Here is a 40,743-nt window from a genome sequence, read left to right as displayed (position 1 = left end):
TCGGCGCGCGGCGCCGCGCCGGGCGCGCGCCGGCCGCCGGGCTGCAGCTGGAACACCTGCGCGCCGGGGCGGGCCTGGTCGCTGTAGGTGACCACGCCGTTGGCGTCGACATGCTTGTAGATGGTCAGCGCGCCGGCCGGGGCGGCCAGGCCGACGAGCAGGAAACCGAGCAGGAGGGAGCGGACGGACATGATGGCACGCTGTCAGCAGGGCGGAAGACCGGGCAAGCCTACCAGCCCGGCCGGCGTCCGGGTGAGACGCGTTCGGCGCTGCCGCGAACGGATTCGCGCCGGCCTGATCTGGATCAGGCCGGCGGCGTTCAGGCCTGGTCGGCCGGTCCCTGCTTGGCCAGCCCGGTGTGGCGCACGTCGGTGCCGCGCACCAGGTAGATCACCAGCTCGGCGATGTTGCGCGCGTGGTCGCCGATGCGCTCCAGCGAGCGCAGCGCCCAGATCACGCTGAGCACGCGGGAGATCGAGCGCGGGTCTTCCATCATGTAGGTGGCCAGCTCGCGCAGCGCGCTCTTGTACTCGCGGTCGACGATCTTGTCGTACTGCGCCACCGACAGGGCGAGGTCGGCGTCGAAGCGGGCGAAGGCGTCCAGCGCCTCCTGGACCATCTTGCGCACCTGCTCGCCGATGTGGCGGATCTCCACGTAGCCCTTGGGCGCCATGCCGTCCTCGCACAGCTCGATGGCGCGCTTGGCGATCTTGGTGGCCTCGTCGCCGATGCGCTCGAGGTCGATCACCGACTTGGAGATGCTGATGATCAGGCGCAGGTCGGAGGCCGCCGGCTGGCGGCGGGCGAGGATGCGCACGCACTCCTCGTCGATGTCGCGCTCCATCTGGTTGATCTGGTTGTCGACGTCGCGTACCTGCTGGGCGAGGCCGGAGTCGGCGTCGACCAGCGCGCTGACCGCGTCGCTGACCTGCTTCTCCACCAGGCCGCCCATGGCCAGCAGGTGGCTGCGGATGTCCTCCAGCTCGGCGTTGAACTGGGCGGAGATGTGATGGGTGAGACCGTCTTTGTTGATCATGTGCGAACCCTCGCTGAAACCGGATACCTGAACAGGATGGAGTGGCCCTTGGAAAATCGTGTCGGACAAGGAGGCGACGCGCAGACAGTACACGACCCGTACGGCAAGCGTCGCCGACGCAGTCCGGCGCGATTTGCCATGGCCACTAGCCGTAGCGGCCGGTGATGTAGTCCTCGGTCTGCTTCTTCGCCGGGTTGGTGAACAGGGTATCGGTATCGCCGAACTCGATCAGCTTGCCCATGTACATGAACGCGGTGTAGTCGGAGACGCGCGCCGCCTGCTGCATGTTGTGGGTGACGATGACGATGGTGTACTGGCCCTTCAGCTCGTTGATCAGCTCCTCGACCTTGAGGGTGGAGATCGGGTCGAGCGCCGAGCAGGGTTCGTCGAGCAGCAGCACTTCCGGCTGCACCGCCACGGTGCGGGCGATCACCAGGCGCTGCTGCTGGCCGCCGGAGAGGCCCAGCGCCGAGTCGTGCAGGCGGTCCTTGACCTCGTCCCACAGCGCCGCGCTCTTCAGCGCCCACTCCACGGTCTCGTCGAGCACGCGCTTCTGGTTGATGCCCTGCAGGCGCAGGCCGTAGACCACGTTCTCGTAGATGCTCTTGGGGAACGGGTTGGGCTTCTGGAACACCATGCCGACGCGGCGGCGCAGCTCGGCGACGTCGACGCCCTTGGCGTAGATGTCCTTGCCGTCGAGGCGGATCTCGCCTTCCACACGGCAGCCGTCGACCAGGTCGTTCATGCGGTTGAAGGTGCGCAGCAGGGTCGACTTGCCGCAGCCCGACGGGCCGATGAAGGCGGTGACGCGGTTGCGCGGGATGTTCATCTGCACGTCGTACAGCGCCTGCTTGTCGCCGTAGAACAGGTTGAGACCGGGCACCTCGAGGGCCACCGGCTCGCTGGCCAGGTCGAGGGTCTGCTTCTTGCGGCCCAGGCTGTCGAGGTTGATGCCGTGGGTGTGTTGTTGCGACATGGGGATCTCCCTACGCTCACAGTTCGGTTGCGCAGCGCGGGCCGCCGTGCGGCCCGCCGGCTGCGGCGGAAATCGGTCAGTGGTCCAGCGCCTTGTACTTCTCGCGCAGGTGGTTGCGGATGTACACCGCGCTCAGGTTGAGCAGGGCGATCACCAGCACCAGCAGCAGCGCGGTGGCGTACACCAGCGGGCGGGCGGCCTCGACGTTGGGGCTCTGGAAGCCGACGTCGTAGATGTGGAAGCCCAGGTGCATGATCTTCTGGTCGAGGTGCAGGTACGGGTAGTTGCCGTCCAGCGGCAGGCTCGGCGCCAGCTTGACCACGCCGACCAGCATCAGCGGCGCCACCTCGCCGGCGGCGCGCGCCACGGCGAGGATCATGCCGGTCATCATCGCCGGGCTGGCCATCGGCAGCACCACCTTCCACAGCGTCTCGGCCTTGGTCGCGCCGAGCGCCAGCGAGCCCTCGCGCAGGGCGCGCGGGATGCGCGCCAGGCCTTCCTCGGTGGCGACGATCACCACCGGCACGGCGAGGATCGCCAGGGTCAGCGACGCCCACAGCAGGCCCGGGGTGCCGAAGGTCGGCGCCGGCAGCGCCTCGGCGAAGAACAGCTGGTCGATCGAGCCGCCCAGCACGTAGACGAAGAAGCCCAGGCCGAACACGCCGTAGACGATCGCCGGCACGCCGGCCAGGTTGTTCACCGCGATGCGGATGATGCGGGTCAGCAGGCCCTGCTTGGCGTACTCGCGCAGGTAGATGGCCGCCAGCACGCCGAACGGGGTGACGATCACCGCCATGATCAGGGTCATCATCACGGTGCCGAAGATCGCCGGGAAGATGCCGCCCTCGGTGTTGGCCTCGCGCGGCTCGTCGCTGACGAACTCCCACAGCTTGGCGAAGTAGAAGCCCAGCTTGTCGAAGGTGCCCATGGCGTTGGGCTGGAAGGCGCGCACCACCTTGCCCAGGCTCAGCTCCACCTCGCGGCCCTCGACGGTCTTCAGCACCACGCTGTCGCGGTTGAACTGCTGCTGCAGGGCGACCAGCTGCTCCTCGAGCACCTTGTACTCGGCGTCCCACTGGGCGCGCTCGGCGTCCAGGTCGGCCTGCGCGGCGGCGTCCAGGCGGCCCTCCAGCTCCAGCTCGCGGGTCTGCAGGCGCAGGCGCTCGAGGCCGGCGTTGATGCGACCGATGTCCTTCTTCTCCAGGCGGGCGATCTGCGCGTGCAGCTCGTCGACGCGCTCGATGCGCGCCTGCAGCTCGGCCCAGGCGGCGTCGCCCTGGGCGACCTGCTGGCCGCCTTCCTTGACCGCCTGCAGATAGCCGTAGAAGTTGCCCCACTCGCGACGCTCCAGCACCACCAGCTGCTCCGGGGTGCTCGGCGCGTGCAGCCACTCGCCGACCACCCAGCTGAAGTCGGCACCGTACACCTCGCGGTTGCCGACCTTGAGCAGTTCGCGGGTCATGAACTCGCCGCCGGCGGCGTCCACCGGCAGGCCGCTGGCGGCCAGGCGTGCGCGCGGCACTTCCTCGGCCTGCACCACCTCGCCGGCGACCAGCTTGGCCGGCTGGCCGGGGATGCGGTATTCGGCCTGCACCACGTCGGCCGGCCAGAAGTGGCCGAGGCCGCGGGTGGCGATCACCGCCAAGAGGCCGAGGGTCATGATCACGGCGATCGACACCGCGCCGCCGGTCATCCACACCCAGGGCGTGCCGCTCTTGAACCAGGTTTTCAGGTTTTGCTGTTTCACGTTCACGGACGTCTACCTTTCCAGAGCCTCAGAGCGACGCGTACTTCTTGCGCAGGCGGGTGCGGATCAGCTCCGCCAGGGTGTTCATCACGAAGGTGAAGGCCAGCAGTACCAGCGCGGCGAGGAACAGCACGCGGTAGTGGGTGCTGCCCACCTCGGACTCCGGCATCTCCACCGCCACGTTGGCGGCCAGGGTGCGCAGGCCCTCGAAGATGTTCATCTCCATGATCGGCGTGTTGCCGGTGGCCATCAGCACGATCATGGTCTCGCCCACCGCGCGGCCCATGCCGATCATCAGCGCCGAGAAGATGCCCGGGCTGGCGGTGAGGATCACCACGCGGGTCAGGGTCTGCCACGGGGTGGCGCCGAGGGCCAGGGAGCCGAAGGTCAGGCTCTTCGGCACGCTGAACACGGCGTCCTCGGCGATCGAGAAGATGTTGGGGATCACCGCGAAGCCCATCGCCAGGCCGACCACCAGGGCGTTGCGCTGGTCGAAGGGGATGCCCAGGTCGTTGGACAGCCACAGGCGCATGTCGCCGCCGAAGAACCAGTTCTCCAGGTGGCCGCTCATGCTCAGGGCGAAGGCGCCGACGCCGAGCACCACCGGGATCAGCAGCGCGGCTTCCCAGCCGTCCGGCACGCGCAGGCGGATGCTCTCCGGCAGGCGGCTCCAGATCCAGGCGGCGAGGACGATGCCGAGCGGGGTCAGCAGCAGCAGGCTGAAGATGCCCGGCAGGTGGCCCTCGACGTAGGGGGCGAGGAACAGGCCGGCGAAGAAGCCGAGGATCACCGTCGGCAGCGCCTCCATCAGCTCGATCACCGGCTTGACCTTGCGGCGCATCGCCGGAGCCATGAAGTAGGCGGTGTAGATGGCCGCGCAGATGGCCAGCGGGGCGGCCAGCAGCATGGCGTAGAAGGCCGCCTTGAGGGTGCCGAAGGCCAGCGGGGCGAGGCTCAGCTTGGGCTCGAAGTCGGTGTTGGCCGAGGTCGACTGCCAGACGTGCCTGGGCTCGTCATAGCTCTCGTACCAGACCTTGCCCCACAGCGCGCTCCACGACACTTCCGGGTGCGGGTTGTCGACCACGAAGCGCTTGAGCTGGCCGTTGCTCTCCACCAGCACGCGGGTGGCGCGCGGCGACAGGGCGGCGACCGCGGCGCCGTCGGCGACCGGTTCGGTGAGCAGGGTGCGGTGTGCAGTGCTGTGGAAGATGCCCAGGGTGCCCTTGGCGTCCAGGGCCATGAAGCCCTTGCGGCGCTCCTCGGCGAGGATCTGGGTCACCGGGCTGTCGCCCAGCTGGAAGTCGCGGATGCGGGTCAGGCTGGCCTTGCCGTCCTGGCCGCGGACCATGAACCACTGGGCGATGCCGCCTTTCGAGTCGCCGACCATCAGCGACAGGCCGCCGAGCAGCGGGCTGGCGGTGGTGATCTCGGTGCCGGCGTCGCGGGCCAGGTCGTAGCGGCCGTTCAGGCTGTTGTTGCGCAGGTCGAACACGTCGGCGGTGGCGCGGCCGTTGAACACGTACAGCCACAGGTGGCGCGGATCGATGTCCAGGGCGCGGATCGGGTCGGCGATCTGCGGCAGGTCGATGCGCCGCTCGCTGAGGCTGGTCTCGCCGGTGAACAGGTTCTCCTCGCGCTCGAGGCTCAGCACGTGCAGCTCGGCGCCGGTGGAGGCGGCCAGCAGCAGGGTCGAGTCGTTGAGGCTGACGCCGACGGTGTCCAGCGCGCGGCCCTGCGGGTCGAGGGCGATCGGCGCCTCGCCGAACGGGTACTCGACCACCGGGACGATGGTCTTGACGTTGTTCGGGTAGGACACCTTGTAGTTGTGCTGCAGCACCAGCACCTGGCCGTTGGACAGGCCCAGCGCCACGCGGCGGCTGCCCGGCTGGTCCTGGCCGACCGAGCGGATGGTCGTCCCGGCCGGCAACGGCAGGCCGACCCTGTCCAGCGCCGCGCCGTTCTGCAGGTCGAAGAACTGCACGCTGCCGGCGCGATCCAGACGCATGGCCACCTGGTTCTGCTCCTCGATGGCCAGCAGCAGCGGCTGCTCCTGCTGGGCCAGCCAGGCCGGCTGCTGGGCGTCGCGCGCCTCCAGCGAGGCGCCGCCGAAGATCGGCAGCACCACATAGGCCAGGTAGAAGAAGATCAGGGTGATGGCGGCCAGCACGGCCAGGCCGCCGATGGACACGTACCAGCGCGCCAGGCGGTCCTTGAGTGCACGCATGCGACGCTTGCGCTGCAGCGCCGGGGTATCGAAATCCAGCCGCTGCGATTTTGTGAGAGAGGTCATGGTTTCACGGGCCAAGTCATTCATGCGCACACCCTAGCGGGGCTTTATGACACAAAGATTACAGAGCGGTGACGCGGCGACGCCCGCCACTCTCGCGAGGGTGGCGGGCGTCGCTGGGGTCGGGCTGGCGCCCGGGGCGTCCGTGCCGCCTGCAAGTCGACGACTTACAGGCCCAGCTCCTTGAGGGTCTTCTCGGCGATCTTGCTCGGCAGCGGGATGTAGCCGTCCTTGACCACCACTTCCTGGCCCTGCTTGGACAGCACCAGCTTGATGAACTCGGCGTCCAGCGGGCTCAGCGGCTTGTTCGGCGCCTTGTTCACGTAGACGTAGAAGTAGCGCGCCAGCGGGAACTTGCCGGCCAGGGCGTTGGCTTCGTTGGCCTCGAAGGCTTCGCCGCCCTTCTTGGACAGCGGCACGGCCTTGACGCTGGAGGTCTTGTAGCCGATGCCCGAGTAGCCGATGGCGTTCAGGGTGCTGGAGATCGACTGCACCACCGAGGCGGAACCCGGCTGCTCGTTGACGTTGGCCTTGAAGTCACCCTTGCACAGGGCTTCTTCCTTGAAGTAGCCGTAGGTGCCGGACACCGAGTTGCGGCCGAACAGCTGGATCGGCTTGGCGGCCCACTCGCCGGTCAGGCCCAGGTCGCCCCAGGTCTTGATGTCCTTGTCGCCACCGCACAGGCGGGTGCTGGAGAAGATCGCGTCGACCTGGGCGATGTCCAGCGACTTGATCGGGTTGTCCTTGTGCACGAACACAGCCAGGGCGTCGATGGCGACCGGCACGGCGGTCGGCTTGTAGCCGTACTTCTCTTCGAAGGCCTGGATCTCGTTGTCCTTCATCGGACGGCTCATCGGACCCATGTTGGCGGTGCCTTCGGTCAGCGCCGGCGGCGCGGTGGAGGAACCGGCGGCCTGGATCTGGATGTTCACGTTCGGGTAGTTCTTCTTGTATTCCTCGGCCCACAGGGTCATCAGGTTGGCCAGGGAATCGGAACCGACGCTGGACAGGTTGCCCGACACGCCGGTGGTCTTCTCGTAGGTCGGCAGAGCCGGGTCGATGGCGGCAACCGCACTGGCGGTGGCGACGCCGGCGGCGACGAAGGTCATGGCCGCCATCAAACGCTTCAATTTCATGCCTTGCTCCTAACGGGGGAGGGGATGGTTCGGATCGGGGGCCAGTATCGGCAGGCCGCATGAACACTCTATGAAGCGTTTGTGACAATTGCATGACGACACCGGGCGTGCGGCGGGTTGCCGCGGCCGGGCCCGCCGGCGCTGTCGCTTTGCCCCGGGGCTTGGCACAATTGCCGCTGTGCACAACAACAATTCCCCGAGCCCCGCTGAAAACATGAACGAATTCGAACAGGAAGATCCCATCCCGCAGGGCGACCTGGCCCTGCAGATCACCGCGCTGCCGCGCGAAACCAACGGCTTCGGCGACATCTACGGCGGCTGGCTGGTGGCGCAGATGGACCTGGCCGGCACCGCCATGGCCAGCCGCATCGCCGGCGGCCGGGTGGCCACGGTGGCGATCGACCGCATGGCCTTCCTGGTGCCGGTGGCGGTGGGCGCGCAGCTGTCCTTCTATACCCAGACGGTGGCCGTCGGCCGCAGCTCGGTACGCCTCTTGGTCGAGGTGTGGAGCGACGACCCGCTGACCAGCGAATGGCGCAAGGTCACCGAGGCGGTGTTCGTGTTCGTCGCCATCGACGCCAGCGGCCGCACCCGCCCGCTGGCGACGCGCGCCTGACGGCGGCCCCGGACGGCACAACGCCAGCCCGAGGGCTGGCGTTGTCGTTTCAGCAGCGCGCGCCGCGATTCAGCTGCGGATGTTGTAGATCAGCTTCTCGTTGTCCTCGGCATAGTCGCGCAGGCGCTTGAGATAGGCCTTCTGCTGCGCCCACACCTTGCCGGCGGCCGGGTCGGCGGCGGCCGCCGCCTCGACCACCTCGGCGGCCACCTCGCGCAGGCGGGCGATCACCGCATCGGGCAGGCGGCGCACCTCGACACCCTCGGCCCTGAGCTTCTCCATCGCCTCCATGTTGCGCGCGTTGTAGTCGTCGAGCATGTCGCCGTTGACGTCGCGGGCGGCGGCGCTGACGATGGCCTTGAGGTCGGCCGGCAGCTTGTCCCAGGCGGCCTGGTTGACGGTCAGCTCGAAGGTCACGTTGGGCTCCTGCCAGCCCGGGGTGTAGTAGTACTTGGCCGCCTTGTGCAGGCCGAGGGCCAGGTCGTTGTACGGGCCGATCCACTCGGTGGCGTCGATGGCGCCGGTCTGCAGGGCGGTGAAGATCTCGCCGGCCGGCAGGTTGACCACGGTGCCGCCCATGCGGGTCAGCACCTCGCCGCCCAGGCCCGGGGTGCGCATCTTCAGGCCCTTGAAGTCGTCGACCGAGTTGATCTCCTTGTTGAACCAGCCGGCGGTCTGCACGCCGGTGGCGCCGCAGGCGAAGGGCACCACGTTGAACGGCTTGTACACCTCCTCCCACAGCTGCATGCCGCCGCCGTAGTGCAGCCAGGTGTTCATCTCCTGGGCGTTGGGGCCGAACGGCAGGGCGCAGAAGAACTGCGCCGCCGGCACCTTGCCCTTCCAGTAGTAGGGCGCGCCGTGGCCCATCTCGGCGGTGCCGCGCGACACCGCGTCGAACACCTCCAGCGCCGGCACCAGCTCGCCGGCCGCGTAGACCTTGACCTGCAGGCGGCCGCTGCTCATCTCGTTGACCAGCCGGGCGAAGCGCTCGGCGCCGACGCCGACGCCGGGGAAGTTCTTCGGCCAGGAGGTGACCATCTTCCAGGTGAAGGTCTGCGCCGGAGCGGCGGCGCCACCCGGGGCACTCTCGTTCTGCTTCTGGCAGCCGGCCAGCGCGGTGGCGGCCAGGCCGACACCGGCGGCGGCGAGTATGTCGCGACGTTTCATGCAGGACTCCTTGTTGTTGTGCGGCGCTGCCATCTGCGGCGGCAGGCGTGCCTCTTGATAACACGGGCGCGGGTTGTCTCTCCAGCATAGTCGCAGCGGCTAGACTGACAGACGGTTATTCCAAATCATCCAGCAATTGCCGTCCGATCATCGCTATTGCGAGAATCGCCGGACTGACCAATTGACAACTACAAGGACCCTCCCATGTCCGACTCACCTCCTGCCCTGCTCAGGCTGGCACGCGGCATCGAGGCGCTCAACGCGCGCTTCGGCAAAGCCTGCGCCTGGCTGACCCTGTTCCTCGTCCTCGGCACCGCCGTGGTGGTGGTGCTGCGCTACGGCTTCGGCATCGGCGCCATCGCCCTGCAGGAAGCGGTGATGTACGCCCACGCCCTGGTGTTCATGGGCGCCGCCGCCTGGACCCTGCAGCGCGGCGGCCACGTGCGCGTCGACATCTTCTACCAGAAGTTCCCGCAGCCCCGGCAGGCGCTGGTCGACCTGCTCGGCCACCTGTTCCTGCTGCTGCCGGTATGCCTGTTCCTGGCCTGGAACAGCTGGGACTACGTGGCCTCGTCCTGGGCCACCCGCGAGGCCTCCGGCGAGAGCGGCGGCCTGGCCTTCGTCTACCTGCAGAAGAGCATCATCCTGGTCCTGCTGGTCAGCCTGATGCTGCAGGCGCTGGCCGACATCATCGTCTACGGCTACCGCCTGGCCGGCCGCGAGCCCTACCCGGAGGTGCACCATGGCTGAGCTGATGGCGATCCTGCTGTTCGTCAGCATCTGCGTGTTCCTCATGTCCGGCTACCCGGTGGCCTTCACCCTGGGCGGCGTGTCGCTGCTGTTCGCCGGCATCGGCATCGTCACCGGCACCTTCGACGGCAGCTACCTGCACGCCCTGCCCAACCGCCTGTTCGGCATCATGAACAACCAGACCATGCTGGCGGTGCCGCTGTTCGTGTTCATGGGCGTGATGCTGGAGAAGTCGCGGGTCGCCGAGGACCTGCTGGAATCCATGTCGCGGCTGTTCGGCACCCTGCGCGGCGGCCTGGCGATCTCGGTGTGCGTGGTCGGCGCGCTGCTCGCCGCCTCCACCGGTATCGTCGGCGCCACCGTGGTGACCATGGGCCTGCTCGCCCTGCCGACCATGCTGCGCCGCGGCTACGACCCGGCCATCGCCACCGGCACCCTGGCCGCCACCGGCACCCTCGGCCAGATCATCCCGCCGTCGATCATCCTGGTGCTGCTCGGCGACGTGATGTCCAGCGCCTACCAGCAGGCGCAGCTGAAGATGGGCATCTTCTCGCCGAAGACCGTTTCGGTGGGCGACCTGTTCGTCGGCGCGCTGATCCCCGGCCTGGTGCTGGTCGGCCTGTACATCCTCTACCTGATCGCCGTCGCCATCCTGCAGCCGAAGAGGCTGCCGGCGCTGCCGCAGGAGGAGCTCGGCCCGATCGAGTGGGGCAAGCTGTTCAACGCGCTGATCCCGCCGCTGGTGCTGATCGCCGCGGTGCTCGGCTCGATCCTCGCCGGCTACGCCACCCCCACCGAGGCGGCGGCCCTCGGCGCGGTGGGCGCCATGCTGCTGGCGCTGGTCAAGGGCAAGCTGAACTTCTCCCAGATGCGCGAGGTGGCCTACGGCACCACCGAGATCAGCGCCATGGTGTTCCTGATCCTGATCGGCGCCTCGCTGTTCTCCCTGGTGTTCCGCGGCTTCGGCGGCGAGGTGCTGATTGAGGACGTGTTCAAGCAGCTGCCCGGCGGCGTACTCGGCGCCTTCTTCCTGGTCATGCTGGTGATCTTCCTGCTCGGCTTCATCCTCGACTTCATCGAGATCATCTTCGTGGTGGTGCCGATCGTCGGCCCGGTGCTGCTGGCCATGGGCCTCGACCCGGTGTGGCTGGGGGTGATGATCGCCCTCAACCTGCAGACCTCGTTCCTCACCCCGCCGTTCGGCTTCTCGCTGTTCTACCTGCGCGGCGTCACCCCGCGCTCGATCCCGACCAGCGTGATGTACAAGGGCATCGTGCCGTTCATCATCATCCAGATCCTGATGCTGGTGATCGCCTACCTGTGGCCGGACCTGATCACCTGGCTGCCGGAGGCGGTGTACGGCAAGTAAGCCTGCGCTGTAACGAGAAGGGCCGGTCAAAGACCGGCCCTTCTCGTTTGGCCTGCAGAATGCTCGCCTTTTCAGGCCGCCGCTCCGGCGAGTCAGCCATGGCGGGCCGCTTTCGGGGTCGTGACGGGTTGCTGTCGTCTTGCCGTCGTGGCGGAATGTGGCGCGCTGCGTCAGATTGGACACTCCGCAACAAAGGGATCTTGAAAATGTCGGTTCAGAAATTGCGCCTCAAACTGGGCTGGTCCCAGCAACAACTTGCCGAGGCCAGCGGCCTGAGCGTCCGCACGATTCAGCGCATAGAAGCCGGCTATCCGGCCAGTACGGAATCCCTCAAGTCTCTTGCTGCTGTATTCGAGGTCGACTTCTCAGCCCTTAATCCGGAGCAGGCCATGGAATCCAGAACCCCTGATCCATCCGAACAGCAAGAGACGGAAGCGTTCAACTACGTTCGCAAACTACGAGGTTTTTATCGGCACATGGCACGTTACGCCGTGATCACGCTTACCCTGTTGGCGATCAATCTGACCGTCACGCCCAACAGGATGTGGGCACTTTGGGTAATGGGCGGCTGGGGGCTTGGTGTCCTCATGCATGCCAGCCGTGTCTTCCGTCCTGACGGATTCCTCGGCCCTCAGTGGGAGAGGCGACAAGTCGAAAAACGCCTGGGGCGTCCGCTTTGACGCGGAAGGCATCGCTTCAGACCGCGCATGCTCCAAAGGCTGGGCCGGCAGGCGGTGCTTTCTTGGCCCACCAGAGCGCCGTAGGGTGGAAAACGACCGCAGGTCTTTTCCACCGTCAGCCCTGCTGCGTGACTCGGCGCAGGGTCGCGGTAGAAAACCGCTGCGCGGGTTTTCTAGCCTGCATTTGCCCCGTTACCCCCTGCGCTGCGGCGCCGGCTGCTGCTGGGTGATGCAGTGGATGTTGCCGCCGCCGAGGAGGATCTCGCGGCCCGGCAGCATCACCACCTCGCGCTCGGGGAACAGGCGCTGCAGGGTGGCGGCCGCCTCGGCGTCACGGGGGTCGTCGAAGCAGGGCGCGATGATGCCGCCGTTGACGATCAGGAAGTTGATGTAGGAAGCGGCCAGGCGGATCGCCGGGTCGCGCGGCTGGCTGCCGGCGACCAGGTCGACCCCCGCGCACTCCTCGGCGGTGGCGTGCAGCGGGCCGGGGATCGGCATGCGGTGCACGACCAGCACGCGGCCGCGGGCATCGCGCACCTGCTCGAGCACCGCCAGCGCGGCGCGGCAGCGCGACCAGTTGGGATCGCGCTCGTCGTCGGTCCAGGCCAGCAGCACCTCGCCGGGGCGCACGAAGCAGCAGAAGTTGTCGACGTGGCCGTCGGTCTCGTCGTTGTACAGGCCGTGCGGCAGCCAGATCACCCGCTCCACCGCCAGGTGGGCATGCAGCACCGCCTCGATCTCGCCGCGGGTCAGCTGCGGATTGCGGTTGGGGTTGAGCAGGCACTCCTCGGTGGTCAGCAGGGTACCCTCGCCGTCGACATGGATGGCGCCACCCTCCAGCACGAAGCCTTCGGCGCGGTAGCGCGCGCAGCGCTCGATCTCGAGGATCTTGCCGGCCACCTGGTCGTCGCGGTTCCACGGCGCGTACAGGCCGCCGGCGAAGCCGCCCCAGGCGTTGAAGGTCCAGTCCACGCCGCGCACCTCGCCGCGGCCGTCGACCACGAAGGTCGGCCCGGTATCGCGCACCCAGGCGTCGTCGCAGCTCAGCTCGACCACGCGGATGTCGCCGTGGGCCAGGCGCGCGCGGGCGTTCTCGTACTGCGCCGCACTGACCCCGACGGTCACCGGCTCGAAGCGAGCGATGGCCTTCGCCACCGCGGCGAAGGCCGCCTGCGCCGGCTTGGCGCCGAGGCGCCAGTTGTCCGGCCGCTCCGGCCAGAGCAGCCAGGTCTGCGCATGCGGCTCCCATTCCGCCGGCATGCGGAAACCGTCGGCGCGCGGGGTGGTGTTCAGGGTGGTCATCGCGGCTACCTGTCGAGCTTGATCGTTCCCGCGCTCCCGCGTGGGAGCGCAACCGGGGACGCTCCGCGTCCCCTCTGATTCCCTGCCTATTGCTTGATCGTTCCCACGCTCCTGCGTGGGAACGTCGCTGGAGACGCTCCGCGTCTCTGCGGATGGCCGCGCTACTCGGAGCGCTGCACGCCATCGAGGGTGGCCAGCGCGCCGTACAGGTTCGGCCGGCGGTCGCGGAACACGCCCCAGGCGCTGCGGGTGTGCTCCAGCTGGTCGAGGTCGAAGCTGTGCACCAGGACGCCCTCCTCGTGCTCGCCCAGCTCGGCGACCTTGGCGCCGAACGGGTCGGCGATGAACGAGGAACCGTAGAAGGTGATGTGGTAGTCGTCCTGGTCCTCGCGGCCGATGCGGTTGCTGGCGATCAGCGGCATCAGGTTGGCGCCGGCGTGGCCCTGCTGCACGCGCTGCCAGTGGTCGCGGGAGACGATGGTCGGGTCGTGCGGCTCGCTGCCGATGGCGGTCGGGTAGAACAGCAGCTCGGCGCCCTGCAGGGCCATGGCCCGCGCGCACTCGGGGAACCACTGGTCCCAGCAGATGCCCACGCCGATCTTCGCATAGCAGGTGTTCCACACCCGGAAGCCGCTGTCGCCGGGGTTGAAGTAGTACTTCTCGTGGTAGCCGGGGCCGTCGGGGATGTGGCTCTTGCGGTAGCTGCCGAGCAGGCTGCCGTCGGCGTCGATGACGGCGACGCTGTTGAAGCGCGCCCGCCCGGCGCGCTCGAAGAAGCTGATCGGCAGCACCACCTTGAGTTCGCGGGCGACCTTGCGGAAGTGGGCGATGGCCTCGTTGCCTTCCAGCGGAGTGGCCAGCTGCAGGTAGTCCGGGTTGGGCTTCTGGCAGAAGTACGGGGTCTCGAACAGCTCCTGCAGGAGGATGATCTGCGCCCCCTGCGCCGCCGCCTGGCGCACCAGCTTCTCGGCGTTGGCGATGTTGGCGGCGCGTTCCCAGGAGCAGGCCATCTGGGTGGCGGCGACGGTGACGATGCGGGACATGGCGACCTCGTGGCGACGCGGAAGGAAGTGCCTTCAAGCTGGCAGAGGATGGCGACGGGGTCAAATGGCCAAGGCCCTGGGTCGAGAGCCGATGACGGCAGGGTGGCCGGCCACCCCGCCGCTGGCCGATGATTCAGACCGTATGCAGGTACCAGTTGTACTCGAGGTCGGAGATCGAGTGCTCGAACTCCTCCAGCTCGTGCTCCTTGCAGGCGACGAAGATGTCGATGTAGTCGGGGTTGATGTAGCGACCGAGGATCTCGCTGTCGTCCAGCGCGCGCAGGGCGTCGCGCAGGTTGTTGGGCAGGCTCTGCTCGAGCTGCTCGTAGGAGTTGCCCTCGATCGGCTCACCCGGCTCGATGCGATGGCTCAGGCCGTGGTGCACGCCGGCCAGCAGGGAGGCCATCAGCAGGTAGGGGTTGGCGTCGGCGCCCGCCACGCGCTGCTCGATGCGCAGCGCGTCGGGGTTGCCGGTGGGCACGCGCAGGGCCACGGTGCGGTTGTCCATGCCCCAGGACGGCGCATTGGGCACGTAGAACTGCGAGCCGAAACGGCGGTAGGAGTTGACGTTGGGGCAGAGGAAGGCCATCGACGCCGGCAGCGTCTCCAGCACGCCGCCGATGGCGTGGCGCAGGGCGTCGTTGTCCTGCGCGTTGTCGGCGGCGAAGATGTTGCGTCCGTCGCGATCCAGCAGCGAGATGTGCACGTGCAGACCGTTGCCGGCCTGGCCCGGATAGGGCTTGGCCATGAAGGTGGTGTCCATCTCGTGGTCGTAGGCGGTGTTCTTGATCAGCCGCTTGAGCAGCACCGCGTAGTCGCAGGCCGCGAGCGGGTCGGCGACGTGGTTGAGGTTGACCTCGAACTGCGCCGGCGCGCTCTCCTTGACGATGGCGTCGGCCGGGATGCCCTGGATGTGGGCGCCGTCGAGGATGTCGCGCAGGCAGTCGGCGTATTCGTCGAGGTCGTCGATCGAGTAGACCTGCACCGCCTGCGGGCGCTTGCCGGAGATCGGCGAGCGCGGCGGCTGCGGGCGGCCGTTCACGTTCTCCTGGTCGATCAGGTAGAACTCCAGCTCGAAGGCCGCGCACACGGTCAGGCCCATGTCGGTGAAGCGCTGCACCACCTGGCGCAGCACCTCGCGCGGATCGGCGAAGAACGGCCGGCCTTCCATTTCGTGCATGGTCATCAGCAGCTGGGCGGTAGGCCGGCGCTGCCAGGGCTCCATGCGCAGGGTGCCGGGAATCGGGAAGCACACCCGGTCGGCATCACCGATGTCGAGCCCGAGGCCCGAGCTTTCCACGGTCGAGCCGGTGATATCCAGGGCGAACAGCGAAGCGGGAAGGTTGATGCCCTTTTCGTAGACCTTGAGCAGATTGCTGCGGTCGATGCGCTTGCCGCGCACCACGCCGTTCATATCCGCGATCAGAAGGTCAACGAACTGCACCTCGGGATGTTCCGCAAGGAACTCGTTCGCTTCCTTGAGCAGAACAGCACTCGTAGCGGCCGACATGATGGAACACCTTATATCTTGTTAAAAATATCAATCACGTATGTGCTCAGTTTTGAGTCAATCCCAAAGCCAATGGCTTGTCAATAGGCCCAAATGTTGCACGATGTCAGGGCGGCACGACCTCTTTCAGGGCGACGCCCGTGCCGCGAACGGCGGGCAACTGGCGCCGTTCGTCGCACCTGTTCAGGCAATCCTGCAGGTGTTGTCGAATAAATCGAACAAGTCTAAGCTCGGGCCAGATCACCCACTGCGACCTACCGGTGCCCCATGTCCCGCCAGCCCCTGATCGGCGTCACCGCCTGCAGCAAGCAGATCGGCCTGCACCCCTTCCACATCGTCGGCGACAAGTACCTGCGCGCCGTGGCCGTCGGTGCCGGCGGCCTGCCGCTGGTGATCCCGGCCCTGCCCGGGCTGATCGACATCGAGGCACTGCTCGGGCATCTCGACGGCCTGCTGTTCACCGGCTCGCCGTCCAACGTCGAGCCGCAGCACTACCAGGGGCCGGCCAGCGAGCCGGGCACCCACCACGATCCGGCGCGCGACGGCATCACCCTGCCGCTGATCCGCGCCGCGGTGGACGCCGGCGTGCCGCTGCTCGGCATCTGCCGCGGCTTCCAGGAAATGAACGTGGCCCTCGGCGGCAGCCTGCACCAGCGCGTGCACGAGGCCGGCCCGTTCATGGACCACCGCTCCGACGACGAGGCCCCCGTGGAGGTGCAGTACGGCCTCAGCCACCCGCTGCACGTGCAGCCGGGCGGCCTGCTCGAGCGCCTGGGCCTCGGCCCGCAGTTCGAGGTCAACTCGGTGCACGGCCAGGGCGTCGAGCGCCTGGCTCCCGGCCTGCGCGTCGAGGGCCTGGCGCCGGACGGGCTGGTCGAGGCATTCTCGGTGGAGCGGGCGCAGACCTTCGCCCTCGGCGTGCAGTGGCACCCGGAGTGGAAGGTGGCCGAGCACCCGGCCTACCTGGCGATCTTCCGCGCCTTCGGCGACGCCTGCCGCGAGCGCGCGGCACACCGCTGAGCCATGCTGTAAGGGACTACCGACTCGCAAGCAAACGAGGTCGTTATGGCTACCAAGCTGGACCGGCTGAGCAGCTGGCTGAAGGAGCACAGGATCATCGAGGTGGAGTGCCTGGTCACCGACCTCAACGGCATCGCCCGCGGCAAGATCGCGCCGACCAGCAAGTTCCTCGCCGAGCGCGGCATGCGCCTGCCGGAGAGCGTGCTGCTGCAGAGCGTGACCGGCGACTACGTCGAGGACGAGCTCTACTACGAGCTGCTCGATCCCGCCGACATCGACATGTTCTGCCGTCCGGACGAGCACGCGGTATTCCTCGTCCCCTGGGCCGCCGAGCCGACCGCCATGGTGATCCACGACAGCTACGACAAGGTCGGCAACCCCACCGACCTGTCGCCGCGCAACGTGCTCAAGCACGTGCTCAAGCTCTACGCCGAACGGGACTGGCAGCCGATAGTCGCGCCGGAGATGGAGTTCTACCTGACCCAGCGCTGCGACGATCCCGACTACCCGCTGCAGCCGCCGGTGGGCCGCTCCGGGCGCCAGGAGACCGGCCGCCAGTCGTTCTCCATCGACGCCGCCAACGAGTTCGACCCGCTGTTCGAGGACATGTACGCCTGGTGCGAGGCCCAGGGCCTGGATCTGGACACCCTGATCCACGAGGAAGGCACCGCGCAGATGGAGATCAACTTCCGCCACGGCGACGCCCTGCAGCTGGCCGACCAGATCTTCGTGTTCAAGCGCACCCTGCGCGAGGCGGCGTTCAAGCACGGCGTCACCGCCACCTTCATGGCCAAGCCGATGACCGGCGAGCCGGGCAGCGCCATGCACCTGCACCAGAGCGTGGTCGACCGCAAGAGCGGGCGCAACGTGTTCTCCAGCGAGGACGGCAGCATGAGCGAGCTGTTCCTCAACCACATCGCCGGCCTGCAGAAGCTGATCCCCGAGGCGCTGCCGCTGTTCGCCCCCAACGTCAACTCGTTCCGCCGCTTCCTGCCCGACACCTCGGCGCCGGTCAACGTCGAGTGGGGCGAGGAGAACCGCACCGTCGGCCTGCGCGTGCCGGACGCCAACCCACAGAACCGCCGGGTGGAGAACCGCCTGCCGGGCGCCGACGCCAACCCCTACCTGGCCATCGCCGCCAGCCTGCTGTGCGGCTACGTCGGCATGGTCGAGGGCCTGCACCCGTCGCCGCAGGTCAAGGGCCGCGCCTACCAGCGGCGCAACCTGCGCCTGCCGCTCAACATCGAAGCGGCGCTGGAGGCCATGGAGCAGTCGAAGACCCTCGAGCGCTACCTGGGGCGGCGCTTCTGCCGCGGCTACGTGGCGGTCAAGCGGGTCGAGAACGAGAACTTCAAACGGGTGATCAGCTCCTGGGAACGAGAGTTCCTGCTGCTCTCGGTGTGAGCGCAGACACCCGGTCACCACTTGCATCAGGGGGAATCGCAATGACCCAGCACCGCAGTACCGCCGAGTGGCAGGCCCTCGGCCGCGAGCACCTGCTCGCCCCGTTCACCGACTACAAGCAGCTCGGCGCCAAGGGCGCGCGCATCGTCACCCGGGCCGATGGCGTCTACCTGTGGGACAGCGAGGGGCACAGGATCCTCGACGGCATGGCCGGCCTGTGGTGCGTCAACGTCGGCTACGGCCGCCGGGAACTGGCCGACGCCGCGCACCGGCAGATGCTCGAACTGCCCTACTACAACCTGTTCTTCCAGACCGCCCACCCGCCGGCCATCGAGCTGGCCGCGGCGATCGCCGAGATCGCCCCGCCGGGCATGCAGCATGTGTTCTTCACCGGCTCGGGCTCGGAGGCCAACGACACCGTGCTGCGCCTGGTGCGCCACTACTGGGCGATCAAGGGACAACCGTCGAAGAAGGTGATCATCGGCCGCATCAACGGCTACCACGGCTCCACCGTGGCCGGCGCCAGCCTCGGCGGCATGAAGGCGATGCACGAGCAGGGCGACCTGCCGATCCCCGGCATCACCCATATCGCCCAGCCCTACTGGTACGGCGAAAGCGGTGCGATGGGGCCGGAGGAGTTCGGCGAATGGGCCGCCAACGAGCTGGAGAAGAAGATCCTCGAGGTCGGCGAGGACAAGGTCGCTGCCTTCATCGCCGAGCCGATCCAGGGCGCCGGCGGGGTGATCATCCCGCCGGAGAGCTACTGGCCGCGGGTGCGCGCGATCCTCGCCAGGCACGACATCCTGTTCGTCGCCGACGAGGTGATCTGCGGCTTCGGCCGCATCGGCGAGTGGTTCGGCAGCCAGTACTACGGCCTCGAACCGGACCTGATGCCGATCGCCAAGGGCCTGACCAGCGGCTACCTGCCGATGGGCGGGGTGATCGTCCGCGATCACGTGGCGCAGACCCTGGCCGAGGGCGGCGAGTTCTACCACGGCTACACCTACTCCGGGCACCCGGTGGCGGCCGCCGTGGCGCTGGAGAACATCCGCATCCTGCGCGAGGAGAGGATCGTCGAACGGGTCAAGGCCGAGACGGCACCCTATTTGCAGAAACGCTGGCAGGAGCTGGCCGACCACCCGCTGGTGGGCGAGGCCCGCGGCCTGGGCATGCTCGGCGCACTGGAGCTGGTCAGGGACAAGAAGAGCCGTGCCCGTTTCGAGGGCGGCATCGGCATGCGCTGCCGCGAGCACTGCTTCCGCAACGGCCTGATCATGCGCGCGGTGGGCGACACCATGATCGTCTCGCCGCCGCTGGTGATCACGCCCGAGCAGATCGACGAGCTGGTCGCCCTGGCGCGCAAGTGCCTGGATGCCACCGCTGCCGAGGTGCGCGGCTGAACGCCGGGCGGGGCCGGCGTTGCCGCTACAGTTTCGCTGGCGGCGGTTGAGTGGCACGGCACTCCTTGCCAGACTCTGCAGCCGTGCGCTGGCCAGATGCAGCGGGGCGCGGACAGCAACGGCGCACCAGCGGACGGACCGGCCCAGCCGCCGATACAGACGGCAGCCGGCCCCGACCGGGGAAACCATTAGGAACCTTAAGGAAGCACAACCCGATGAAAGCATTCGCCAAGACCCTCCTCGCGGCCGCCCTGGCCGCCACCGTGGCCGGCGCGGCCCAGGCCGACGACAAGGTGCTGCACGTCTACAACTGGTCCGACTACATCGCGCCGGACACCCTGGCCAAGTTCGAGAAGGAATCCGGCATCAAGGTGGTCTACGACGTCTACGACAGCAACGAGACCCTGGAAGCCAAGCTGCTGGCCGGCCAGTCGGGCTACGACATCGTGGTGCCGTCGAACAACTTCCTCGCCAAGCAGATCAAGGCCAAGGTCTACCAGCCGCTGGACAAGTCCAAGCTGCCGAACTGGCAGAACCTCAACAAGGATCTGCTCAAGACCCTGGAGGTCAGCGACCCGGGCAACCAATACGCCTTCCCCTACATGTGGGGCTCGATCGGCATCGGCTACAACCCGGAGAAAGTCAAGGCCGCCCTCGGCGACAACGCCCCGGTCAACTCCTGGGACCTGCTGTTCAAGCCGGAGAACATCGAGAAGCTCAAGGGCTGCGGTGTCAGCTTCCTCGACTCGCCGACCGAGATCCTGCCGATCGCCCTGCACTACCTGGGCTATCCGACCGACAGCCAGGATCCCAAGCAGCTCAAGGAAGCCGAGGCGCTGTTCCTGAAGATCCGCCCGTCGGTGACCTACTTCCACTCCTCCAAGTACATCTCCGACCTGGCCAACGGCAACATCTGCGTGGCGGTGGGCTACTCGGGCGACGTCTACCAGGCCAAGTCGCGCGCCGAAGAGGCCGGCGGCAAGGTCAAGGTGTCCTACAACATTCCCAAGGAAGGCGCCGGCACCTTCTTCGACATGGTGGCCATCCCCGCCGATGCCAAGAACCCCGAGGCCGCCCACGCCTTCATGAACTTCCTGATGAAGCCGGAGATCATGGCCGAGATCACCGACGTCGTGCAGTTCCCCAACGGCAACGCCGCGGCGACCCCGCTGGTGGCCGAGGCGATCCGCACCGACCCGGGCATCTACCCGAGCGACGATGTCATGAAGAAGCTGTACACCACCGTCGACCTGCCGGCCAAGGTGCAACGCGACATGACCCGCAGCTGGACCAAGATCAAGTCGGGACAGTAAGGCCACGCGCCGTTCCGGGGCGCCGGCGCTGCCGGCGCCCCGGACGTGCAGCACCGACCAGCGAGGTCTGCCGGTCACCCTTCCTGTCTGCCGCGCGTCACGCTTTCCGGCGCTGACCGAACAACACGAGGAGCCGACCATGCAGCCCACCCTCCCCCTCCTGCCGACCCTGTTCGCCGGTCTGCTGCTCGGTGCACCGGCCCTGGCCGCGCCCAGCGTGCACATCTACAACTGGTCGGACTACATCGGCGAGAACACCCTCGAGCAGTTCCAGGCCGAGACCGGCATAGTCCCGCAATACGACGTGTTCGACTCCAACGAAACCCTCGAAGGCAAGCTGCTCGCCGGCAACAGCGGCTACGACGTGGTGGTGCCCTCCAACCACTTCCTCGGCAAGCAGATCCGCGCCGGCGCCTTCCAGAAGCTCGACCGCAGCCTGCTGTCCAACTGGAACAATCTCGATCCCAGGCTGATGCAGCAGCTGGAGCGCAACGATCCCGGCAACCAGTACGCCGTACCCTACCTGTGGGGTACCAACGGCATCGGCTACAACGTCGAGAAGGTCAGGGAAGTGCTCGGCGTCGAGCGCATCGACTCCTGGGCGGTGCTGTTCGAGCCGGAGAACATCGCCAAGCTGTCCGCCTGCGGCGTGGCCTTCCTCGATTCGGCCGACGAGATGATCCCGGCCATGCTCAACTACCTGGGTCTCGATCCCAACAGCCACGACCCCGCGGACTACGCCAGGGCCGAGGCCCGGCTGCTGGCCATCCGTCCCTACGTGACCTACTTCCACTCCTCGAAGTACATCGCCGACCTGGCCAACGGCGACATCTGCGTGGCCGCCGGCTACTCCGGCGACGTGCTGCAGGCGGCCGAGCGCGCCGAGGAGGCCGGCAAGGACATCGAGATCGCCTACAGCATCCCCCGCGAGGGCGCCAACCTGTGGTTCGACATGCTGGCCATCCCCGCCGATGCCAGGAACGTGCGCGAGGCGCACCGCTTCATCGACTACCTGCTGGAGCCGGCGGTGATTGCCACGATCAGCGAGCATGTCGGCTACGCCAATCCCAACCGCAAGGCCGGCGCCCTGATGGATCCGCAGGTGCGTGGCGACAGTTCCGTCTATCCGCCGCAAGAAGTGCTGGATCGGCTCTTTGTTTCTGCCGAATTGCCCGCTAATGTGCAGCGCCTCATGACCCGTAGCTGGACGCGCATCAAGTCCGGCCGATGACACCATTCAACCGCCCCGGCCAGATGGCCGGGATACCCAGCCTGGGGAGTATTAGATGGCGATAGCCTCCGGTGCCTACAAGAAAGCCCTGACCGGCGTCCAGCAAGCCAAGGAAGTTCTGGTCAGGATCGACCGGGTGACCAAGAAGTTCGACGAGACGGTCGCGGTGGACGATGTGTCGCTGACCATCAACAAGGGCGAGATCTTCGCCCTGCTCGGCGGCTCGGGCTCCGGCAAGTCGACCCTGCTGCGCATGCTCGCCGGCTTCGAACGACCCACCGAAGGGCGCATCTTCCTGGACGGCCAGGACATCACCGATCTGCCGCCCTACGAGCGGCCGATCAACATGATGTTCCAGTCCTACGCGCTGTTCCCGCACATGAGCGTGGAGCAGAACATCGCCTTCGGCCTCAAGCAGGACGGCCTGCCCAAGGCCGAGATCGACGCGCGCGTGGCCGAGATGCTCAAGCTGGTGCACATGACCCAGTACGCCCGGCGCAAGCCGCACCAGCTGTCCGGCGGCCAGCGCCAGCGCGTGGCGCTGGCCCGTTCGCTGGCGAAAAGGCCCAAGCTGCTGCTGCTCGACGAACCGATGGGCGCGCTGGACAAGAAGCTGCGCTCGCAGATGCAGCTGGAGCTGGTGGAGATCATCGAGCGGGTCGGGGTGACCTGCGTGATGGTCACCCACGACCAGGAAGAGGCCATGACCATGGCCCAGCGCATCGCCATCATGAATCTCGGCTGGATCGCCCAGGTCGGCACGCCGATGGACATCTACGAGACCCCGGCCAGCCGCCTGGTCTGCGAGTTCATCGGCAACGTCAACCTGTTCGACGGCGAGCTGGTCGAGGACGACGCCGACCATGCCAAGATCGCCTGCCCGCAGCTGGAGCGGCCGATCTACGTCGGCCACGGCATCTCCACCCGCGCCGAGGACAAGCGCGTCACCTATGCCCTGCGCCCGGAGAAGCTGCTGCTCAGCACGCAGAAGCCGGAGCTGGAGCATACCGACTGCAACTGGTCGACCGGCAAGGTGCACGACATCGCCTACCTCGGCGGTCATTCGGTGTACTACGTCGAGCTGCCCTCGGGGCTGGTCGTCCAGGCGTTCATGGCCAACTCCGAGCGCCACGGCAAGCGTCCGACCTGGGACGACCAGGTCTACCTGTACTGGCTCGACGACAGCGGCGTGGTGCTGCAGTCATGAATGTGCTCAAGCGCCTGCTCTCCGGCCGTCACCTGGTCATCGGCGTCCCGTTCTTCTGGCTGCTGCTGTTCTTCATGCTGCCGTTCGCCATCGTGGTGAAGATCAGCTTCGCCGAAGTCGACGTGGCCATCCCGCCGTACACCGAGATCGTCACCTGGGCCGACAACCAGCTGAGCGTGCTGCTCAACCTCGGCAACTACGTGTTCCTCACCGAGGACGAGCTGTACCTGGCCGCCTACCTCGGCTCGCTGAAGATCGCCACCATCAGCACCCTGCTGTGCCTGCTGATCGGCTACCCGATGGCCTACGCCATCAGCCGCGCCAGCAAGGAGATGCAGACGGTGTGGCTGCTGCTGATCATGATGCCGACCTGGACCGCGATCCTGATCCGCGTCTACGCCTGGATGGGCATCCTCAGCAACAACGGCCTGCTCAACACCCTGCTGCAGAACCTCGGCCTGATCGACGCCCCGCTGCAGATCCTCAACACCGACCTGGCCGTGTACATCGGCATCGTCTACGCCTACCTGCCGTTCATGGTGCTGCCGCTGTACGCCAACCTGGTCAAGCACGACCCCACCCTGCTCGAGGCCGCCGCCGACCTCGGCTGCCGCCACCTGACCAGCTTCTGGAGGATCACCGTGCCGTTGTCGAAGAACGGCATCGTCGCCGGCTGCATGCTGGTGTTCATCCCGGTGGTCGGCGAGTTCGTCATTCCCGAGCTGCTCGGCGGCCCGGAAACCCTGATGATCGGCAAGGTGCTGTGGCAGGAGTTCTTCAACAACCGCGACTGGCCGGTGGCCGCCGCGCTGGCGGTGGTGATGCTGGCGATCCTGCTGGTGCCGATCATCCTGTTCAACCGGAATCAGGCCAAGGAACTGGAGGGCAAGGTATGAGCATGAGCGTTTGGCTGGTGCCGGCCTCTTCCCTGTTCAACAGCAACCAGGCCAAGGAACTGGAGGGCAAGGTATGAAGCGCTTCAGCTTCTCCGGCTGCATGCTGATCGCCGGCATGCTGTTCATCTACCTGCCGATGCTGATCCTGGTGATCTACTCGTTCAACGCCTCGCGCCTGGTGACGGTATGGGGCGGCTGGTCGCTGCACTGGTACGCCGGGCTGCTCGACAACCGCCAGCTGATGAGCGCGGTGGGCCGTTCGCTGGAGATCGCCTGCTACACGGCGATCGCCGCCACCGCGCTGGGCACCCTGGCCGCCTTCGTGCTCACCCGCATCCCGCGCTTCCGCGGCCGCACCCTGTTCGGCGGCATGGTCACCGCGCCGCTGGTGATGCCCGAGGTGATCACCGGCCTGTCGCTGCTGCTGCTGTTCGTGGCCATGGGCCAGCTGATCGGCTGGCCCGCCGAGCGCGGCCTGCTGACCATCTGGATCGCCCACACCACCTTCTGCACCGCCTACGTGGCCATCGTGGTGTCCTCGCGCCTGCGCGAGCTGGACCTGTCGATCGAGGAGGCGGCCATGGATCTCGGTGCGCGGCCGTGGAAGGTGTTCTTCCTGATCACCATCCCGATGATCGCGCCGTCGCTGGCGGCCGGGGCGATGATGTCCTTCGCCCTGTCGCTGGACGACCTGGTGCTGGCCAGCTTCGTCTCCGGTCCCGGCGCCACCACCCTGCCGATGGAGATCTTCTCCGCCGTGCGCCTGGGAGTGAAGCCGGAGATCAACGCGGTGGCCAGCCTGATCCTGCTGGTGGTGTCGCTGTTCACCTTCCTCGCCTGGTACTTCACCCGCCGCGCCGAGGAGCGCCGCAAGCGCGCCATCCTGCAGGCCATGGAGGAGACGGTGAAGGGCAGCTGACCGGCTTTCTCCCGGCCGTAACGCACAAGGGCCACCCTGCGGGGTGGCCCTTGTGCGTTTACCGGATCGAATGGCGCACCATCGCACACACCCTGGTGCGCATGGCGCACCCTACCGGGATTGCCGCCGTCTCACTCCTGCGAGAGCAGCTGCGGCAGCTGCAGCGCCAGCTTGGCCGGATTCAGCGGCGCGCGGATGAAACCGCGCTGGCGGCCGTCGGGGCCGATCAGCGCCAGGTTGCCGCTGTGGTCGACGGTGTAGTGCTGCCTGGTGGTGTCGCCGGGAATGAAGGGGATGCTCACCGCGTTGGCCAGCTGCTGGATCTGCGCCAGCTCGCCGGTCAGGCCGGTGTAGCCGGCGTTGTAGTAGCCGAGGTACTGCTTGAGCTGGGCCGGGGTGTCGCGGTGCGGATCGATGCTGACCATGGTCACCTGCAGGCGCGCCAGCGCCTCCGGCGCCAGCTGGCTCTTGAGCTGGCGCAGCTCGGCCAGGGTGGTCGGGCAGATGTCCGGGCAGAAGGTGTAGCCGAAGAACAGCAGGGTCCAGCGCCCCTTGAGCTGGTCGAGCGCCTGCGGCTGGCCGTTCTCGTCGGTGAGGCTCAGCGCCGGCAGGGCGCGGCTCTGCGGCAGCAGGATGATGCCGGCGTCGGCCAGCGCCGCCGCATCGAGCTGCGACGGCGCGTTGAGCACCTTGCTGACGGTGAGGCCGAGCACCAGGGCGATGGCGGCGACGAGGAACAGGACGGTCTTGTGGATGCGGGTCATGGGCTCGGCTTCGTTGGCTAGAGCGGAAGTGCCGGCAGATAGTGATCCACCAGCAGCACGATGAACAGGGCGAACAGGTAGGTAATAGAGTACTTGAAGGTCCTGATCGCGGCCTGCGGTCGGCTGTCACGGTACAGCGCCCAGGCCCAGTCGAGGAAGCGCGCGCCGAGCAGCACCGCCCCGGTCAGGTACAGCGGCCCGCTCATGTGGATGACGAAGGGCAGCAGGCTGACGGCGAACAGGATCAGGGTGTAGAGCAGGATGTGCAGCTTGGTGTAGCGCTCGCCGTGGGTCACCGGCAGCATGGGGATCTCCGCCCTGGCGTAGTCGTCCTTGCGGTGGATGGCCAGCGCCCAGAAATGCGGCGGGGTCCAGGCGAAGATGATCAGCACCAGCAGCAGCGCCTCGGCGTCCAGCCGGCCGGTCACCGCGGTCCAGCCGAGCATCGGCGGCGCCGCGCCGGCCAAGCCGCCGATGACGATGTTCTGCGGCGTGGCGCGCTTGAGGAAGCCGGTGTAGATCGCCGCATAACCGAGCAGCGAGGCCAGCGTCAGCCAGGCGGTCAGCGCGTTGGTGAAAAGCAGCAGCAGGGCCTGCCCGGCCAGCGCCAGGGCCAGGGCGAAGGCCAGCGCCGCCGCCGGCGAGACCCGCCCGGCCACCAGCGGGCGCAGGCGGGTGCGCGCCATCACCGCGTCGATGCGCCGGTCGACCACGTGGTTGACTGCCGCCGCCGCACCGGCGCACAGGCCGATGCCGAGGTTGCCGAACAGCAGCACGCTCCAGGGCACGCCGCCGTCGGTGGCGAGGAACATGCCGACCAGCGCGGTGATCAGCATCAGCACCACCACCTTGGGTTTGGTCAGCTCCAGATAGTCGCGCCAGCCGGCGCGGGCCTGACGTTGCTGCACCAGTGCGCTCATGGCGTTCCCTCCCCCTCGTTGTTGTTCTTGTGCGGTTGTCCTACAGGCGCGAATAGCGCCGCAGCTCGTCGCCGCCACGGCCGATCAGGCGCAGGCCGGCCCCCTGCCTGGCCGGCGCCGCCGCGCGCAGCCGGTAGTTGACCAGCACCAGCACCAGCAGCAGGCCGGCCCCGCCGAGGTTGTGCGCCACTGCCACCGCCAGCGGCAGGTGCAGCAGCACGTTGGCCAGGCCCAGGCTGACCTGGGCGGCCAGCGCCAGCAGCAGCAGGCCGGCCAGCCCGGACAGACCGCCACGGCGCAGCTGCCAGGCCAGGGTCAGCAGCAGCAGGCTGACCAGCAGGGCGCCGAGGCGATGGCTCATGTGGATGGCGGTGCGCGCGTCGCTGTCGAGCTGGCCGCCGAGGTAGTTGGGGCCGATGTGCTGGGTCAGGTGGAAACCGTTGGCGAAGTCCATCGCCGGCCACCACTGGCCATGGCAGGTCGGCAGGTCGACGCAGGCCACCGCCGCGTAGTTGCTGCTCACCCAGCCGCCGAGGGCGATCTGGCCGATTACCGCGAGCAGCGCCAGTCCCGCCAGCGTGCGCAGGCGCGGCAGCACGCCCTGCAGCGGCGGCAGCGCGCCGGACAGGCGCAAGCTGAGCAGGAACAGCAGGCCGAGGGTGGCGAAGCCGCCGAGCAGGTGCGCGGTGACCACCTGCGGCCACAGCTTGAGGGTCACCGTCCACATGCCGAAGGCGGCCTGCAGCAGCACCAGCGCCAGCAGGGCCAGCGGCAGCCTGAGCGGCTGGCCGGCGCGGTCGCGCCGGCGCACGGCCTGGATCGCGAGGACGAGGATCAGCAGGCCGAGGCTGCCGGCGAAGTAGCGGTGGACCATCTCGCTCCAGCCCTTCTCCGCCTCCACCGGGGCGTCCGGGAAATGCCGCTCGGCATGGGCGAGCTGTTCGGCGCTCTGCGGCACGCCGAGGAAGCCGTAGCAGCCCGGCCAGTCGGGGCAGCCGAGGCCGGCGTGGGTCAGGCGGGTATAGGCGCCGAGCATCACCACCAGCAGGGCCAGCAGCGTGGCGCAGAGGGCGAGCCGGTAGCCCGGTCTTCTTGTGCTTGTCGCCATGGCAGATCCTCCCCCCGGATTCCTGCACAGCTGGTCGAAGTCACTCCTGTCTTTGACTCTAGCAGTCCTCCGGCAGGCTGCCCGGCGCTCAGCCGATCTGCGAGATCTTCAGCAGGTGGCGCAGGTCGTCGAGGATATGTTTGCCGTCGCTGCCGACCCGATAGCGCAGCACCAGGTTGCCGTGCGGGTCGACGATCCACAGCTGCGCACCGTCCTGCGGGTAGCGCTCGACATCCAGGCCCAGGCGCTGCAGCTGCGGGTAGGCGGCGCGCAGCTCGGCGTCGTAGTCGACCGGCAGCGCCGCGCCATGGGCGAGGACATGGCCGGCGCGCGGCGCCTCGCGATTGAGGCCGATATGGATCTGCCGCGCCAGGTAGACCAGCGCCCGGCAATCCGCCGCGCAGTCGTCGGCGCTGGTCACCAGCAGCACCCACCGGCGCGGCTCGTCGCCCGCCTGGATGTCCCAGCTGCCGGCCACGCCGAGGTCGGCCGGCGTCTGCCCGGTAGCGATCAGCTCGCCGTGATAGCTGCGGGCCTGCGGCACCCAGAACTGCCAGCGATACATGGCGCTGGCCAGCAGCATCGGCCCGATCACCACGGCCAGCAGGCCGAGCAGTTGCCAGCGCCCGCGACCGCGCCGCGGCAGCGGCTCAAGCGTCAGAGTGGAGCCCATCGTGCACCTCCCGTGCCTGTTTCACGCCGAACCACAGGTACATGCCGAGCAGGGTCGCCGCCAGGGCGAACCACTGCACCGCATAGCCCAGATGCTTCTCCGGCCCCGAAGCCACCACCGGCCAGTCGCCGACGTAGCTGGCCGGGCCGGGCTCGAGGCGCAGTTCGTCGGCCAGCCCGTCGCGCTCCAGCTCGCCCCACAGCGCCGGAGCCTCGACCACGTTGACCAGCCGCGGCCAGCCCTCGCCCGGGGCGCCGTCGCCGAGCAGGAAGGCGCTGCCGGGCGGCCGATAGACGCTGGCCTCCAGGCTCAGCTCGCCGACCGGGGTGTCGAACGCCGGCAGCGCCGCCCGCTGCGGCCAGGGCAGCCAGCCGCGGTTGACCAGCACCCAGCGCCCGCTCGGGCGGTCGAGAAACGGCTGCAGCAGCTCGACGCCGACCCGTCCGCCACGCTGGCGGTTGTCCAGCAGCAGGCTGTGCCCGGCGTCGAAGGTGCCGACCAGGCGCACGCGGCGGAAGGACGGATCGTCCAGCGCCGCCAGCTCGACCAGATCCACGATTGGTGCCTGGCTGCGCGCGGCCTGCTCGGCGAGCAGCTCGCGCTTCTCTCCGGCGCGCTGCAGCTGCCAGCAGCCGAGGCCGAGCAGCAGCGGCAGCAGGGCCGCGACCACCAGGGTCGGCAGCAGGCCCGGGCGGAAACGCCGGTCCCGCGGCGGGACGGCGGCAACCGACACGGCCGCACCCTCACAGCACGTAGACGAAGACGAACAGGCCGACCCAGACCACATCGACGAAGTGCCAGTACCAGCTGGCCGCCTCGAAGCCGAAGTGCTGATCCGGGGCGAAATGCCCGCGCAGGATGCGGATCAGCATCACCAGCAGCATCAGCGCGCCTATGGTGACGTGGGCGCCGTGGAAGCCGGTGAGCATGAAGAAGGTGGCGCCGTAGACGCCGGAGGCCAGGGTCAGGTCCAGCTCGGTGTAGGCGTGCACGTATTCCTCGGCCTGCAGCACCAGGAAGGCGGCGCCGAGCAGCACGGTCAGCGCCAGCCAGGCCTTGAGCGCGGTGCGCCTGTCGTGGCGCAGGGCGTGGTGGGCGAAGGTCAGGGTGAAGCTGGATGTCACCAGCAGCACGGTGTTGATCAGCGGCAGGTGCCAGGGGTCGATGATCCCCTGCGGCGGCGGATAGGCCTTGGGGTCGGGGTTGTCGAGCAGCGGCCAGCTGAACTGGAAGTCCGGCCAGAGCATGGCGCTGACGCCCTTGTCGCCCGCGCCGTCCAGCCAGGGGCCGACGAACACCCGCAGGTAGAACAGCGCGCCGAAGAAGGCGGCGAAGAACATCACCTCGGAGAAGATGAACCAGCGCATGCCCCAGCGGAACGAGCGGTCCATCTGTCCGCTGTACAGCCCGCTGCGGCTCTCGTGGATGACGTTGCCGAACCAGCCGAACAGCATGTACGCCAGCAGCAGCGCGCCGACGAAGAAGATCAGCGGGCCGGCCGAGTCGGCGCGCGCCGCCTTGAGGTCGTTGAACCAGGTGCCCAGGCCGACCACCGTCACCAGCAGGCCGATGCTGGCGATGATCGGCCACTTGCTCTGCTCGGGGACGTAGTACTGCTCGTGGCTGGCCATTGTCGCTCTCCTCGGCCGCGCCGGCAGCGCGGCCTGCTGTGCATGGGGTGCGTCCCCGTCAGTTGCCTGTGCGCTGCGCCAGCGGCGGCTTCTGCGCGGTGATGTCGAACAGCGTGTAGCCCAGGGTCAGGTGCTGCACGTCGGCCGGCAGGTCGCGGTCGACGATGAAGCGCACCGGCATCTCGATGCGCTCGCCCGGCTGCAGCACCTGCTGGGTGAAGCAGAAACACTCGGTCTTGTGGAAGAACGCCGCCGCCTTGGCCGGCGCCACGCTGGGGATGGCCTGGGCGGTCATCGCATGCTCCGTCGGGTTGTGGGCGACGAACAGCATCTGGTTGACCGCGCCGGGGTGCACCACCAGCTCGTCCTGCTGCGGGTCGAAACGCCAGGTCATCCCGGCGGCGTTGGTGGCGAGGAACTGCACGCGCACGGTGCGCGCCTCGTCCACCTGCTGGCTGCCCGTGTAGGCGCCGGCGGTCTTGCCGTTGATGCCGAAGGCCTGGCACATCACGTCGTACAGCGGCACCAGGGCGAAGCCGAAGCCGAACATGGCCACCACCACCAGCAGCAGGCGGCGGACCAGGCGGCGCGTGTCGGTGCTGTCGCTCATCGCAGGCTCCTCGCGCCTCGGCCACTCAGTGCAGCCGGCTGCGCTCGTCGACTTCCGGCGGAGTCTGGAAGGTGTGGTAGGGCGCCGGCGAGGGCACCGTCCACTCCAGGCCGTGGGCGCCGTCCCAGGGCTTGTCGGCGGCCTTCGGCCCGCCGCGCACGCACTTGACGACGATGAACAGGAACAGCAGCTGGGTGGCGCCGAACAGGAAGGCGCCGACGCTGGAGACCATGTTGAAGTTGGCGAACATCAGGTTGTAGTCGGGGATGCGCCGCGGCATGCCGGCCAGGCCGACGAAGTGCATGGGGAAGAACGCCAGGTTCATGCCGACGAAGGACAGCCAGAAGTGCAGCCTGGCCAGGGTCTCGTCGTACATGTGCCCGGTCCACTTCGGCAACCAGTAGTAGGTGGAGGCGAAGATGCCGAAGATCGCTCCCGGCACCAGCACGTAGTGGAAGTGCGCCACCACGAAGTAGGTGTCGTGGTACTGGAAGTCGGCCGGGGCGATGGCCAGCATCAGCCCGGAGAAGCCGCCGATGGTGAACAGGATGACGAAGGCCACGGCGAACAGCATCGGCGCCTCGAAGGTCAGCGAGCCGCGCCACATGGTGCTCACCCAGTTGAACACCTTCACCCCGGTGGGCACGGCGATCAGCATGGTGGCGTACATGAAGAACAGCTCGCCGGTCAGCGGGATGCCCACGGTGAACATGTGGTGCGCCCAGACGATGAACGACAGGAAGGCGATGGCGCCGGTGGCGTAGACCATCGAGGTGTAGCCGAACAGCGGCTTGCGGCTGAAGGTGGGGATGATCGCGCTGACCGCGCCGAACGCGGGCAGGATCATGATGTACACCTCGGGGTGGCCGAAGAACCAGAACACGTGCTGGAACAGCACCGGGTCGCCGCCGCCGGCGGCGCTGAAGAAGCTGGTGCCGAAGTGGATGTCCATCAGCATCATGGTCACCACGCCGGCCAGCACCGGCATCACCGCGATCAGCAGGAAGGCGGTGATCAGCCAGGTCCACACGAACAGCGGCATCTGCATCAGGGTCAGCCCCGGCGCGCGCAGGTTGAGCACGGTGGCGATGACGTTGATCGCGCCCATGATCGAGCTGATGCCCATCAGGTGCACGGCGAAGATGAAGAAGGTGACGCTCTCCGGCGCGTAGGTGGTCGACAGCGGCGCGTAGAAGGTCCAGCCGAAGTTGGGGCCGCCCCCTTCCATGAACAGGGTGCTGGCGAGCAGGCCGAAGGCCGCCGGCAGCAACCAGAAGCTGAAGTTGTTCATCCGCGGCAGGGCCATGTCCGGCGCGCCGATCATCAGCGGGATCATCCAGTTGGCCAGGCCGACGAAGGCCGGCATCACCGCGCCGAACACCATGATCAGGCCGTGCATGGTGGTCATCTGGTTGAAGAACTCCGGCTGGACGATCTGCAGGCCGGGCTGGAACAGCTCGGCGCGGATCACCATGGCCATGCTGCCGCCGAACAGGAACATGGCGAAGCTGAACACCAGGTACATCGTGCCGATGTCCTTGTGGTTGGTGGTCAGCACCCAGCGCATCAGGCCCCGGGCCGGGCCGTGGGCATGACCGTGGGCGTGCGTGTCGATCACTGCGCTCATGTCCGTCACTCCTTCGCCTGCTTGAACGCCGCGATCTCCTGCGGCGTGACCATGTCACCGGTGCTGTTGCCCCAGGCATTGCGCTCGTAGGTGATGATCGCCGCCAGATCGACGTCGGAGAGCTGCTTGCCGAAGGCCGCCATGGCGGTGCCCGGCTTGCCGCCGACCACGATGGCGATGTGGCCTTCCTTCGGCCCGGTGGCGATGGCCGAGCCCTTGAGGGCCGGGAACACCGGCGGCATGCCGGCGCCGGTGGGCTGGTGACAGGCGGCGCAGGCGGTCTGGTAGGCCTGCTCGCCGCGCGCCATCAGCTCTTCCAGGGTCCATTCCTTGCCGGTCAGTTCCTTCTCCGCCAGCGCCGCGGCCTTGCGTTCGGCCAGCCAGCGGTCGAAGTCCTCGCGACTCTTCGCCTCCACCACCACCGGCATGAAACCGTGGTCCTTGCCGCACAGCTCGGTGCACTGGCCGCGGTACAGGCCGGGCTGCTCGATGCGCGTCCACGCCTCGTTGACGAAGCCGGGGATGGCGTCCTTCTTCACCGCCAGCGCCGGCACCCACCAGGAGTGGATCACGTCGGCGGCAGTGACCAGGAAGCGCACCTTGGCGCCGACCGGCACCACCAGCGGCTGGTCGACCTCCAGCAGGTAGTGCGCGTCCTTGGCCGCCCGGTTGTCGATCTGCGCCCGCGGGGTGGCGAGGTTGCTGAAGAACTCGACGTCCTGGCCCAGGTACTTGTAGTGCCACTTCCACTGGTAGCCGGTGATCTGGATGTCCAGATCGGGTTCGGAATGGTCGTAGATGGCGATCAGCGTGCGGGTGGCCGGAACCGCCATCAGCACCAGGATGACGAAGGGCACCACGGTCCAGAGGATTTCCACCCAGGTATGCTCGTGGAACTGCGCCGGCTGCTGGCCGCGGCTGCGCCGGTGCATGAGCATCGACCAGAACATCGCGCCGAACACCACCACGCCGATGACCACGCAGATCCAGAAGATGGTCATGTGCAGGTCGAATACCGAGCGGCTGACCTCGGTGGCGCCCCGGCCCATGTTCACCGCCCACTCGGCCTGCGCCGGCAGCGATGCCAGCCCGAGCATGGCCCCCAGCCAGAAATGCGAATGTCGCAACATTCGGGGTCCCCTTATCGTTCTTCTTGTACCCGCCGGCTTCTTGCCTGCGACCAGGGGGCGCGGCCGTCTCGCGGCCAGCGCCGGTTCTCGCACCCTGCCCTGCTTGAGCAGCTGCCGGATCCCTTCAGCGCACACACAATCCGAGTATAGACAGGGTCCCCGGGCTGGCAATCGAACCGGAAATCGCGGGCGAGGCTGCAGCCGATCGGAAATTCGTTAGCTTGTTACAGGTCAATTGGCGCAACCGGCGATCTGCAACTATGTTGCGTTGCTGTCATCAACTGCCTCTGGAGTACTGCCTTCCATGAACATCGCCGCCCTGCGCGAACGCATCGACCAGGCCCTGCAGCACGAAACCGAACACGGCAGCCTGGCCACCGACCTGGCCGGCCGCATCGACGGCCTGCACCGCGCCATTCGCCTGCCCGAAGCGGATGCACCGGGGACCCTGCTGCGCTTCGTGCGCGCCTATGTCGACGAGGTGCCGGAGCTGGTGGAAGCGGCGGCCAGCGTGGCGAGCGAGGCCGGCATCGATGCGCAGATCAAGCCGGTGCTGCGCCTGGCCGAGGAGTTCTTCCTCAGCCCGCCGCCGGAGCTGGAGGGACATGAGGGCCTGGAAGCCCTGCTGGACGAGGCCTATCTGGCCCATCGCCTGGTGGAGGAGGTCAACGACCGCTACATCGCCCACTTCGGTCAGCCGCTGATTCCGCTGGACACCACGGTGGCCAACCTGGTGGCCCATGCGCTGATCGGCGAGCCGTTCGCCAACCAGCTCGATGCCGCGGTGCATCAGGCCAGCGAAGCCCTGCAGGACGAGCGGATCTTCGTCACCGAAACCGCCCAGGAGTACCGCGCGCAGCTGGCCGACCCGCAGCGCCTGGCCGCCTGGCAGACCTGGCCGTGCCTGTCGCGCCAGCTGGGCGTCGAGCTGCAGCTGACGGCCTGAACGACGCAGCGCCGCCGCAGGACGCGGCGGCGCTGCCCGGACGGTCTCAGCCGTTGAAGCGCGAGCGCGGGGTGGCCATCGGCACCAGGTCGCCGTCGAGCGGCAGGAAACGGCCGCTCTCCGCGTCGTAGGCGATGATCTCGCTGGTCTCGATGTTGTACACCCAGCCGTGGATGAACAGCTGGCCGCTGGCCACCCGTGCCGCCACCGACGGGTGGGTCAGCAGGTGGTTGAGCTGGGCCACCACGTTCTCCTCGGTGAGCAGCTCCAGGTGCTCCTGGCCGCAGTCGCAGCGGGCGAAGTTCTGCTCGACCACGGTGCGCGCCACCTCGGCATGGCGCAGCCAGCCCTTCACCGTCGGCATGCCTTCCAGCGACTGCGGGTTGAGCACCGCCTTCATCGCGCCGCAATCGGAGTGGCCGCAGATGATGATGTGGCGCACGCCCAGCGCCACCACCGCGTACTCGATGGCGGTGGACACGCCGCCGTTCATCTGGCCGTAGGGCGGCACCACGTTGCCGACGTTGCGGGTGACGAACAGGTCGCCCGGCGAGCTCTGGGTGATCAGCTCGGGAACGATGCGCGAATCGGCGCAGGTGATGAACATGGCCCGCGGGTTCTGCGCGGTGGCCAGCTTCTTGAACAACTCCTCCTGCTCGGGGAACACGTCGCGGCGGAAACGCTTGAAGCCGTCGACAATGCTGCTCAGGGCCTCGTCGGCGCTATCCATCATCTTCTTCTGCACGGGAACCTCTTTCACGGTCTGTACTCCGGGGCTTCGCACGCGCTGCCGGCTTGTGGCCGCAGGCGTTCGGTTGGCGATTGACTGTCTTAAACGACAGTCCGCGTCGGCGAAAAGTCACACTGTTTTACCCGGATATTTATCACAGGCCTTGTCACTCGCTGCGCAGGGCGTCCACCGGATGCAGGCGCGCGGCCTGGCGCGCCGGCGCCAGGCCGGCAGCAGTGCCGATCAGCGCCGCCAGCAGCAGGGCCGCAAGGAGCAGCAGCGGCTGCGGGCGCAGCGGCAGTCCGGGCATGCCCAGTTGCAAGGCACCGAGCAGCAGAGTCATCAGCAGCAGACCGAGCAGGCCGCCGGCCAGCGCCAGCAGGGTGGCCTCGGCGAGGAACAGGCCGAGCACCTGGCGCGGACTGGCGCCAAGCGCGCGCAGCAGGCCGATCTCGGCGGTGCGCTCGCCCACCGCGGTGGTCATGATGGTGAGGATGCCGACCGCGCCGACCAGCAGCGAGATGCCGCCCAGCGCCGCCACCGCCGCGCTGAGGATGGCGAGGATGCGGTCGAGGCTGGCGAGCATGTCGTCCTGGGTGGTCAGGCTGAAGTCCTCGACGCCGTGGCGCTCGACCAGCAGCCGGCGGATGCCGGCGGCCAGGTGCGCGGCACTGGTGCCGGGGCCGTACACCACGCTGATCTCCATCAGCCCCTCGCGGTTGAACAGCGCCTCGGCCCAGTCCACCGGGATGTAGGCGACATCGTCGAGGTCGAAGCCGAGCAGCTGGCCCTTCTCCGCCATCACCCCGACCACCCGGAAGCGCGTGCCGCCGATGCGCAGCGCCTCGCCCAGCGGATTGGCGCTGCCGAACAGCTCGACGCGCAGCTTGTGGCCGAGCACGGTGACCGGCGGCGAGCGCCCGTCGCGCGGTGGCGGCAGGAACTGGCCGAGGGCGACGCGGAAGCGCCAGGCCTCGGCCAGCTGGTGGCCGCCGCCGATGACGTCGCTGCTGCGCTTGCGCGCGCCGGCCTGGATGTCGCCGCTGCCCTGGATCACCGGCACCACCGCCTCGACCTGCGGCAGACGGCGCAGCGCCTCGGCGTCGGCCACCGACAGCGGACGGATGCTGGCCAGCAGGCCGCCGAAACCGCCGGTCTGGGTACGGCCTGGATGGATGGCGATGATCCGCGTGCCGAACTGCGAGAAGTTGTCCAGCACGTAGTGGCGCAGGCCCTCGCCGATGGCGGTGAGCAGCGCCACCGCGGCGATGCCGATGGCCACGCCGAGCATCGTCAGCAGGCTCCGCAGCGGCCGGCTGGTCAGCGCCGAGCCGGTCAGCTGCAGGCCGTCCTGCCAGCGCATCAGCGCGCTCCCGGCGGGCGCAGCGCCTGCACCGGCGGCAGGCGCGCCGCCTGCGCCGCCGGCAGCCAGGCGAACAGCACGGCGGTGGCCAGGGCCAGCAGCAGCGCACCGAGCCGCGCCCACAGTGGCGCGCGCAGCGGGACCTCCCAGAGCAGACGCGCGATCCACAGCAGCAGCTCGCCGAGCAGCAACCCGGCCAGCGCGCCGAGCAGGGCGAGCAGCAGCGCCTCGCCGACGAACAGGCCGTGCACCTGCCGCGGCGTGGCACCGAGGGCCTTGAGCAGGCCGATCTCGGCGGTGCGCTGGCTGACCGCGATCCAGGTGACGTTCATGATCAGCACGCCGGCCACCAGCAGGCTGATCGCGGCGATGCCGGCCAGGGCCATGGCCAGGGCGCCGAGGATGTCGTCGAAGGCGGCGAGCATCGAGTCCTGGCTGATCAGGGTGACGTCCTCCTCGCCCTCGTGGCGTTCGCGGAGCAGCGCGAGGATCTGCCGCTTGCCGCTGTCCAGCAGCAGCGGACCGCGCACCTCGGCGAACACGCGGAACAGTCCCTCGCGGTCGAACAGCGCCTGGGCGCTGGCCACCGGGATGATCAGCAGCTCGGCGAAGTCCATGCCCAGCGACTCGCCGCGCTCCTCGATCAGGCCGATCACCCGGAACCGGCGGTCGCCGGCACGCAGCCATTCGCCCAGCGCCGGGCGTGCGCCGAACAGTTCGCGACGCAGCTTGGCACCGATCAGGCAGACCGCCTCGGCCTGGGCGAAGGGCAGCGGCGGCAGCGGCTGTCCCTGGCTGACCTGCAGCTGGCGGATGGCGAAGAACTCGCGACTGGTGCCGAGCACCAGGGCCTCGCGGCGGCGCCCGCCGGCGCTGACCTCCAGCTGACCGGCCTGCAGCGGGGCGACCCGGCGCACCGCGGGCAGGCGGGCGATGGCCTCGGCATCCTGCAGGGTCAGGTCGCGCGGCGCCAGGCCGGTGAGCGGCGGCACCCCGCCGGTGGTCTCCTTGCGCCCCGGCAGGACGATCAGGGTGTTGCGCCCGAGCAGCGAGAACTCGGCAAGCACGAAGCCGCGGGCGCCCTCGGCCAGGCCGGTGAGCAGGGTGACCGCCAGCACGCCGATGCCGATCGCCAGCAGCAGCATCAGGCTGCGCCGGCGATGCCCGCGCAGGGCGTCCAGGCACAGGCACAGAGCGTCGGCCGGACGCATCAGACCGCTCCGCCCTGCCGGCGGTCGCTGATGATCCGCCCGTCGCGCATGCCCAGGCTGCGCCGGGCGCGGGCGCCCAGGGCCGCGTCGTGGGTGACGATCAGCAGGGTCAGGCCGTCGCGGTTGAGTTCCTCGAGCAGCTCCACCACCTCGGCGCCGGAGTGGCTGTCGAGGTTGCCGGTCGGCTCGTCGGCCAGCAGCAGCGCCGGCTGCATGACCATCGCCCGGGCGATCGCCACGCGCTGGCGCTGGCCGCCGGACAGCTCGCCGGGACGGTGCGCCATCCGGTCGCCCAGGCTCAGCCGCTCGACCAGCCGAGCACTGCGCCGGCGCCGCTCGGCGGGCTCGATGCCGGCCAGCAGCATCGGCAGCTCGATGTTCTCCAGGGCGGTGAGGCGCGGGATCAGGTGGTAGGACTGGAACACGAAGCCGATGTGGCGGCTGCGCAGCGCCGCGCGGCGGACCTCGTCGAGCGCCGCGGTCGGCTCGCCGTCCAGCCAGTATTCGCCGGCGTCCGGCACATCCAGCAGGCCCAGCACGTTGAGCAGAGTCGACTTGCCGGAACCGGACGGCCCCATCACCGACAGGTACTCGCCGGCGGCGATGTCCAGATCCACTGCCTCCAGCCCCATCACCCGCTGCTCGCCGAGGTGGAAGCAGCGCGTCACCCCGCGCAGGCGGATCATGGCGGCGGCGCGCCATTGCGGGGAGTCACCGCCACCCCGTCGCCCAGCCCCTCCTGCTCCAGGCTGGCGAGGATGCGCGCGCCCTCCTCGAGGCCGGCGCGCACCTCGGTCCAGCGCCAGTTGGCCAGCCCGGTCTGCACCTCCACCGCGCGCAGCACGCCGCTCGCGGTGTCGTAGCGCAGCACCCGCCGGCCGTCGAGCAGGCTCTCGCTGGGAATGCGCAATACCCCCTCGCGCTGCTCGAGGAGGATCTCGACGTCGGCGCTGTAGCCGGTGAGCAGGGCGAGTTGCGGCGGCGGCGCGCGGAAGCGCACCTCGATGTCGACGGTGCGCGCCTGCTTTTCCAGCTCGCGCACGAAGGGCGCGATGCGGCTGACCGTGCCGACGAAGGACTGGCCGCGGAAGGCATCCAGGCTGATGCGCACCGGCATGCCGAGCGTCACGCGGGCGGCCTCCACCTCGTCGATCGGCGCCTCGACGTACAGGCAGCTGTCGTCGATCAGATCCACCGCCGGCGGCGTGGGGATGCCCGGCGGCGAGGGGGTGACGAACTCGCCGACCTCGCCGTTGATCTCCGCGACTATGCCGGCGAAGGGCGCCCGCAGGGTCTTCTGGTCGAGCAGCGCGCGCTGCAGGGCCACAGCTGCCTCGGCTTCGGCGACCTGCGCGGCGGTCGCCTCGCACTGCAGGGCGGACAGCCGCGCCTGGGTCTGCGCCCGGTCGAGCAGATCCGCCGCCGCCAGGCGGCGCTCGGCGAGGCGGCGCAGGCGGGCCACCTCGCGGCCGTCCAGCTCGGCCTGAGCGCACTGGCGCACGCGCGCATTGCGCTGCAGGAGCAGGCGCGCCTCGGCCTCGGCCAGACGTGCCTGCTGGTCGTCCTGGCGCAGGCGCATCAGCACCTGACCGGCCTGCACCCGCTCGCCCTCCGTCACCAGCCGCTCGGCCACCGGCGCACCGAGGTTGAACGACAGCTGCGAGCGACGACAGGCCTTGAGGGTACCGGCGCGGCTGTTGGCCACCAGGCTCTCCACCGGCCCGCGCTGCACGGTCAGCAGCACCACCGGCAGCGGCTGCGGCCGCTGCCACCACCACAGCAGGGCGCCCAGCGTCAGCAGCAGCGCCGCCGCGATCAAGCCCTTGCGCATGCCTGGCTCCCGGTCCACGTATCCCTTTCAGGGTAGCCCGCGCGCATGGCGCCGCCGCGAGAGGCGCGGAATAATGCGACATTGAATTACCGATCAGGACAGCCCCGTGACCCAGTCCACCCCGCATATCCGCCGCGAACAGTTCGACGACCTGCCCTGCTGGCGGGTCCGGACCGCCAACGCCGACCTGCTGATCGCCGAACAGGGCGCGCAGATCCTCAGCTATCGGCAGGGCGACGAGCCGCCGCTGATCTGGCTCAGCGAACAGGCCCGCGGCCTGCGCGGCCAGTCGGTGCGCGGTGGCGTGCCGGTATGCTGGCCATGGTTCGGCGACCTCGCGCGCAATCCCGCCGCCCTGCTCGCCCAGTATCGTGGCGAGGCCGCACCCTTCCATGGCCTGGTGCGCAACCTGCCGTGGGAATGCCGGGAAAGCGTGATCGACGGCGACGAGGCGCGTCTGCTGTTCGCCTGCCCGCAGGCGGAAAGCGGTCTGCCCGACTGGCCCCATGCCGTCGATGTGGAACTGGAGATCCGTCTTGGTGACCGTCTGCAGCTGCAACTGCGCAGCCACAACCGCGGCCAGCGTCCGGTGTGGCTCAGTCAGGCCCTGCACAGCTATTTCGCCGTCAGCGATATCCACAAGGTGAACATCGCGGGGCTGGACGGCTCACGCTACATCGAAACCCTCGACGGCTGGCGCGAGTACCGCCAGGCAGGCCCGCTGCAGTTCGCCGGAGAAACCGACCGCATCTACCTGGACCTGCCGCCGCGTCTGGAGCTACGGGATACCGGCTGGCAGCGGCGCATCTGCCTGCAAAGCCGTAGCTCGCGTTCGGCCGTGCTGTGGAACCCGTGGATCGACAAGGCACAGCGCCTGTCGCAATTCGCTGAGGATGCCTGGCAGCGCATGCTGTGCATCGAAACCGCCAACGTGCTGGACGACTGCGTGCAACTGGCCGGCGGCGAGAGTCACAGCCTGGAGCTGTGCCTGTGGGGCGAGCCGCTGAGTTCACAAGGCTGAGGTGTACGTCAAGCCCCGACCCGTTCGGGGCTTTTCCGTGTCTGTGGAAAGTTTCTGGCGCGAAAAGACGAAACCCCGACCAGCGTGGCTGGTCGGGGTTTCTGTATAGGTGCTTGACGATGACCTACTCTCACATGGGGAAGCCCCACACTACCATCGGCGATGCGTC

The 40,743-nt window shown here is 68.4% G+C and carries 37 protein-coding genes and 1 pseudogene; 14 read left to right on the top strand and 24 right to left on the bottom strand.

Annotated elements, in window-relative coordinates:
• From E5198_RS11630 to E5198_RS11605, 6 genes are all read right to left on the bottom strand, one after another.
• Nucleotides 1-191, bottom strand: a 191-nt coding sequence (locus E5198_RS11630) for a DUF4124 domain-containing protein (RefSeq protein ID WP_372239880.1), incomplete at its 3' end; no start/stop codon positions are given.
• Nucleotides 192-319: 128 nt separating this feature from the next.
• Nucleotides 320-1,036, bottom strand: coding sequence for a phosphate signaling complex protein PhoU (gene phoU, locus E5198_RS11625; RefSeq protein WP_136490157.1), 717 nt, complete (start codon nt 1,034-1,036; stop codon nt 320-322).
• A 145-nt stretch (nt 1,037-1,181) separates the two neighbouring features.
• The gene (gene pstB / locus E5198_RS11620; protein WP_136490156.1) at nt 1,182-2,012 is read right to left on the bottom strand and encodes a phosphate ABC transporter ATP-binding protein PstB; all 831 of its coding nucleotides are present in this window, start codon (nt 2,010-2,012) and stop codon (nt 1,182-1,184) included.
• Nucleotides 2,013-2,088: 76 nt separating this feature from the next.
• Nucleotides 2,089-3,705 (bottom strand): phosphate ABC transporter permease PstA, encoded by a 1,617-nt coding sequence (gene pstA, locus E5198_RS11615; protein ID WP_372239881.1) that lies wholly within the window; start codon nt 3,703-3,705, stop codon nt 2,089-2,091.
• A gap of 82 nt (nt 3,706-3,787) precedes the next feature.
• Nucleotides 3,788-6,073 carry an ABC transporter permease subunit gene (locus E5198_RS11610; protein WP_136490154.1) on the bottom strand — a complete coding sequence of 762 codons (2,286 nt, stop codon included), beginning with the start codon at nt 6,071-6,073 and terminating at the stop codon, nt 3,788-3,790.
• Between the two features lie 140 nt (nt 6,074-6,213).
• Nucleotides 6,214-7,182 carry a phosphate ABC transporter substrate-binding protein PstS family protein gene (locus E5198_RS11605; RefSeq protein WP_136490153.1) on the bottom strand — a complete coding sequence of 323 codons (969 nt, stop codon included), beginning with the start codon at nt 7,180-7,182 and terminating at the stop codon, nt 6,214-6,216.
• Nucleotides 7,183-7,396: 214 nt separating this feature from the next.
• On the opposite strand from E5198_RS11605, the gene E5198_RS11600 reads away from it, so the two are divergent.
• Entirely contained in the window at nt 7,397-7,798 is a 402-nt protein-coding gene (locus E5198_RS11600; protein WP_136490152.1) for an acyl-CoA thioesterase, read from the top strand.
• A 69-nt stretch (nt 7,799-7,867) separates the two neighbouring features.
• Here the strand turns inward: E5198_RS11600 and E5198_RS11595 are convergent, their stop codons facing one another.
• Nucleotides 7,868-8,965 carry a TRAP transporter substrate-binding protein gene (locus E5198_RS11595; RefSeq protein WP_136490151.1) on the bottom strand — a complete coding sequence of 366 codons (1,098 nt, stop codon included), beginning with the start codon at nt 8,963-8,965 and terminating at the stop codon, nt 7,868-7,870.
• A 204-nt stretch (nt 8,966-9,169) separates the two neighbouring features.
• Here E5198_RS11595 and E5198_RS11590 point away from each other — a divergent pair, with 204 nt between their 5' ends.
• The 3 genes from E5198_RS11590 (at nt 9,170) to E5198_RS11580 (ending at nt 11,764) form a co-directional block, all read left to right on the top strand.
• Entirely contained in the window at nt 9,170-9,715 is a 546-nt protein-coding gene (locus E5198_RS11590) for a TRAP transporter small permease subunit (protein ID WP_136490150.1), read from the top strand.
• On the top strand, nt 9,708-11,084 hold the full coding sequence (locus tag E5198_RS11585) for a TRAP transporter large permease subunit (protein WP_136490149.1): 1,377 nt from the start codon (nt 9,708-9,710) through the stop codon (nt 11,082-11,084). Before E5198_RS11590 ends, E5198_RS11585 begins: the two co-directional genes overlap by 8 nt.
• Before the next feature lie 206 nt (nt 11,085-11,290).
• Complete coding sequence (locus E5198_RS11580; RefSeq protein ID WP_136490148.1) at nt 11,291-11,764, top strand: 2TM domain-containing protein; 474 nt, start codon at nt 11,291-11,293, stop codon at nt 11,762-11,764.
• A 192-nt stretch (nt 11,765-11,956) separates the two neighbouring features.
• Here E5198_RS11580 and aguA read toward each other — a convergent pair whose 3' ends face one another.
• The 3 genes from aguA to E5198_RS11565 all read right to left on the bottom strand — a co-directional run bounded on the left by aguA (nt 11,957) and on the right by E5198_RS11565 (nt 15,619).
• Nucleotides 11,957-13,066, bottom strand: a complete 1,110-nt coding sequence (aguA, locus tag E5198_RS11575; protein WP_136490147.1) for an agmatine deiminase — start codon at nt 13,064-13,066, stop codon at nt 11,957-11,959.
• Between the two features lie 161 nt (nt 13,067-13,227).
• Complete coding sequence (gene aguB, locus E5198_RS11570; protein ID WP_136490146.1) at nt 13,228-14,109, bottom strand: N-carbamoylputrescine amidase; 882 nt, start codon at nt 14,107-14,109, stop codon at nt 13,228-13,230.
• 133 nt (nt 14,110-14,242) lie between these two features.
• On the bottom strand, nt 14,243-15,619 hold the full coding sequence (locus E5198_RS11565) for a glutamine synthetase family protein (protein ID WP_136490145.1): 1,377 nt from the start codon (nt 15,617-15,619) through the stop codon (nt 14,243-14,245).
• Nucleotides 15,620-15,886: 267 nt separating this feature from the next.
• Here E5198_RS11565 and E5198_RS11560 point away from each other — a divergent pair, with 267 nt between their 5' ends.
• The 8 genes from E5198_RS11560 to E5198_RS11525 all read left to right on the top strand — a co-directional run bounded on the left by E5198_RS11560 (nt 15,887) and on the right by E5198_RS11525 (nt 25,009).
• On the top strand, nt 15,887-16,639 hold the full coding sequence (locus E5198_RS11560; RefSeq protein WP_136490144.1) for a gamma-glutamyl-gamma-aminobutyrate hydrolase family protein: 753 nt from the start codon (nt 15,887-15,889) through the stop codon (nt 16,637-16,639).
• A gap of 45 nt (nt 16,640-16,684) precedes the next feature.
• On the top strand, nt 16,685-18,043 hold the full coding sequence (locus E5198_RS11555; RefSeq protein WP_136490143.1) for a glutamine synthetase family protein: 1,359 nt from the start codon (nt 16,685-16,687) through the stop codon (nt 18,041-18,043).
• Between the two features lie 41 nt (nt 18,044-18,084).
• Nucleotides 18,085-19,443: an aspartate aminotransferase family protein gene (locus tag E5198_RS11550; protein ID WP_136490142.1), complete on the top strand. Its 1,359-nt coding sequence runs from the start codon at nt 18,085-18,087 to the stop codon at nt 19,441-19,443.
• 215 nt (nt 19,444-19,658) lie between these two features.
• Nucleotides 19,659-20,756 (top strand): polyamine ABC transporter substrate-binding protein, encoded by a 1,098-nt coding sequence (locus E5198_RS11545; protein WP_136490141.1) that lies wholly within the window; start codon nt 19,659-19,661, stop codon nt 20,754-20,756.
• 139 nt (nt 20,757-20,895) lie between these two features.
• On the top strand, nt 20,896-21,987 hold the full coding sequence (locus tag E5198_RS11540) for a polyamine ABC transporter substrate-binding protein (protein WP_136490140.1): 1,092 nt from the start codon (nt 20,896-20,898) through the stop codon (nt 21,985-21,987).
• Between the two features lie 55 nt (nt 21,988-22,042).
• Nucleotides 22,043-23,194 carry a polyamine ABC transporter ATP-binding protein gene (gene potA / locus E5198_RS11535; RefSeq protein WP_136490139.1) on the top strand — a complete coding sequence of 384 codons (1,152 nt, stop codon included), beginning with the start codon at nt 22,043-22,045 and terminating at the stop codon, nt 23,192-23,194.
• 14 nt (nt 23,195-23,208) lie between these two features.
• On the top strand, nt 23,209-24,090 hold the full coding sequence (locus tag E5198_RS11530) for an ABC transporter permease subunit (protein ID WP_168772521.1): 882 nt from the start codon (nt 23,209-23,211) through the stop codon (nt 24,088-24,090).
• A 73-nt stretch (nt 24,091-24,163) separates the two neighbouring features.
• Nucleotides 24,164-25,009, top strand: a complete 846-nt coding sequence (locus tag E5198_RS11525) for an ABC transporter permease subunit (RefSeq protein WP_136490137.1) — start codon at nt 24,164-24,166, stop codon at nt 25,007-25,009.
• Between the two features lie 131 nt (nt 25,010-25,140).
• Here the strand turns inward: E5198_RS11525 and E5198_RS11520 are convergent, their stop codons facing one another.
• From E5198_RS11520 to coxB, 9 genes are all read right to left on the bottom strand, one after another.
• On the bottom strand, nt 25,141-25,773 hold the full coding sequence (locus E5198_RS11520) for an SCO family protein (RefSeq protein ID WP_136490136.1): 633 nt from the start codon (nt 25,771-25,773) through the stop codon (nt 25,141-25,143).
• Between the two features lie 17 nt (nt 25,774-25,790).
• Nucleotides 25,791-26,693 carry a heme o synthase gene (cyoE, locus tag E5198_RS11515; RefSeq protein ID WP_136490135.1) on the bottom strand — a complete coding sequence of 301 codons (903 nt, stop codon included), beginning with the start codon at nt 26,691-26,693 and terminating at the stop codon, nt 25,791-25,793.
• 40 nt (nt 26,694-26,733) lie between these two features.
• The gene (locus tag E5198_RS11510; protein ID WP_136490134.1) at nt 26,734-27,801 is read right to left on the bottom strand and encodes a heme A synthase; all 1,068 of its coding nucleotides are present in this window, start codon (nt 27,799-27,801) and stop codon (nt 26,734-26,736) included.
• Nucleotides 27,802-27,889: 88 nt separating this feature from the next.
• On the bottom strand, nt 27,890-28,474 hold the full coding sequence (locus E5198_RS11505) for a hypothetical protein (protein ID WP_136490133.1): 585 nt from the start codon (nt 28,472-28,474) through the stop codon (nt 27,890-27,892).
• A complete protein-coding gene (locus E5198_RS11500; protein ID WP_236574603.1) occupies nt 28,452-29,207 on the bottom strand; it encodes an SURF1 family protein in 756 nt (251 codons plus the stop codon). The genes E5198_RS11505 and E5198_RS11500 overlap by 23 nt, the downstream gene beginning before the upstream one ends.
• Before the next feature lie 10 nt (nt 29,208-29,217).
• On the bottom strand, nt 29,218-30,105 hold the full coding sequence (locus tag E5198_RS11495) for a cytochrome c oxidase subunit 3 (RefSeq protein WP_136490131.1): 888 nt from the start codon (nt 30,103-30,105) through the stop codon (nt 29,218-29,220).
• Nucleotides 30,106-30,163: 58 nt separating this feature from the next.
• Nucleotides 30,164-30,715, bottom strand: a complete 552-nt coding sequence (locus E5198_RS11490) for a cytochrome c oxidase assembly protein (RefSeq protein WP_136490130.1) — start codon at nt 30,713-30,715, stop codon at nt 30,164-30,166.
• A gap of 25 nt (nt 30,716-30,740) precedes the next feature.
• Nucleotides 30,741-32,342 carry a cytochrome c oxidase subunit I gene (gene ctaD / locus E5198_RS11485; protein ID WP_136490129.1) on the bottom strand — a complete coding sequence of 534 codons (1,602 nt, stop codon included), beginning with the start codon at nt 32,340-32,342 and terminating at the stop codon, nt 30,741-30,743.
• A gap of 5 nt (nt 32,343-32,347) precedes the next feature.
• The gene (gene coxB / locus E5198_RS11480) at nt 32,348-33,472 is read right to left on the bottom strand and encodes a cytochrome c oxidase subunit II (RefSeq protein ID WP_136490128.1); all 1,125 of its coding nucleotides are present in this window, start codon (nt 33,470-33,472) and stop codon (nt 32,348-32,350) included.
• A gap of 304 nt (nt 33,473-33,776) precedes the next feature.
• Between coxB and E5198_RS11475 the strand changes: the two genes are divergently transcribed.
• Nucleotides 33,777-34,418 carry a hypothetical protein gene (locus E5198_RS11475; RefSeq protein ID WP_136490127.1) on the top strand — a complete coding sequence of 214 codons (642 nt, stop codon included), beginning with the start codon at nt 33,777-33,779 and terminating at the stop codon, nt 34,416-34,418.
• A gap of 46 nt (nt 34,419-34,464) precedes the next feature.
• Here E5198_RS11475 and E5198_RS11470 read toward each other — a convergent pair.
• The 5 genes and pseudogenes from E5198_RS11470 to E5198_RS11450 all read right to left on the bottom strand — a co-directional run.
• Nucleotides 34,465-35,182: pseudogene (locus tag E5198_RS11470) on the bottom strand (carbonic anhydrase); the annotation flags it as partial.
• Nucleotides 35,183-35,314: 132 nt separating this feature from the next.
• Complete coding sequence (locus tag E5198_RS11465) at nt 35,315-36,511, bottom strand: ABC transporter permease (protein ID WP_136490126.1); 1,197 nt, start codon at nt 36,509-36,511, stop codon at nt 35,315-35,317.
• Nucleotides 36,511-37,722 carry an ABC transporter permease gene (locus E5198_RS11460; protein WP_136490125.1) on the bottom strand — a complete coding sequence of 404 codons (1,212 nt, stop codon included), beginning with the start codon at nt 37,720-37,722 and terminating at the stop codon, nt 36,511-36,513. Before E5198_RS11460 ends, E5198_RS11465 begins: the two co-directional genes overlap by 1 nt.
• On the bottom strand, nt 37,722-38,408 hold the full coding sequence (locus E5198_RS11455) for an ABC transporter ATP-binding protein (RefSeq protein WP_136490124.1): 687 nt from the start codon (nt 38,406-38,408) through the stop codon (nt 37,722-37,724). The genes E5198_RS11460 and E5198_RS11455 overlap by 1 nt, the downstream gene beginning before the upstream one ends.
• Nucleotides 38,405-39,553, bottom strand: a complete 1,149-nt coding sequence (locus tag E5198_RS11450) for an efflux RND transporter periplasmic adaptor subunit (RefSeq protein ID WP_136490123.1) — start codon at nt 39,551-39,553, stop codon at nt 38,405-38,407. Before E5198_RS11450 ends, E5198_RS11455 begins: the two co-directional genes overlap by 4 nt.
• Before the next feature lie 106 nt (nt 39,554-39,659).
• Here E5198_RS11450 and E5198_RS11445 point away from each other — a divergent pair, with 106 nt between their 5' ends.
• Entirely contained in the window at nt 39,660-40,574 is a 915-nt protein-coding gene (locus E5198_RS11445) for a D-hexose-6-phosphate mutarotase (RefSeq protein WP_136490122.1), read from the top strand.
• Nucleotides 40,575-40,743: the final 169 nt, after the last annotated feature.

The organism is Pseudomonas sp. A-1 (assembly GCF_004801855.1).
Classification (GTDB): domain Bacteria; phylum Pseudomonadota; class Gammaproteobacteria; order Pseudomonadales; family Pseudomonadaceae; genus Geopseudomonas.
This window is presented reverse-complemented; position numbering and strand designations above follow the sequence as displayed.

Excerpts from the sequence above, each read along its gene's own strand:
- phoU (WP_136490157.1), bottom strand. The coding sequence starts at position 1,036 with ATGATCAACAAAGACGGTCTCACCCATCACATCTCCGCCCAGTTCAAC.
- pstB (WP_136490156.1), bottom strand. The coding sequence starts at position 2,012 with ATGTCGCAACAACACACCCACGGCATCAACCTCGACAGCCTGGGCCGC.
- pstA (WP_372239881.1), bottom strand. The coding sequence starts at position 3,705 with ATGACCGGCGGCGCGGTGTCGATCGCCGTGATCATGACCCTCGGCCTC.
- E5198_RS11610 (WP_136490154.1), bottom strand. The coding sequence starts at position 6,073 with ATGAATGACTTGGCCCGTGAAACCATGACCTCTCTCACAAAATCGCAG.
- E5198_RS11605 (WP_136490153.1), bottom strand. The coding sequence starts at position 7,182 with ATGAAATTGAAGCGTTTGATGGCGGCCATGACCTTCGTCGCCGCCGGC.
- E5198_RS11600 (WP_136490152.1), top strand. The coding sequence starts at position 7,397 with ATGAACGAATTCGAACAGGAAGATCCCATCCCGCAGGGCGACCTGGCC.
- E5198_RS11595 (WP_136490151.1), bottom strand. The coding sequence starts at position 8,965 with ATGAAACGTCGCGACATACTCGCCGCCGCCGGTGTCGGCCTGGCCGCC.
- E5198_RS11590 (WP_136490150.1), top strand. The coding sequence starts at position 9,170 with ATGTCCGACTCACCTCCTGCCCTGCTCAGGCTGGCACGCGGCATCGAG.
- E5198_RS11585 (WP_136490149.1), top strand. The coding sequence starts at position 9,708 with ATGGCTGAGCTGATGGCGATCCTGCTGTTCGTCAGCATCTGCGTGTTC.
- E5198_RS11580 (WP_136490148.1), top strand. The coding sequence starts at position 11,291 with ATGTCGGTTCAGAAATTGCGCCTCAAACTGGGCTGGTCCCAGCAACAA.
- aguA (WP_136490147.1), bottom strand. The coding sequence starts at position 13,066 with ATGACCACCCTGAACACCACCCCGCGCGCCGACGGTTTCCGCATGCCG.
- aguB (WP_136490146.1), bottom strand. The coding sequence starts at position 14,109 with ATGTCCCGCATCGTCACCGTCGCCGCCACCCAGATGGCCTGCTCCTGG.
- E5198_RS11565 (WP_136490145.1), bottom strand. The coding sequence starts at position 15,619 with ATGTCGGCCGCTACGAGTGCTGTTCTGCTCAAGGAAGCGAACGAGTTC.
- E5198_RS11560 (WP_136490144.1), top strand. The coding sequence starts at position 15,887 with ATGTCCCGCCAGCCCCTGATCGGCGTCACCGCCTGCAGCAAGCAGATC.
- E5198_RS11555 (WP_136490143.1), top strand. The coding sequence starts at position 16,685 with ATGGCTACCAAGCTGGACCGGCTGAGCAGCTGGCTGAAGGAGCACAGG.
- E5198_RS11550 (WP_136490142.1), top strand. The coding sequence starts at position 18,085 with ATGACCCAGCACCGCAGTACCGCCGAGTGGCAGGCCCTCGGCCGCGAG.
- E5198_RS11545 (WP_136490141.1), top strand. The coding sequence starts at position 19,659 with ATGAAAGCATTCGCCAAGACCCTCCTCGCGGCCGCCCTGGCCGCCACC.
- E5198_RS11540 (WP_136490140.1), top strand. The coding sequence starts at position 20,896 with ATGCAGCCCACCCTCCCCCTCCTGCCGACCCTGTTCGCCGGTCTGCTG.
- potA (WP_136490139.1), top strand. The coding sequence starts at position 22,043 with ATGGCGATAGCCTCCGGTGCCTACAAGAAAGCCCTGACCGGCGTCCAG.
- E5198_RS11525 (WP_136490137.1), top strand. The coding sequence starts at position 24,164 with ATGAAGCGCTTCAGCTTCTCCGGCTGCATGCTGATCGCCGGCATGCTG.
- E5198_RS11520 (WP_136490136.1), bottom strand. The coding sequence starts at position 25,773 with ATGACCCGCATCCACAAGACCGTCCTGTTCCTCGTCGCCGCCATCGCC.
- cyoE (WP_136490135.1), bottom strand. The coding sequence starts at position 26,693 with ATGAGCGCACTGGTGCAGCAACGTCAGGCCCGCGCCGGCTGGCGCGAC.
- E5198_RS11510 (WP_136490134.1), bottom strand. The coding sequence starts at position 27,801 with ATGGCGACAAGCACAAGAAGACCGGGCTACCGGCTCGCCCTCTGCGCC.
- E5198_RS11505 (WP_136490133.1), bottom strand. The coding sequence starts at position 28,474 with ATGGGCTCCACTCTGACGCTTGAGCCGCTGCCGCGGCGCGGTCGCGGG.
- E5198_RS11495 (WP_136490131.1), bottom strand. The coding sequence starts at position 30,105 with ATGGCCAGCCACGAGCAGTACTACGTCCCCGAGCAGAGCAAGTGGCCG.
- E5198_RS11490 (WP_136490130.1), bottom strand. The coding sequence starts at position 30,715 with ATGAGCGACAGCACCGACACGCGCCGCCTGGTCCGCCGCCTGCTGCTG.
- ctaD (WP_136490129.1), bottom strand. The coding sequence starts at position 32,342 with ATGAGCGCAGTGATCGACACGCACGCCCACGGTCATGCCCACGGCCCG.
- coxB (WP_136490128.1), bottom strand. The coding sequence starts at position 33,472 with ATGTTGCGACATTCGCATTTCTGGCTGGGGGCCATGCTCGGGCTGGCA.
- E5198_RS11475 (WP_136490127.1), top strand. The coding sequence starts at position 33,777 with ATGAACATCGCCGCCCTGCGCGAACGCATCGACCAGGCCCTGCAGCAC.
- E5198_RS11465 (WP_136490126.1), bottom strand. The coding sequence starts at position 36,511 with ATGCGCTGGCAGGACGGCCTGCAGCTGACCGGCTCGGCGCTGACCAGC.
- E5198_RS11460 (WP_136490125.1), bottom strand. The coding sequence starts at position 37,722 with ATGCGTCCGGCCGACGCTCTGTGCCTGTGCCTGGACGCCCTGCGCGGG.
- E5198_RS11455 (WP_136490124.1), bottom strand. The coding sequence starts at position 38,408 with ATGATCCGCCTGCGCGGGGTGACGCGCTGCTTCCACCTCGGCGAGCAG.
- E5198_RS11450 (WP_136490123.1), bottom strand. The coding sequence starts at position 39,553 with ATGCGCAAGGGCTTGATCGCGGCGGCGCTGCTGCTGACGCTGGGCGCC.